A 43,001-nucleotide genomic window follows, 5' to 3' on the forward strand; every position below is an offset into this window, starting at 1 on the left:
CTGCAAGTGGGCTGTGGATGGACTTGTTCGGCGAGGTGTTGGGTTCAGGATAGCGGTGGGGTGTGACAACTTCGTGCGTGAGTGTGGTTGCGTGGGTGGACCCTTCGTGGCGCGGCCTCGCAAGCTCGGACGCTACTCAGCGATCAAGGGTGCGGCGTCTTTCTCGGTTCTCTGATGGGTGGGAGTCGTTAGCGTGGAGTCGGACTGGTATCAGATTATCGGGAGGGTCCGACAACTTCGGGGTGCTGCGGGTGGGATGTGGATGGACTCGATCGGCGAGGTGTTGGGTTCAGGATAGCGGTGGGGTCCGACAACTTCGTGTGCGTGAGTATGCTTGCGTGGGTGGACCCTTCGTGACGCGGCCTCGCATGCTCGGACGCTCCTCAGTGGTCAGGGGGCTTCGCTTGTTCGTCGCTGCGCTCTTCGTGATTTATGGCCGAGGCTTCCTCTCCGATCTCTAGTGGTCGGGAAGCGTTAGTGGGGAATCGTAACTGCCATCAGACTATCGGGTGGGTCTGACAACTTATCGGCGTTGCGGGGTGGGCTGTGGATGGACTTGCTCGGTGAGCTGTTGGGTTCAGGATATCGGCAGGGTCCGACAACATTTCGTGCGTGAGTGTCGTTGCGTGGGTGGACCCTTCGTAACGCGGCCTCGCAAGCTCGGACGCTCTTCAGGGCACAGGGACGCGGGGGACCCGGGGACGGCCTCGCAAGCTCGGTCGCCCTCAGCGAGCAGGGGACGCTTCAATCCCTCAGCGGGACCGCACCTGAATCACCGCTGTGACCATTTCGGTCCATGTCGCGACCACCTGGGCGCGACGGCGCGAATCGTCGGACAAGGTGTCGGCCAGGCCGAGACCGCGGGCGAGGTCGAGGGTGACCTGCGCAATTCGATGTGAATCGGGGTAGCGGTTGTCGGGATCGATCGCCGCCACGGTCATCTGGTGAGCGGCGCGGGCGAACTTCGCCTCCATCGGCAGGATGAGCTGACGCAACGCCGGATCGGAAGCAGCGGCCGCCCACACCTGCAGCGCCGCTTTGAATTCGGTTCCTGTATAGATGGCGACCGCTCGGTCGACCGCGGCGGCCACGCGGTCCTCCTCGTCGTCGGGCAGGGATGCGAGAACCCCGGAAGCGGTCGAGGTCATTTCCTCAAATACCTGCTCCAGGACCGCAGTGATCAGCGCCTCGCGAGTGGGGAAATGATGCTGCGCCGCACCGCGCGACACCCCGGCGCGCTCGGCGACCGCCGCAACCGTGGCCGCCGCCCACCCGTCATGGGCGAGAGCGTCCATCGTCGACTGCACCAGCCGTTCACGGGTCAGTCGCGACCGCTCCTGCCGGGGTTCGCGCGGCACCGGCGCGCGGGCACCGCTGGTCGTCATCGCTGATCCGCGGTGAGGTCCCACGGCGGGCGTCGTTTGGACAGGAATGCGGTCATCCCAGCCCGAGCCTCCTCGGATCCGAAGAGCTCCGCCGACTCCACGGCCCTCGCATCGGCTTCGGTCTCGAACCGCGCCAGCACCTCTGCGGTCGTCAGCGCCTTCGACGCCGCGAGCCCCTGCGGGGATGATCGCCGGAGGTTCGCGAGCACCGCGTCCATGCCGGACCCGAGGTCGTCGATGGTGGCGAAGGCTTCGGTCACCAGCCCGATACGGACCGACTCCTCGGGCCCGAAGGTCTCACCGGACAGAAAGAACCGCCCGGCGGCGCGCGCGGTGAGCTTCGGCAGCAGAACCAGCGAGATCACCGACGGCGCCAACCCGAGCCGCGCCTCGGTGAGCGCGAAGGTGCACGACGGTCCGGCCAGCACCATGTCGGCGGCGCCGATCAGACCGAGTCCCCCGGCCCGCACATGACCGTCGATACGGGCGATGACCGGTTTCGGCATTGTCAGGATCGCACGCATCAAATCGATCATCGATCGAGTACCGTGTGCCGACGCGTCCTCCACCGACATACCGGACTTCAGCGCCGCGCTGAGATCGGCGCCGGCACAGAATGTTCTACCGGTGTGGGTGAGAACCACGGCCCGCACGCCCGGATCGTCGGCAGCCGACTGCAACGCAGTCGACAACTGGTCGACGAGCACCGCTCCGAGCGCGTTGCGGTTCGCCGGCGAATCCAGCTCGAGCGTCGCAATCCCCTCGACGATCCTCGTATGGACGACCTCTGGGGTTCCGTCGATCATGTCAGCTTCCTGTTCTGCCATTACGCACCGTGCCGTCGCGCTCAGTACGACTTCGGCAACCCGAGGCTCGTCTGCGCGACGAAGTTCAGGATCATCTCACGACTGACCGGAGCGATGCGAGCGATCCGGGCGAGACTCAACAGCGGCGCCAGACCGTACTCGGTGGTCAGTCCGTTACCGCCCATCGAATGCACGGCATGGTCGACGATCTTCACGCACGCCTCGGCCGCGGCATACTTGGCCATGTTGGCGGGTTCGGCTGCCCCCCAGTCGTCACCCGCGTCGTACAAAGTCGCGGCCTTCTGCATCATCAGCTTGGCCATCTCGATCTGCACCTTGCCTTCCGCCAGCGGATGGGCGATCGCCTGGTGCGCACCGATGGGCGTCTTCCACACGGTGCGGTCGTTCACGTACGCGACGGCTTTGTCCAGCGCGAACCGACCCATACCCACCGCTGACGCTGCCGCCATGATGCGCTCCGGATTCAACCCAGCGAACAGCTGGCTCAACGCAGCGTCCTCCGACCCGACCAGCGCGTCGGCCGGCAGCCGTACGTCGTCGAGGAAGAGCTGGAACTGCTTCTCCGGGTTCTGCAGTTCCATGTCGATCATCGTGTACTCGAAGTTCGGCGCATCGGTCGGCACGATGAACAACGCCGGCTTGAGCTTGCCGGTCTTCGCGTCCTCGGTGCGCGCCACGATCAGCACCGCATCGGCCTGATCGACACCGGAGATGTAGACCTTGCGTCCGGTCAGCAACCACTCGTCGCCGTCGCGCCGAGCGGTTGTGGTGATCTGATGCGAGTTCGACCCGGCATCGGGTTCGGTGATGCCGAACGCCATGGTGATGGTGCCGTCGGCCAGTCCCGGAATCCACCGGTCCTTCTGCTCGTCGGTGCCGAAACGGGCGATGATGTTGCCGCAGATGGCCGGCGACACCACCAGCATCAGCAGTCCGGCACCGGCAGCCGCGATCTCCTCCATCACGATGGACAGCTCGTACATGCCAGCGCCCCCACCGCCGTACTCCTCGGGGAGATTGACGCCGATGAAGCCGAGTTTGCCTGCTTCCAGCCACATCTCGTCGGTCTTACGACCTTCCCGCGCGCACTCCCGGAAGTACTCTTGGCCGTACTTCGCGGCGAACGCCGCCACCGACGCGCGCAACGCAGCGCGTTCCGGGGTCTCCACGAACGGGTTGGGCGCGGTGTCGTTGAGCGTCTCGGTCATCCGACCTTCTCCTTCTGTTCTGCTGCTACGTCTGTCCGGTCGTTCTCGTCGTCGGTGATCACCGCGAGCACGTCACCCACCGACAGCTGCCTGCCCGGCTCCACCGACAGCGAGGTGACCACCCCGTCGGCGGGCGCCGCGATGGTGTGTTCCATCTTCATCGCCTCCAGCCACAACAGCGGCTGTCCCGCGCTCACCCGATCACCCTCCGCGACGGCCACCCGGATCACCGCGCCCGGCATAGGCGCCAGCAGCGAACCGGGCCGCGCGATCGCGGACGGATCGACGAACCGAGGAACCCGCCGCAACGTCACCGACATTCCGGGCCGGTCGACAAAGAGCAGATCGTCGTAGCCCGACACCGTCCACTCCCGGCGCACCCCGTCGACCTCCAACGTCACCGACCCGGGAGCCACCGCGATCACCGTCGTGTCGGGCAGGTCTGGCAGTGTCACGCCGGTACGCCCGTGTCGATACCGCACGTCGATCTCGCCGCCACTGCGCACATCGGTGAACCGTCGCACCCGCGGCCCCGACGCGAGATTGCGCCAGCCGGAGGGCAATCCACGCTGCACCACGGCATCGCGGCGCGCCGCCGCCGAATCCGCCAGAGCCGCGACGGTCGCGGCGACACAGATGTCGCCTTCGGAGGCCGGCAACGCCGACAACACGTCGAGTCCGATCTCGTCGATGAATCCCGTGTCGGTGTCACCGGCGAGGAACTGCTCGGAGCGCAGGGTGTTGACGAGCATGTCCCGATTGGTGATCGGTCCGTGAATGGTGGCGTCGGCCAGTGCGCGCGCCAGCATCGCTGCCGCACGCCGACGATTCGGTGCCCAAGCGATCACCTTGGCGAGCATGGGGTCGTAGAACGTGGAGACCTCACTGCCGTCGACGATGCCCGCATCGACCCGAATGCCCGGGCGGCTCAACGGGCCGAACTCGGTGTCCGCGTCGATCCGGATGGCGTGCACGGTGCCCGACTGTGGTTGCCAGTCCGCGGCCGGATCCTCGGCATACAGCCGCACCTCGATCGCGTGGCCGGTCGCGACCGGTTCCGCACCGTCGAGACGCTCCCCCATCGCAACCCGTAACTGCCACTCCACCAGGTCGGTTCCGGTGGTCAGCTCGGTCACCGGATGCTCCACCTGTAGCCGGGTGTTGGTCTCCAGAAAGAAGAACCGGCCCGACTCGTCGGCGAGGAACTCGACCGTACCGGCACCCGTGTAGTCGATGGCCGACGCCGCCGACCGCGCGGCGTCGAACAGTCGGGCGCGCAGGTCACCACCGATCCGCTCCACCAACGGTGCCGGGGCTTCCTCCACCACCTTCTGGTGGCGGCGCTGGATGGAACACTCACGCTCGCCGACCGCCCACACGGCACCATGTGTGTCGGCCAGGATCTGGACCTCGATGTGGTGACCGCGCTCGATGTAAGGTTCGCAGAACACGGTCGGGTCACCGAACGCGGACTCTGCTTCCCGCGCGGCGGCCGCGACCGCATCCGCGAGTTCGTCGAGCGTCCGCACGATCCGCATGCCACGACCACCGCCGCCGGCCGACGCCTTGATCAACAGCGGCAAATCGTCGGCGCTCACTGCGGCGGGGTCGAGGTCGCCGAGCACGGGCACCCCGGCGTCGACCATCAACTTCTTGGCGTTGACCTTGGAACCCATCGCCGAGATCGCGGCGGGCGACGGGCCGACCCACGTCAGTCCGGCATCGATCACCTTCTGCGCGAATTCGGTGTTCTCCGAGAGAAAGCCGTATCCGGGGTGGATAGCGTCGGCGCCGGCTGAGCGGGCCGCGGCGATGATCGCCTCACCCTGCAGATACGTCTGGGCCGACGTCGTCCCCGGTAGCCGAACGGCCGCGTCGGCCAGCCGTGTGTGCGGCGCATGTTCGTCCGGGTCGGAGAACACCGCGACGGTGCGCATCCCCATCGCCCGTGCAGTGGTGAACACGCGGCAGGCGATCTCGCCACGATTGGCCACCAGGACCGACGTGATCTGTGGTGCGGAATCTGTCATGTTTTCCTCACATCCGGAAGACGCCGAAGTTGGATGTGCCCTCCACCGGGGCACTGTGGATCGCCGACAGACACAACCCCAGCACCGTCCGGGTGTCGCGCGGGTCGATCACCCCGTCGTCGTAGAGCATCCCGGACAAGAACGCAGGCACCGATTCCGCCTCGATCTGGGCTTCGATCATCTGCCGCATCCCGGCATCGGCAGCCTCGTCGACTGTTCCGCCGCGCGCCTCGGTCGCCGCCCGCGACACGATCGAGATCACACCCGCTAGCTGCGCTGCCCCCATCACCGCGGATTTGGCACTGGGCCAGGCGAACAGGAAACGCGGATCGTAGGCGCGACCGCACATGCCGTAATGCCCCGCACCGTAGCTGGCGCCCATCAGCACCGAGATGTGCGGCACCGTCGAGTTGGAGACGGCATTGATCATCATCGAACCGTGTTTGATGATGCCGCCCTGCTCGTACTCCTTGCCGACCATGTAGCCGGTGGTGTTGTGCAGGAACAACAGCGGCGTGTTGCTGCGGTTGGCGTGCTGGATGAACTGGGTGGCCTTCTGCGCCTCTTGACTGAACAGCACGCCCTGCGCGTTGGCGAGGATGCCGATCGGGTACCCGTGCAGGCGGGCCCACCCCGTGCACAGCGAGCTACCGTATTCGGGTTTGAACTCGTCGAAGTCGCTGTCGTCGACGATGCGGGCGATCACGTCGCGCGGGTTGAACGGGATCTTCAGGTCCGCCGGCACGATGCCGAGTAGTTCGGACGGGTCGTGGTGCGGCTCGACGACCTCGGCCACCGGTCCGGGTCCCTGCTTGCGCCAGTTCAACCGGGACACAATGCGACGGCCGATGCGGATCGCGTCCTGTTCGTCGGCCGCGTAATGGTCGGCGAGCCCGGACTGACGCGCGTGCATCTGTGCGCCGCCGAGGGATTCGTCGTCGCTGTCCTCACCGGTGGCCATCTTGACCAGCGGTGGACCACCGAGGAACACCTTGGACGCATTCTCGATCATCACCACGTGATCGCTCATCCCCGGAACGTATGCACCACCGGCGGTCGAGTTGCCGAAGACCAGCGCGATGGTGGGGATACCCGCTGCGGACAGCCGGGTGAGGTCTCGGAACATCCGACCACCCGGGATGAACACCTCTTTCTGCGTGGGCAGGTCCGCCCCGCCGGATTCGACCAGCGAGATCACCGGCAGTCGGTTGGCCAGCGCGATGTCGTTGCAGCGCAGAATCTTGCGCAGTGTCCACGGGTTGGACGTGCCGCCACGCACGGTGGGGTCGTTGGCGACGATCATGCATTCGACACCTTCGACGACGCCGATGCCGGTGACGACCGAGGCGCCGACCTGGAAGTCGGAACCATATCCGGCCAGCGGGCACAGTTCGAGGAAAGCGGAATCCTCGTCGATCAGCAGCTCGATCCGCTCACGCGGAATCATCTTGCCGCGCTTGCGGTGCCGCTCGACGTACTTCCCACCTCCGCCGGCGAGAGCCTTGTCGAACTCCGCCTGCAGTTCGGTCAGCTTCTGGTTCATCGACTGCTCGGCGGAGCGGAAGTCCTCGGCAGCGGGATCAATGGTGGATCGAAGTGTGGTCACTGCTGATACCCCAATCGTTTTGCGGCGAGGCCGGTGAGGATCTCCGTGGTGCCGCCGCCGATGCCGAGGATGCGCATGTCCCGGTATTGCCGTTCGACCTCGGTGCCGGTCATGTAACCCAGTCCCCCGAACAACTGCACCGCCTTGTTGGCCACCCATTCACCGGTTTGCACCGCGGTGTTCTTGGCGAAGCAGACCTCGGCGATGAGATCGTCGCCAGAGGCGACCTTGCGCTCCACCACGGCCCGGGTGTAGGTCCGGGCCACGTCGATGCGGCGCGCCATCTCGGTGACGGTGTCCTGCACCGATTGCCGGGCGATGAGTGGTTTACCGAACGTCTGCCGGTCCCGGGCCCAGTCCAGAGTGAGGTCCAGGCACCGTTGCGCGCTGGCGTAGGCCTGCACCGCAAGACCCGCCCGCTCCGCGACGAACCCGGCGGCGATCTGCGCGAATCCGGAGTTCTCCGGACCCACCAGATTCGACACCGGGACCCGCGCATCGACGAAGGCCAGTTCCGCGGTGTCGGAGCTGCGCCAGCCCATCTTGTCCAGTCGGCGGGTGACGGTGAACCCCGGCGTGTCCTTCTCGAGCACCAGCAGCGACACGCCGGACGCCCCCGGCCCGCCGGTCCGCACGGCGGTGGTCACGAAGTCAGCGCGCACCGCCGAGGTGATGTAGGTCTTGGCGCCGTTCACCACGAAGTGGTCGCCATCGCGCACCGCGGTGGTCCGCAAATGGCCCACGTCGCTGCCGCCATCGGGTTCGGTGATGGCGAGGCTGCCGATCTTCTCCCCGGCCAACGTGGGTCGCACCCAGCGATCGATCTGGTCGGGATCACCGGCGGCGATCAAGTGGGGCAGAGCGATGCCGTGTGTGAAAAGCGAAGCGAACACGCCAGCCGCCGCCCCGGCGTAGTGGAACTCCTCACCCAGCACCGAGGCATCGACCAGGTCACCGCCGGAGCCTCCCACCTCCTCGTCGATGCCAAGTCCGAACAGGCCGAGCTTCGCGGCCTCACGATGCAGGTCACGCGGCAACAGCCCGTCACGCTCCCAGTCGTCCTGATGCGGCCGAACGTGCCGTTCGACGAATCCGCGGACGGTCGAACGGAGTTCGGCGCGCTCCGGGCTGTCCCAGACCGGACTGGTGATGGTCACCTGTTCTCCTCGCTGTCGGGGGATGCGCTGTCAGTTGGTGCCGCGGTGAAGGCGACGGGGATCGGTACCGGACGCGACCGCAGCCACTCCCCCATCCCCTTGGCCTGCGGATCGAAGCGCACGTTCTCGGCGACGCCGCGTCCGAGGACCCCTTCGATCACGAAGTTGACCGCATGGAGATTGGGCAGCCGGTACCGGTGCACGACGAGGTCGGCGACCTCGGGCAGCAACTCTTTGAGCAGCGCAACGTCGAGGGTGTGGTCGAGCCACTCGAAGTGCGCCGGATCACGCACCCACACACCGATGTTCGCGCTGCCGCCCTTGTCGCCGCTACGCGCGCCCGCCACCGTGCCCAACGGTATCGACGATGTCGGTCCCCAGTCGTGGGCACCGGATGGCGACGGCTCGTCGGGGTCGGCGGGCACCTCGGTGCGCAGCGAGCTCGGATCGATCCGCTCCACCACCCCATTGGGCAGGGCCACCCGATGCTCCACCTCGGCGGCGTCGACGTACCCGGGTTCGAACACCCCGTACGGCGAGCCGTTACCCGGCGGACCGGTCATGGTGAAGCCGGGATAGCTCGCCAGGGCCAACTCCACGGCGGTCGCCGAGAACGCCCGGCCGACTTTCTTCGCATCGGGATCGCGGACCACACAACGCAACAGCGCACTCGCCTGCTCCTCGGTGGTGGCGTCGGGCCGGTCGAGCCGGGACAGTTCCCACGCCATCTCGGCCGGCTGCGTCGGCAGCGCATCGGCGAACTGCGCCATGAACAGTTCGGCCTTGGCCTCGATGTCGAGGCCGGTCAGGATGAGGGTGATTTCGTTGCGCACACCGGCCAGATGGTTGAGCGACACCTTCGTGGTCGCCGGTGGCGCCTCGCCGCGCACACCGCTGATCGACACCCGATCCTCGCCGGCCTGCGTCAGCGTGATGCTGTCGAGTCGGGTGGTCACGTCGGGCCCCAGGTAGCGCGGTCCGGTGACCTCGTAAAGCAGTTGCGCGGTGACCGTTCCGACGGTGACCGCACCGCCGGTGTCGGGGTGTTTGGTGATCACCGACGAGCCGTCCGCGGCGATCTCGGCGATGGGGAATCCGAGATGCCCCATCCGCGGCAACTCGGTGAAGAACGAGTAGTTGCCGCCCGTCGCCTGCGCACCGCACTCGATCACATGGCCGGCCACCACCGCACCGGCCAGTGCATCCAGGTCATCTGGTTCCCAACCGAATTCACTGGCGGCCGGCCCCACGGTCAACGAGGCGTCGGTGACCCGGCCGGTCACCACCACGTCGGCACCGGCGTCGAGAGCCATCTTGATGCCGAACGCGCCCAGGTAGGCGTTGGCGGTCAGCGGCGTGCCGAGGCCGAGCTCGGCAGCACGCTCGGTGAGGTCGTCACCGTCGACGAACGCGATCCCCGCATCGATGCCCACGCTGTCGGCGAGTTCGCGCAACGCCACGGTCAACCCGTGCGGGTTGAGTCCGCCGGCGTTGACGACGATCCGGACGCCCTTGTCGACGGCCAAACCGAGACTGTCTTCCATCTGACGCAGAAAGGTCTTGGCGTAACCGGCTTTCGGGTCCTTCATCCGGTCGCGGCCGAGGATGAGCATGGTCAGTTCGGCGAGGTAGTCGCCGGTCAGGTAGTCCAGCTCGCCGCCGTCGAGCATCTCGCGGACAGCGGCGAAGCGGTCGCCGTAGAAGCCCGACGCGTTGCCGATGCGAATACTGCGCGGTGCGGTGGAGGCCATCTCGTCAGTCCTTCGTCGCGGTGCCGGCGGGTTCGCGGCCCGCTCCGGGCGGCCCGGCGAAGGCCTGGGCGATCCGAACCCATCGGCGCGCCTCGTCGCCGTCGACGGTCAGATCCGAGTCGGCCGCTGCACGCCGCTGGGTGACCACGCCGCAGAAATCGACGGCCGGACCCCGCACGATGTCGGGGGCGTCCTCGGGTCCCCACGTCCACAACTGCCCCGATGGCGCGGTGAGCTCGTAGCGGAACGCAGCCTCCGGCGGGGTCAGCCCGTTGACCGTGTAGGCGAAGTCGCGGGTACGGACCCCGATGTGCACGACACCCTTGATGCGGTCGGTGGGGGTCCGCGCCACCCCCAGCGCGTCGGCGACGTCGAGCCCGTGCGCCCAGGTCTCCATCAGTCGCGCGGTGGCCATCGACGCCGCCGACATCGGCGGTCCGAACCACGGGATCTTCACACCGTCGGGCACAGCGCGCAGGGCATCCGCGAGCGCGCTACGCGCGGTCCGCCAGTCGTGGAGGATTCGCGCGGGGGCTGCGGCCGCACCACGCTCGGCGGCCTCGTCGACGTAACGCTCCGCGTTCGGCGCCGCCTCGGTGAGCGCGACCGCGAACCCGTCGGGGTCGGTAGCGGCGAGCAACGCCATCCCGTCGGTCCAGCTCAGGTGGGCGATCTGATGTGCAATCGTCCATCCGGGAGCCGGAGTCGGCCGGGACCAGGTGGCATCGTCAAGGTCGGCCACCAGGTCATCGAGTTCTCGGGATTCATCGCTCAGATCGGCGACGAGAGTGTCCACCAACGACATGCGACCAGCGTCACACATGCCGCCAGAAAAAGCAATCATGCTTGATTGTTTTTTACCGCCGCCATCGCACGTCCGGCGTCGAAACCCGGCCCGCAGAACTCAGCGATAGATGACGTCAGCGGCCGCGGTGCTCAGCACCGTGCTGTCGGCCGACCGCATGATCGCCTCGAAGGACGCGATCCGACGACCCGCCTTCACCGGCCGCACGTCGACGGCGAGCTCGCCGCCGTGCACTGCCGGCGACCTGAGGAACCCGATGGCGAGGTCGCCGAGCTGGTAGTCCGCGCCGGCGGCGGCGTTGGCCTGACCGGCGAACGAGCATGCCTGCGCCGCGATCGCAGCGATCACTCCCCCATGCATGGTGCCGAAGATGTTGCCCATCCAGGGCTCGGTGGTGATCAGGAAACGCACACCGGCGGCGCGGTCGTAGTCGACGAGTTCGACCCGACCGTTGAGAAGGTCGGCGATCGGCCCGGCCGGGCGTATCCCGTTCGCGATCTGCTCGACGATCTCCCGCCCGGTCAGGGACGGCTCGATGGCCGGCGGCAGTTCGACGCCATGGGTGTAGGCACCGCTGGGTGTGGGTTCGGCGCCGCGGGGCTCGGCGGGATGCGCGTCGAAGGATCGCCCCACCGCCACGTTGCGCGCGGTTCCGGTACAGCACAGCCGTCCGGTCGAGGTGACCAGATCGACCCGGGTCGAACCGAAGCCGTCGTCGTGCATCATCAGCTCGGCGGTCCCGGTGACCCGGTCATCCACGCCGACGCGCCCCTGCATCGACATCGCCAGCCGCGCCTGTACGCACGGGGACCCGTTGGGGCCGGACCGGAAGAACGGCAGGCCCCCCAGGTGATCGAACAGCACCGCCAGGGCCGCCAGGTCGATGCGGCCGCGGTGATCGGCGAACAGCGGTCCGAGCTGCTGGTCGGCGGCCACCCGGCCGCCCTCGACCATGGCCACGTTGCCGATACCGAAGGCACTCATCGGATCGGTCGGCGGCTCGCGGTCTGTCCAGTTCATGTCGGCAACCATGGACCAATCCAAGCACTCGCATCGCAGTGGTCGGCGTCACGCATCTCGGATGCATAACAGATCACCACGGGCGCGCCCCGGCGGCCGTGGGCGTCGGCGACCCTGGGAGGCAACGCCGGCGACCATGCGGGCCCACCTCGAAGGGAAAGCAATGACCGTGATCGCGTCCCGACTCGTCTCCCGCGGTACCACCGCGCGCCAGTCCACCCTGATCGCCGCAGCAGCTGCCGCCGGGCTCACCCTGAGCGTCGGCGCGGGCGTTGCCGATGCCGCACCGACCCCGTTGCGTGTCGACCAGGCCCCGAATGTCGGCATCACTGTCGACGACAACGGGATCTCGGGAGGTTTTGCCGCCGATCTCACCGCGGTGGCAGCCGACGGTGAGCGCACCCGGTTGGCGCTGCGGCCGTTCGCCGAGGCATGTGCCGACAGCCTGGCCACCGCACGGGTGGCCATCACCTGGCGCAACGTGAACACGAACCGCACCGACGACGTCACCTTCCCGGTCTGCGCTGCCGGCAAGCCCTCGTCGGGCGCGGTCGTATCCACTGGCATCGGCCGGATATCGTTCACCACCACCATCATCGGACGGGCCGAGCAGGCCTTCACGATCAGCCCCGGCACCGGCTGGTTCATCCGCTGATCGGCTCCGCGGAACGTCCGAGTAGACATTTCTCGGAATCTGTTCACAAGGAATGAGAACACGTTCTACAGTGAGGACGTGGCCGAGACCGTGACGCAGCTCCTCCGCGAGCGCACCGACGACGACAACCTGGCGATCACCTACAACGACATGCAATGGTCGTGGCGGGAGTACATCGCGGCTGCCGAACGTGCCGCAGCCGCGGTCTTGACGCTGACCGACCGGTCACGGCCGCCGCATGTCGGTGTCCTACTCGGCAACACACCGGACATGCTGATCGCGCTGGCCGCGGGAGCACTCGGCGGCTACGTCACCGTCGGTCTCAACAACACCCGCCGCGGCGAAGGTCTGGCGGCCGACATCGTCCGCGCCGACTGCCAGATCCTCATCACCGATGCCGAGCATCGCCCGCTGCTCGCCGGTCTGAATCTGTCCGGGGTTCGTGTGCTCGACACATCGTCGCCGGAGTGGGCCACGCTGCTGGCCGATGCCGGCGAGCTGGTCCCGCTGAGCGAGCCGACCGCAATGGACACGTTCATGCTGATCTTCACCTCCGGAACCAGTGGTAACCCCAAACCGGTTCAGTTCGCGCACATGATGATTCCGTTCGCCGGACCGGTCCTGGCCGACAAGTACGATGTGGGACCAGGGGATGTCTGCTACCTGTCGATGCCACTGTTCCACTCCGCGGCCCTGATGGGCGGCTACTGCGTGGCGCTGTGTGGCGGGGCGGCGATCGCACCGGCGAAGTTCTCCGCGTCGACCTTCCTCGACGACATCCGGCGATACCGGGCCACCTACATGAACTACGTCGGGAAACCACTGGCCTACATCCTCGCCACCGAGGAGCGGTCCGACGACGCCGACAACCCTCTGCGCGTGGCGTTCGGCAACGAGGCCACCGACCGCGACATCAACGAGTTCTCCCGCCGTTTCGCATGCACGGTGTGGGACGGCTTCGGCTCCACCGAACTCGCCATCATCATCACCCGCGAACCGGGCACACCGGAGGGTTCCATCGGCAAGGGTTTTCCCAATGTGGCCGTGTACAACTCGGACACGCTCACCGAGTGTCCGCGTGCCGAGTTCGACGAGAACGGCGCACTGACCAACGCGGAGGACGCCATCGGCGAGCTGGTCAACATCGAGGGCGCCGGCATGTTCATGGGCTACTACAACGACGCCGACGCCACCAGCGAACGAATCCGTCACGGGATGTACTGGTCCGGCGACCTCGCCTACAAGGACGCCGACGACTGGATCTACCTCGCCGGGCGGACCGGCGACTGGATGCGGGTCGATGGCGAGAACCTGGCCGCCGGACCGATCGAACGCAATCTGCTGCGCATTCCCGAACTCAACCGGGTGGCCGTGTACGCGGTCCCGGACGAGCATGTCGGTGACGCGGTGATGGCGGCGGTCGTGTTGCAGGACGACGCGAAGTTGACACCCGAGTCGTTCGCCGAACAGCTTGCCGCACAACCGGACCTGTCCCCCAAGGCGTGGCCGCGGTTCGTCCGTATCGAGGATGACCTGCCCACCACTGCGACGAACAAGATCCTCAAGCGGGAGCTCAAGAAGGACGGACCGACCTCGACCGGCGGAACGTTGTGGGTGCGGGATGCGCGGTCCAGGGACTACCGGGTGGTGACCACCTCGGCGGCCGTGTGAGCGTGCGAATGCCCGTCGACCCCTCCGACCCGCGCAAGCCGCTTCCGGAGATCGGCTACTACGCACTCTCCCGGCACCCCGTCAACCCGGGTGAGCTGGTAGACGAGGCCGCCCTGGCGGATCGAGCCGGTTTCGGGACCGCATTCGTCTCCGAACGGTTCAACGTCAAGGACGCCGCCGTCCTCTGCGGGGCCATCGCGGCTGCGACCACGCGTATCGGGGTCGCCACCGCGGCAACCAATCACAACACCCGTCACCCGATCATCACCGCGACGATGGGGGCAACTCTCGCCGAACTCAGCGGCAACCGGTTCGCCCTGGGCCTCGGCCGCGGGATCGACGCGCAGTGGCAGATCCTCGATGTGCCGCCGGTCACCGGGGCGCAACTCGCCGATGTCGCCGAAGTTCTCCGCATCTTGTGGCGCGGCGAGATGATCGTCGGACACGACGGCCCGATCGGGAGCTTTCCGCTGCTGAATCTCGGCGTCTCGGTGACACCGGTACCGGTCATGCTGATCACCATGTCCCGCCGGACACTCGAACTCGCCGGTCGCATCGCCGACGGCGTGGTGCTGCACACCTTCTTTTCCGACGAGGCGACGCGTAGAGCCGTAGAGATCGTGCGCACCGCCGCCGAACGCGCCGGACGGGACCCGGCGTCGGTACGCATCTGGTCGGTCCTGGCCACCATCCCCGACGGACTCGGTGACGCCGAACGACTCCGTCGCCTCTACGGACGACTGGCCACGTACCTGCAGGGCTACCCCGATGTCCTCATGAAGGCCAATGACTGGGCCGCGGCAGATCTCGAACACCTGAGAGCGACGGACGCGTTCGTCGGCGCGCGCGGTCCGATTGACGCCACCGCGACCGACGACGAGATCCGGCAACTCCATGCGGCCATACCGCAAGCGTGGGTGGCCGACTCGGCGACCGGCAGCGCGGCACAGTGCGCCGCCACTATTGCCCACCAATTCGACCTCGGTGTCGACTCCGTCATCCTGCACGGGGCGGCCCCGTCCGAACTCCTCGACGTCCTCGCCGCGTATCGGTCCATCCGACCGGAACTGCCTGATCTCCCGGTCAATCCCGGACTCTCCGCGGCCTACGCGCGCGTCTCGATCGGTGACACTCGATGACCGGGAGCGGGGTGAGTCCATCGCCCTCGAAACCGGGGTTGATCCCCACCGATGTCGACGCGGTCACCGCCGACTTCCTCACCGGTGTGCTGCGTTCGGCCGGTCACGTGGCGACGGTGGCTTCGGTGTCGGCATCTCCGGTCGGTTCCGGTCAGATGGCCAGTTCGTTCCGGTTGTCGCTCACCTACGCGATCAACGACGCGACGCTCCCGACAACCATGGTCGCCAAGATCGCCACCGGCCCACTCGACCAACGCACGTTCGCAGTGGGCGCATTCCGCAACGAAGTTGCCTTCTACGCCGACATCGCCCCGACAGTCGACGTCCCCACTCCACGCGCATACGCGGCGGTGATCTCCGATGCGGGAAGCGAGTTCGTGCTGCTCCTCGAGGACATGGCCCCGGCGGAGCAGGGTGATCAGATCGCCGGCGCCGATCCGCAGGCCGTCACCGCGGTTGCCGTTGCCGCCGCCGGCCTGCACGCACCCCGGTGGTGCGATGAAACGCTGCTCACCGAAGCCGGCCTGAACTTGCCCACCGCCGAGGACGCGGACATGATGCAGGAGTTCCTCGTCCCGATGGCGGACACCTTCCGCGAGCGGTTCGCGCCGACGGGGCCGGACTCTGCAGCCCTCGACCATCTCGTGGCGCACGCACACGACTGGCTCGTCGCATCCGACCAGCCGTACACGATCATCCACTCCGACCTGCGGCTCGACAACATCCTGTTCGATCCGGACGGAACGGCCACGGTGGTCGACTGGCAGACCATTGCCGCCGGTCCCCCCTTGCGTGACATCGCATTTCTGGTCTCTACGAGTCTGTCGGTCACGGACCGGCGCGCTCATGAACGAGCCATCGTGAGCGCCTACCACGATGCACTGTGCACACGCGGGATCGCCGACTACTCGGCAGCGCAGTGCTGGAACGATTACGTCGACGGCCTGCTGCACACGCTGCTGCTGGTGGTGTTCGGCGCGGGCGCGGCGCAGCCCACCGAGCGTGGTGATCGCATGTTCGCGACCATGTTGTCGCGGGGTGCCGCAGCCGTCGCCGATCATGCGAGCGGATCGTCGGGGTGAAACTGGTGATCGGGGCGACCGGTTTCCTCGGCTCCCGGGTGACGCGGCAGTTGGTCGAATCCGGCGAACACGTGCGGGTTCTGGTGCGCGCGACCAGCAACACCCGGGCCATCGACGATCTCGATGTGGAGCGGGTGGTCGGCGACCTGTTCGACAGCGACGCGCTGGCGTCGGCGATGTCGGGCTGCGAGGTGGTGTACCACTGCGCGGTAGACGCGCGCGCCTGGCTCACCGATGGCTCGGTGTTGGATCGAACCAATGTTGACGGGGTGCGTTCGGTGCTTGACGTCGCCGCCCGTGCCGACCTGCGAAAATTCGTGTTCACCAGCAGCATCGCGACGATCGGACGCCGTCCGGACGCCATCGTCGACGAGACCGACGAGTTCAACTGGCACCACGAGGCGAACGATTACATCCGGTCCCGGGTCGCCGGCGAGGACGTCGCCCTGGGTTACGGACGCGACGGCCGGGTGCCGGTCGTCGCGCTGTGCGTGGCCAACACCTACGGCCCTGGCGACTACCTGCCCACCCCGCACGGGTCGTTCGTCGCGGGCGCCGCGCTGGGCAAACTGCCCTTCACCGTTCGCGGGATGCGCACCGAATCGGTGGGTGTCGACGATGCCGCCGCCGCGCTCCGTCTCGCCGCCGACAAGGGCCGCGTCGGCGAACGCTACATCATCGCCGAGTCGCAGATCGACCTCGACGAGGTCGTGTCCATCGCAGCCGGCATCGCCGGTCGTCGAGAACCCCGTCTGGTGTTGCACAAACCGACGATGTATGCGATCGGTGCGGTGGGCTCCTTGCGCAGCCGACTGACCGGTGCCACACCCAAGCTCAGCGTGCAGACCGTACGGCTGATGCACCAGATGTCGCAGATGGATCACCGCAAGGCGGTGCGCGAACTCGGTTGGGAGCCGGCACCGGTGGCCGATGCCGTGCGTGCGGGGGCGCGGTTCTGGCTCGACCTCGCGGCGCGGCGAACGGCTGCAGGTGCCGGCCCTTCGTGACGCCCACCCCTCACATCAGTTCGTGCCCAGCAACTCCGCGAGTTCGCTCAGCGTGTAGGGGGCGCTGTCCTTGTGGTCGCGGTAGGCGACGAACGACGCCTGCTGGGGCTCATAGCGCCCGATGAAACCGCCTGCTGCGGTGAATATTTGACCGGTGACGTGTCGTGCGGCGCCGCTGGCGAGGAACACGTAGAGCGCGGCGACGTACTCGGGCGGGGCAGGGTCGAGCGCCGCGTCCCGGGTCACCTCGTCGAGTATCCCTCGCCGATGCAGGCTCTCGATATGCGACACGTAGTCGTCACCGCTCGACAACCGCGACTTCGCACCGGGCATCACCACGTTCACCCGGACGCCACGGTCGGCGAGGTCGGCACCAGCGGCCAGCGCAAGGGCGTTGACCCCGCCCTTGGCCGCCGGGTAGCCACTGCCCCCGAACATCCCGAGCGAGGCCGCGGACCCGGTCAGGACGATCGACCCGGTCTGCTGTTCGGCGAAGACCCGGCCGGCGGCCTGCATCAGATGAAATGCACTCATCAGATGTGCGTCGAGCTGGTCACGGAACTCCTCGGCGCTGATCGACAGGATCGTCGATCCCGGCGGTTCGGCGATCCCGGCACAGTTGATGGCGATGTCGAGCGCCCCGAACTCCGAGAGCGCCGCATCGACCATCTTCTGGGCCACACCGTCGTCACCGGCCGACCCGACAACGCCCACCGCATAGCCACCACCGCCACGGATCTCGGTGACGGTCTCATCGACGGCAACCGGATCTCGACCGTTGATCACCACCGACACACCTCGTCCGGCGAGCGCGTATGCCACCGACAGACCGATCCCCCGGGTCGCGCCGGCCACCGCGGCAACGCGACCCGAGAGACTCAGGTCCCCCGCCCCCGGCCAGGGGGCGGTCACCGACTCGGGGTCATCAAACACCGCTACCCACCGGCGTGATCGGAATCGATCGCCCACGGTCGGTGAACTCGAAGTCGGCGCCCGAACTGAATCGCGCGATCGCCACCTCCCCTGACTCCTGGTGCGCGGCATCTCCTCTGCTCATCACGAACTCGGTGACTCCGTCGGCAGCGGTTGCCGACGACACCGCCCAGTATGCGTCCACCGCGGTCGCGATCGCCTGCAGCGGTTCGACGTGGTCGGCATCGAGAAGCGCGATCCAGCCGCCGTCGACGGCCGCATCCGACTCGGTGGGCACCACAACGATGACGTCGTCCCCCCGCACCTCGGCAGCCACCCCGGTGTAGGCGAGCGGACCGAGAACCGGATGCAGGTTGATCACCGTCGCCAGGGCCGACGCGTCGGCGCCCAGCGTCAGCGCCCGCCGCAGACGGTCGGCCGACAATCCCGCGATGCCGGTCAGCTGTTTGCGGTAGATTTCGCGCACCTGGGCCTCATCGGTCGCGTGCCGACGAACCGACCAGAGGAAGCCGAGCGACAACAGCTGGTGCTGCAGTGCGATCTCCTCGGCGATCCGGGCGAGCGCGGTGTGTGACCACTCCCGGAACTGGAGGTCGGCGAGCAGCGGTCCCCGGTAGTCGACCAGTCCGTCTGTCGCCGACGCGTCGATGGGGGTGAGCGTCACCGTCCCGGCTCGGGTGCCGAACATCTCCTGCGCATCGGACGGCAACGGCAGTTCGTCGCGGTCGTCCTCGATCGTCACTGTCCACTCACAATGCGGTGTACGACCTTCCGGCCGTCGCGGCGGCCGGTGGATCGGACGGATGCGCGCCCGACGGTTCGTGGCGATGGCAGTGGCGTCGAAAGTCGGGTCCTCGATGTCGTGGCACATCGTGGTGACGTAGTCGTCGCCCATCGGTTCCACGTCCATCAACGCGCCGCAGTGCTGCAGGAAGAAGGAACCGTGGTACTTGTCGGTCACCTCATAGCGAAAGTCCATGAACTGTGGTGGCGCACCGATGTCGAGTTGCAGACATTTGAACATGTCCTCGACGCCGTCGCCGTCGATGCCGAGAGCGGTGCGCATACGCTGGGTGTAGACGGGGCTGGCGGCCATCCACTCCTCGATGGCGACCTGCCCCATCACTTCTCGCCCGAAGGCGCTGATCAGGTGTGCCATACCACTGCGGTCGATCAACTGCCCGGAGAGCAGGAGTTCGGGCACCAAGACGGCGAGTTGCGACTGACTCAGACCTTGGTAGGCCGGGGCTAAGGTAGTCATCTCAGTGCTCACCAGAACTCGACGGGCGCCTTGCCGAACGGATACCAGCCCGGCTGATCGCCGGTGGCCTTCTCGATCCGCTTGAGCATGCCGTCACTCATCGCGTTGTTCTTCAGCATCTCGATGAACAGCGCCGACACGTTCCCGTAGTCGAAGAAGTCGCGCTGCCAGGAGAACTGGAAGTTACCGGCGTACTTGAACCAGCTGCCCTGAATACCCTCGAGGGCGTAGTTGGTGCCGTCCTCGCGGGTGCCCTGATACACCTGCTTCCAGAAACCGATCATGTCGCCGGTCTGATCGTCGATCACCCACGCCTGATACGGATACTCCCAACCTTCGAGGCCCTCCATCTCCTGGCCGAGTGCGATGTCGCGGATCTCGTCGCGTCCGACGGCCATGAAATCTTTGTCGGGGCCGTAATTCCACCCGTAGGTGGCGTCTTCGGTGTAGAACTCCGCCAGCGGTTTCCAGTCGCCGGCCTTCTCCGCCTCGACGTTGGCGTCCAGCCAACGCTGTTTCATCTCTTCCAGTTCGGCACGATCAAAAGGCATGTCGCGTCTCTCCACTCACTCGTCGTCCACAATCTTGAGGGCTTGTGTCGGGCAATACATGACCGCGGCCTCGACCTCGGCTCGGCGGCTCTCGTCTGGCTCCTTGTCGAGGATCTCGACGTGGTCGGAGTGCGCTCGGAAGACCTCAGGCGCCTCCATCTCGCACATGCCGTGCCCCTGGCACAGATCCAGATCCACTTCGACACGCATCGGCGCTCACCGCCTCCGGTACTTCACACGGCACGGCTGCTGCAGCTGAACGACCATCTTGGAATGATCATTGCGGTAGGTCTCCGACGGCTGCAGCATCTCGAACTCGTAGTTCTGGAACAGTACCGAGAAGATCGCCTTGAGCTGCATGATCGCGAACTGCGCCCCGACGCAACGATGGCGGCCGGCACCGAACGGAATCCACGTCCACCGGTTCACCAGGTCCTCCTGCCGGGGCTTGTCATAGCGATCCGGATCGAAGGTGTCCGGCTCGGGGAAGTCCTCGGGTAGCCGGTTGGAGATGGCCGGGGACACCGCGATCGACTGACCTGCCGTGATCTCGAAGTCCTCGATGTGGAAGTCGTTCTGCACCACACGCATCAGGATGATCAGCGGTGGGTGCAGCCGCAGGGCCTCCTTGAGCGCATTCTCCAACTGCGGCATCTGCCGGGTGTGGGCAAAAGTGTATTCGGGCCGTTCGCCGTCGGGGGTGTCGCCGTAGATCTCGTCGAGTTCGGCGTACACGCGCCCCATGTAGTCGGGGTTGCGCAACAATTCGATCAGCGTCCACGCTGCGGTTCCTGAGGTGGTGTGGTGGCCGGCGAACATCATCGAGATGAACATCCCGGTGATGGTGTTGGCGTCGAATCCGACCTGGACGAGAACATCCATCAGGTCGCGATCTTCTTTGTTCTCAGTCGGATTCGCGATCCGCTCGTCCATCACGCCCTGGATGAACTCCACCAACTCGGCCCTCGCCTCGTCGCGCTTGCGGAAGCTCTCGATGTCGGCGTTGTAGTCGACGTAGGCGATCGGGTCGGTGCCCTTCTCCAGGTCGTGGAACAGGTGCGCGATGTGTCCGTTGAGCCGCTCGCGGAACTTGCGGCCGATCAGGCACGCCGACGACGTGTACAGCGTGAGTTCGGCGAAGAACTCGAGCAGGTCGATCTCGCCTTCGTCACCCCAGTCGGCGATGATGCGTTCGACCTCGTTCGGGATGGTCACCGCGTGCTGCTTCATGTGCGGGCCCTTGAGCGCCGAGTTGTGGATGGCCTTGGAACGCTCTTCGGGGCTGGTGTCGAAGACGACGCCCTCCCCGAACACCGGCGTCATGAACGGGTAGGCGGCCGCCTGATCGAGATCTTCTTCCGGCGCCCGGAAGAACTCCTCATTGGCAAGTGCACCCGAGACGAGGACCACCTCCCGGTCGGCGAGCTGGAACTGGCCCACATCGCCACACTCGTCGCGGACCCGCCAGAACAGCCCGATGGGGTCAGAGGCGAGTTCGTCGAGGTGGCCGTGTTCGCCGTCCCCGCCGGAGACGCGCTGGGGTTTGGTGAGAGCGGTCATGCGTCGGTTCCCTTCTTGGTCAATGCTCCTTCGGCCTCGATCTCCACCACGCGCATGTGCGCCCCGCGCGGCATCGCGACGATGGCGCCGATCCCCTGCGCAAGGTGTTCGGGGGCAAGGAAGTTCCCATGCCGAGCGAGGCCGTGTCTGATCCAGTCGTTGAGCATGGCGTCGGTGGATTTCTGATCCAGGTTCATACCCATGCCGGTGATGGTCTGGCCCGGCCGGATGATGCTGGCCCGCACGCCGGTTCCTTCGAGTTCCAGCTGCACGGTCGCGACCAGGCCGTCGATACCCGACTTCGCCGCCACGTAGGCCGACGACCAGGGTCGCGGATGCAGCGCCACATCGGAACCGATGAACACGAAGTCACCGCGTCCGCGTTCGATCATGTCCGGGACCACCGCACGGTAGATGCGGTGTGCGCCGACGAGGTGGATGTTCACCTGCGACGCGAACTCATCGGAGGACGTCTCGTAGGAGAGCCCGATCGCGAGATCGCCCGCACCGGAGACCGCGATCTCGATTGGCCCCAGGGCTGCCTGCGCCTTCGCCACGCAGTCGACGACGGATTGTTCGTCGGTCACGTCGAGCGGGACCGCCACCGCCTCACCACCATTGGCGGTGATCTTCTCGGCGATCTCGTGGCACTTGTCCACGCGCCGGGCTGCGAGTGCGACCGGATAGCCTGCGTCGGCCAGATATTCGGCGGTCGCTGCGCCGATACCCGAGGACGCACCGGCGATCAGCACCGGTCGTCTGTCCGGATGAGGGATGAATGCCATCAGCGCACCTGCACTTTCACGGGTAGTTGGGCGAAGCCACGAACATTCACCGAGTGGACGCGGACGGCACGATCCATGTCGATGTCCACCGACTTGATGGTGCGAACCACCTCGGACAGACCGATGTTCGATTCGAGTCGCGCGAGGTGCGCGCCGAGACAGAAGTGGGTCCCCATGCCGAAGCTCATCAGCGCTTGGCTGCAGTCGCGGCCGATCTGGTACCGATCGGCGTTGTCGAAGACCTCGTCGTCCCGGTTGGCCGAACCGACGAGCAGCAGCACCCGATCACCCTCCGGGATGGTGATGTCACCGAAAGTGGTGTCGGCGGCGACTTTGCGCAGCACCATCTGCGTCGAGTTGTCGTATCTGAGGGTCTCCTCGGTCCAGTCGGGCACCATGTCCTCGTCGGCGATCACCTTGGCGAGTTCGGCCGGATTGCGCCAGGCCCAATACAGTGCGCTGGCAAGCAGTTTGGTCGTGGTCTCGTTGCCGGCGACCACCATCAGCACCATGAAGCCGACGATCTCGTCCTCGGTGAGGCTGGTCTTCTCGCCGGTCTCGTCGTCGTCGATCTCGGCGGCGATCAACGCCGACACCAGATCCTCGCCGAGATTGTTCCGGCGTTCGGCGATGAGTTCGGTGTAGTACTTGTGCAGTTCGATATAGGCGTAGACGGCGGCCTCGGGGATGTCGAGCACACCCTCTTCGCGATGCAGCAGCAGATCCGACTGCTGCCGCAGGAAGGCGCGATCGGCCTCGGGGACCCCCAGCAGTTCGGAGACGACGTCCATCGGGAGCAGGCCGGCGAAGTCCTCGACGTAGTCGAACTCGCCCATCTCGAGACATCTGTCCCAATGTTGCTGTGTCAGTGCGGTGATCCGATCTGTGAGGTCGTTGACGCGCCGTGGCGTGAACCCCTTGGACACCAGCTTCCGGATGCGCATGTGCTTCGGGTCGTCCATCGCCAAGAACGACATTGACTTGTGTGCGTCCGGCCCATACGACGACGGGTCCATCGACACGCCCCACGCGTTGGACAGGTTCACACTGTCGCGAAACCCCGTGCGCACATCGGAATGTTTGGCCAGCGCCCAGAAGTTCATCTCCGCGTTGTAGTAGACAGGCGCCTCGTCCCGGAGCCGAGCGTACGTCGGATACGGATCCTCGTGAAAGTCATAGGCATACGGATCGAACGGGACGAGATGCTCCATACCCGTCCCCGTGGCGGTATCGGTCATCACTTCTCCATCAGTAGGTGTGCTGCTGCGACCAGACGTTCGGATGTCTGCTCGTAGGACATATGCCCCATCCCCGCGTGCACCAGGCCACCGGCGTAGATCATCTCGAGTGCATCGAGCAGCGGACCCGGGTGCTCGGGGTCCACCTCGAGCGCCTCGGCGAGCCGGCGACGAATAAAACCGCCGATCCGCAGGCGCAGGTGCTCGACGTCCGGGTCGGTGCCCAACAGCGCCATGGTCACGGCGCCACCGAGCTGCCCCTCACCTGCCACCACCATCGAGACCTCACGCAGCACCTGGGCGACGCGCTCGGCCGGTGGCACCGACAGATCCGGCTCGGGCACACCCGCACTGAGGCGACGCCAGAACACCTCGGCGACCAGATGACTCTTCGACGAGAAATACGTGTACGCGGTCGCCGGGGCGACCCCCGCCAATTTCGCCACGGTGCGCACAGTGAGACCGTCGAAACCCTCGATGTTGAGCACCTCGACCGCCGCGTCGGTCAACCGGGTGACCGTCTCGGCCTGTTGCTGCGTCAGCCGTCGGCGAGTGGATTCCTGAGACACGGGACTGGACATGTGAGTCACGCTACACTAGGTTTGATCACGAGTCCAGACACCTGTCCAGATGGAGTTCCAGACCATGCCTCTACGCCCAGTGTCGTCGTCAGACCTGTTGATCGACGGCAAACTCGCTCCCGGCACCGGCGGCACTTTCGATGTGCGCAACCCGGCCACCGAAGAAGTACTCGGCCAGGCGGCCGATGCCACCGCCGACGACATGGACGCGGCGATCGCGGCCGCGCGCCGCGCCTTCGACACCACCGACTGGTCACGCGACCACGGGTTCCGCGCGCGCTGTCTGCGTCAGCTTCGCGATGCGCTGCTCGCCCACGGCGACGAGTTCCGCGAACTCGCCGTCGCCGAGGTCGGTTGCCCGACCTTCCTGACCTCCGGACCCCAATTCTCCGGCCCCGTCAACGATCTCGGCTACTTCGCCGACCTGGCCGAGTCCTACGAGTGGACCACCGATCTCGGCGAGGCGAAACCGATGGGCCTCAAGAACACCCGCGAAGTCCGGTACGAGGCGGTCGGGGTGGTCGGCGCCATCACCCCGTGGAACTTCCCGCACCAGATCAACTTCGCGAAGATCGGCCCCGCCTTGGCGGCCGGTTGCACGGTGGTACTCAAGCCCGCGCCGGACACCCCGTGGTGCGCGGCGTTGGTCGGCAAGGTCATCGCCGAGGAAACCGACTTCCCGCCCGGCGTCATCAACGTCGTCACCTCCAGCGATCACGCGCTCGGTGCGCAGCTCTCGACCGATCCGCGCGTCGACCTGGTCTCGTTCACCGGTTCCACCGCGACCGGCAAGAAGGTGATGGCCGGTGCCGCCGAGACATTGAAGAAGGTGTTCCTGGAACTCGGCGGGAAGTCGGCGTTCATCGTGCTCGACGACGCCGACATCGCGTCGGCCTGCTCGATGGCCGCGTTCAACGTGGTCACCCACGCCGGTCAGGGATGCGCCATCACCACCCGGCTGGTGGTCCCGCGCGAGAAGCTCGACGAGGCGATCACCGCGACGAAGAACGCGCTGGCGGGACTGCCCGCCGGCGATCCGAGCGACGCGGGAACCATCTGCGGACCGTTGATCTCGGCCGTCCAACGCGACCGGGTGGAGTCCTACATCGCGCTCGCCAGGAGCGAGGGCGGCACCATCGAGATCGGCGGCGGCCGTCCCGCCGACAGGGACAAGGGCTACTTCGTGGAGCCCACCCTGATATCCGGCCTGGACAACTCCGCCCGGGTCGCGCAGGAGGAGATCTTCGGGCCGGTGCTGGTGATCATTGCGCACGACGGCGACGATGATGCGATTCGCATCGCCAACGATTCACCATACGGCCTGTCGGGGGCGGTCTGGGGTACCGATCCGGACCGGATCAACAAGGTCGTCAACGGAGTCCGCACCGGGACCATGGGCATCAACGGCGGCATCTGGTACTCCGCCGACGTCCCGTTCGGTGGCTACAAGCAGTCCGGCATCGGTCGCGAGATGGGCGTCGCCGGATTCGAGGAGTATCTGGAGTCCAAGGCCGTGGCGACCCCGGCGTGACCCTTCGTGACGCTCGCAAGCTCGCTCCTCAGGGAACAGCAGGTGACGCTCGCAAGCTCGCTCCTCACCGACCAACAGATGACGCTCGCACAACCCACAACAGAAAGCAGCACAATGACTTCCGATAGTCGCAACCGTTTCGGAGACAAGACCATCATCGTGACCGGGGCCGCCGGCGGCATCGGTGAGGTCTATGCCCGCGCTCTGGCCGCCGAGGGCGCCAACGTCGTCGTCGCCGACCTCAACGACGACGCAGGTAAGCAGGTGGCCGCCGACATCAACGGTCTCTACGTCAGTACCGACGTCGCCGACGAACAGTCCGCGCAGGCGCTCGCCGCGGCGGCCGTCGACGCCTATGGCCGGATCGACGGTCTGGTCAACAACGCGGCGATCTACGGCGGGATGAAGCTCGACTTCCTGATCACCGTGCCCTGGGACTACTACAAGAAGTTCATGAGCGTGAACCTCGACGGCGCCCTCAACGTCACCCGGGCGGTGTACCCGCATATGACCGACGGCGGCGCGATCGTCAACCAGTCCTCCACCGCCGCATGGCTCTACAGCGGTTTCTATGGCCTGGCCAAAGTGGGTGTGAACGGCCTCACCCAGCAGCTGGCCACCGAACTGGGCGGACAGAACATCCGGGTCAACGCCATCGCGCCCGGCCCGATCGACACCGAGGCCACCCGCTCCACCACTCCCAAGGAAATGGTGGACGACATCGTCAACCGTCTGCCGCTCAAGCGGTTCGGGACACCGGAGGATCTGGTCGGCATGTGCTTGTTCCTGCTCTCCGACGAGGCCGGTTGGGTGACCGGGCAGATCTTCAATGTCGACGGTGGACAGGTCATCCGCTCATGAGTGACCCCGGCCCGGGACAGATCCGGCTCGGCTACGTCGGACTCGGCAACATCGGGGGTCCGATGGCCGCAAGCCTCACCGCCTGGTCGGACGAGCTCACGGTGTTCGACCTCTCCGCCGACGCAGTCGCCAAGCTCGTCGATGCGGGCGCCACCGCGGCGTCATCGTTGGTCGATCTCGCCACCCGTGCCGACATCATCGGCATCTGCGTGCTCAACGACGATCAGGTACGCACGGTCGTGTCCGGTGCCGGCGGGCTCCTCGAGGCCGCCACGCCCGGAACGATCATCGCCGTCCACTCCACCATCAGCCCTCAGACGGCCACCGAGTTGGCCGCCCACTGCGCCGACAAGGGCGTCACCCTGCTGGACGCACCGATCTCCGGGGGCGCGGCGGGTGCCGAGCAGCGGCGGCTGGCCATCATGGTCGGGGGTGACCGGGAGGCATACCTGCGGTTGAAGGAGCCTTACGCGGCGGTGTCGGACATGCTCGTCCACGCTGGCAACGACGTGGGCGCCGGCACCAAGATGAAATTGGCGCGCAACCTGATGCATTTCGTGGCGTTCACCGCGGCGATGGAGGCATCTCGCCTCGCCGAGGCCGCCGGGATCGACATCACCAAGCTCGGCAAAGTGGTTCGGCACACCGACGCGATCACCGGTGGGCCGGGTGCGATCATGCTGCGCGACACCACTGCCGACGTGGCACCCGACGACTTCTGGCACGACGTGCTGATCCCAGTCCGCGGGCTCGGCGAAAAGGATCTGACCCTGGCGCTGGAACTGGGACGCGAACTCGACGTCGACCTCCCCCTCGGCGAAATCGCGCTACGCGACTTCGCGGCGGAACTCGGTGTGCCACATCAGGAAGGAGAACAACGATGACGGCCCCACATGAGGCAGGTACAGACGGGTCGAGCCCAGACGAGACTGCCGACGCCCGGCGGCGAAAGGGCCTCGACATGATGTCGAAGGTCTACGGCTGGGAGATGTCCGACGGACCGGGCGACTTCTTCGCGCACACCTGCGATCAGGTGTTCGCCGAAGTGTGGACCCGCGAGGGGTTGTCCATCCGTGATCGTCGGCTGATCCTGCTGGGTGCGCTCGCCGCCGGTGGGCAGATCGACGTGGCCGAGATACAGGCCGGGGCAGCCCTGACCAACGAGGAACTGACTCCCGAGCAACTCGAGGAGATCGCGTTGTTCCTCTGCTACTACGTGGGCTGGCCGTTGGGCACCAAGATGAACTTCATGTTCGGCACTGTGATCGCCAATCATCGCAAGAACCAGAAGTAGCCCATGTCCGTCTCGGGCCGTGGACCTCGCCCGAGCCAGTCAGGAGCATCATGGAGTTCACCTACGAAGACCTGACGGCCGACGAGTACCACCACCGGGTTGCGGTGTACCAACCGCTCACCGCAGCCCTCCGCGAACTCGTCGACGCCGTCATCCGGACCGAGGTCGACGACGCGACCGTGCACTCGGCGACGGAAACGATCTCGGAGGTCACCGCAGCCTTGCGGGCACAGCAGATCCCCGGGGCCTACGGTGTCCGGCACACCGCCGAGGGTCGCGGAATGGCCTGGGGCAACGCGGTGATCGGCCTCCGCAACGCGATCGCGCCACCGCTGACGGTGGTCCGGGGCAGTGTCACCGATCCAGTGGTCGCCCACGCCGACGTGGAACTCGGCGCCGCATACGAGGGTCCGCCCGGTCACGTCCACGGTGGTGTGGTTTCTCTGCTGTTCGACCAGGTTCTCGGTGAGGCGGCGAGTATGACCGGCCTACCGAGCTACACCGGGACGCTCACCATCCGATATCTGCGGCCCACCCCGTTGGGGCCGCTGCGGATCGAAGCATTCACTCCAGAACGGGATGGCCGAAAGACGTTGGCCCGCGCGGCGATGCTGGTCGACGGGGCTGTCACAGCGGAGGCCGAAGGCCTCTTCATCTCACCGCGCGGGATGACTCCGCTGCACCCGTTTGCCGGCGAGTCCCGATGATGCGGCCGGCGTTCTCCCGCGGGTCACCGTCGCATGGCCCGCGCATCGACCGCTACGGTGCGCCCGGCGCCACGAAGGGCAGGCCGCGCGGCGCCCCGTCCCGCGCCAGATCCACCAGCGCGTCGACGTCGAGACACGTCTCCACGAGATCGCCGAGCACGTCGAGTCGCCGTTCTCGCGCGGCCCCGAAAGAGACGTCAGAAGCATTGAGCGACAGAGACTGCCGAAGAAACTCGTGCCGCAACTCGTCGCCCTCGAGCGAACCGTGCCACATGGTGCCGAAGACGCGGCCCGCACGTGCGCCGGCGAGGAACTCTTCGGCGCCTTCACCTCGGGTGATCCGCCCGTGATGGATTTCGTAGCCCGAGGCCGGCACGTCGCGCCACCGCCCCTCCGACAGCCGCAGTACCTTCGACGACCCGAAGGTGGTCTCGACGTCGAGCAGTCCCAGACCGTCGACCTCGGCCGGCGCACCTTCGATACCTTCGGGGTCGCAGACCGTGCGGCCGAGCATCTGAAAGCCACCGCAGATACCCAGCACCGGTCTGCCCGCCTGTGCGTGGTCGATGATCGATCGGTCGAGGCCGCGCTCGCGCAGCCAGGCCAGGTCGGCGATGGTCGATCGCGTGCCCGGCAACACCACCAGGTCGGCGTCGGCCAGCGATCGGGGATCCGAGGCGAACACGACGTCGAGGTCGGGTTCGATACCGAGCGCGTCTACGTCGGTGAAGTTGCTGATGCGGGGCAGCCGGATCACCACCACCCGTGCGCGCCGCCCGGTCGTCGTCCGTCGTCCTTGCAGGTCGAGGGCATCCTCGGAGTCCAACCAGATGTCCGGGTGCCAGGGCAGCGTGCCGAACACCCGGCGGCCGGTGACCCGTTCGAGATCGCGCAGGCCCCCAGCGAGCAGATCGAGGTCACCGCGGAACTTGTTCACGACGAACCCCGCAACCAATGCCTGATCCTCCGGCGACAGCAGGGCCACCGTACCGAGGAACGCCGCGAACACCCCACCGCGATCGATATCACCGACGACGACCGTCGGCAGATCGGCATGCCGGGCCAATCCCATGTTGACGTAGTCACCCGCCCGCAGGTTGATCTCGGCGGGGCTGCCCGCGCCCTCGGCGACCACCACGTCGAATCGAGTCGCGAGATCGTCGAAGGCGGCGTGTGCCGCCCGCCCGAGCTCGCGCCGTCCCTCCAGCCAGTCCGAGGAGTCGATCGCACCCCACGGCCGTCCCATCAACATGACGTGGCTGCGGCGATCGCTCCCCGGTTTCAGCAGGACCGGATTCATCGCCGCCTCCGGGGTGGCCTGCGCCGCCATGGCCTGCACCCACTGGGCCCGCCCGATCTCCACACCGTCACCGTCTGGACCGACGCACACCATCGAGTTGTTCGACATGTTCTGCGCCTTGTACGGCGCGACCCGCATGCCACGGCGCGCCAACGCCCGGCACAAACCGGTGGTCACCACGCTCTTACCGGCGTCGCTGGTGGTGCCCGCGATCAAGATGCCCGCCATCGAGAACTCCTCACCCACGAACCGGTCGCAGATCAGTAAACTCGACAATCAGCGTGAAGCACAAACGCTTTCATGTGACCGTCGGCAGAAGGGAAGCCCACGTGTCCGCAGGGACCCCACCAGCACGCGACGTCATCGAACCGATCGAGTTCACCGAACTGTCCGGCGGCAACGGCTGTTCGATCGTGAGCGCCACCCCGGGACCCGACCTCGTCGAACACGGCTACCGTGAGGGTGAGTACGCGGTCCGCGGTGTGGCGCGCGGATACGCGCCGTCGGGCGCCGACGGCGTGACGTTGCTCGATTCCGCCGCGTTCACCACGCGCGCCCTGCTCCGACGACCCGTCGCGGACACCGGTTTCAACGGCACCGTCGTGGTGGAGTGGCTCAATGTCAGCAGCGGCTCCGATGCCGCACCCGAATACACCTATCTCGCCGAGGAACTCCTCCGGAACGGCTACGCCTGGCTGGGCGTGTCGGCCCAATACACCGGAATCGCCGGCGGACACGGTTCGGTGGGAATGGCGATCGATGGCGGTCCCCGCAGTCTTGCCGCCAAGGACCCGGAACGCTATGGCGCACTGCGTCACCCCGGCGATGCCTATTGTTTCGACATCTTCGGTGCCGTCTGCGCCGCACTGCGCGCACCCTCCGACGACGGTCACCCGCTGAGCGGGTTGTCGGTGCGACGCGTGCTCGCCGCAGGCGAGTCGCAGTCGGCGATGGCGCTGACCACCTACGCCAACCGGTTCGCCGAGCGCCATGCGGTCCTCGACGGCATCCTCATCCACAGCCGCGCCGCAGCCGAGATGCCGTTCGGCGAGCCCGGATGCGGCGTCGACATCGACCAGGTCTTCCGCGGCGCACCCACCAGGATCGCCGAATCGGTGCCCATCCCGGTGTTCATGGTGCAGACCGAGACCGACGTGTTGACCAACTTCATGTCGGTGCGGTCACGTCAGCCCGACACCGACCGCATCCGGATCTGGGAGCTGGCCGGGACCTCGCACGCCGACCTGCACCAGATCGGCCCGTACGAATCCATGCTGGGCTGCCCGACACCGGTCAACCGAGGCCAACAGCGTTTCGTCCTGCGCGCAGCCCTGCACCACCTCAACGCCTGGGCCGCCGGTGGCCCCCCGCCGCCGATCGCGGCACCGCTGGCCGTCGAGAGCCTCGACACGAGACCACGATTCGTTCTCGACGAAATCGGCAACGTTGTCGGCGGGGTGCGTTCACCCAGCGTCGACGCGGCGACCCAGGTACTGCGCGGCATCGTCACCGGTGACGTCGTCCGCATCTGCATGCTCTTCGGTTCCACGACTCCGGCCGATCCCGGCCTGCTGGCGCGACGGTATCGCGACGCCGATGACTATCTGGCCCGGTACCGCTCGGCGACCGAGCAGATGATCGACAGTGGATTCGCCCTCGCCGCTGATCGCGACGAGATCCTCGCCGACGCGCGGCCGGATCTGGTGCCCAGCCGATCGGCCGTCGGCTGACCCGATGACCCCGTTCCATCCACGAGGACGTGTTCTTCGTTGACGTAGTCGCAGAGACGGGCCGACGGTAACGTCGATCGAGTGGACAACGACGTGTACGAGAACTCCGGATCAGCTCCGTTCGGAGCGGAGGAAGCCGACGCGGTGCGGCAGATGTGGAAGTCCCTGCATCTGCCCGGGCTGATCGACATCCACACCCACTTCATGCCCAAGCCGGTGATGGACAAGGTCTGGGCGTACTTCGATTCGGCCGGACCACTGATCGGACGGGAGTGGCCCATCACCTACCGGGCCGACGAGGACATCCGGGTCGCGGGCCTGCAGGGTTTCGGATTGCGCGGTTACTCGTCGCTGGTGTATCCGCACAAGCCGGACATGGCCGAGTGGCTTAACGGCTGGGCATCGGACTTCGCGGCGCATCACCCGGACTGCCTGCACACGGCCACCTTCTACCCGGAAGAGTCCGCACCCTCCTACATCTCGCACGCGATCCAGCGCGGCACGCAGGTGTTCAAATGCCACATCCAGGTCGGAGACTTCTCGCCGATGGACTCGCTGCTCGACGGGGTGTGGTCGCAGATCGCCGACAGCCAGGTGCCGGTGATCATCCACTGCGGGTCCGGGCCGGCGCCGGGCACTCACACCGGGCCCGAACCGATCGCCGCGCTGCTGCGCCGATTTCCGTCGCTACCGCTGATCATCGCGCACATGGGCACCCCCGAGTACGTCGAGTTCCTCGACCTCGCCGAGCGCTACCCGAACGTCCGCTTCGACACCACGATGTCGTTCACAGACTTTGCCGAGGAAAGTGCACCGTTTCCGGTCGACGCATTGCCCCGTCTGCTCGACGTCGGCGATCGCATCATGTTCGGCAGCGACTACCCCAACATCCCCTACCCCTACACGCATGCGCTCGAAGCGGTCGTGCGTCTCGATCTCGGCGACGACTGGGTTCGCGGCGTGTTCTACGAGAACGCCGCGCAGCTGTTCGGGATCGGCACTCCGTGAGGCGTGCGCTCAGAGCACCTGAGACAGGAAGTTGCGCAGCCGCTCCGACGACGCGTCGGTGAACAGCTGCTCGGGCGGCCCGGTTTCCACCACCGCGCCGTGGTCCATGAACAACACGTGATCGGAGACGTTGCGCGCGTAGCCCATCTCGTGGGTGACCACCACCATCGTCATCCCCTCCGCCGAGAGGTCCGCCATCAGCGCAAGGACCCCTTTGACGAGTTCGGGGTCCAGCGCGGAGGTGGCCTCGTCGAAGAACATCACCTGCGGTGACATCGCCAGCGCACGGGCGATCGCCACCCGCTGCTGCTGGCCGCCCGACAGATTGCCCGGCCGCACATCGGCTTTCGCGCGCAGACCGACGACGTCGAGTTGCCGCAACGCAACCTCGTGCGCCTCGTCTTTGCTCAACCCACGCAGCTTGCGCGGACCCAACGCGATGTTCTGCGCCACCGTCTTGTGCGGGAACAGATTGAAGTGCTGGAACACCATGCCGATGCGACGGCGCAGTTCATCGGGATTGTCGCGCAGCACCGAACGGCCGTCGAGCGCGATGTCACCCTTGTCGGGTTCGTGCAGCCGGTTGAGCACCCGCAGCAACGTCGACTTCCCTGACCCGGACGGACCGATGACAGTGGTGGTGGTGCCGGCGTCGACGGCGATGTCGACACCGCGCAGCACATGGTTCTTGCCGAACGACAGATGCAGATCGGTACCGGTCAGCGACACCGCATCGCGGGTGGTGGTCTCAGACACTGCTCAGCCTCTCTCGACGGCAGTCGGGGGTACCGGATCCTCATCTACCTCGACGGATCGGCCCGTCCGTAGGCGGGCGTCGATGTAATTGACCAAATGGGTCAGCGGAATGGTGAGCACCAGGTACACGATGCCCGCAGCCACCAGCGGCGACAGATTGCCGGTCTGGGCGTTGAGGTCACGTCCCACCGCGAACAGTTCGCGTTGACTGGCCAGCAACCCGAGGAAATAGACCAGCGAACTGTCCTTGATCAGGGCGATGAATTGGTTCATCAAGGCCGGAAGGACGCGGCGCACACCCTGGGGCACCACGACGAGCCGCATCGACTGCCGGTAACTGAAGCCGATGGCGCGTGACGCCTCCATCTGCCCGTCGTCGACGCTCTGGATGCCGGAGCGGAAGATCTCGCCGATGTAGGCCGCAGAGAGCAAGGCGAGCGCGACCGCGCCGAGCCAGTACGGATTGTTGCCGGTGATGCCACGCACCACCGGGCCCACTCCGAGCCCGACGATGAGGATCACCACCACCGCGGGCAGGCCGCGGAAGATGTCGGTGTAAATCCGGGCCGGCCAGCGCAGCCAGCGGGACCGGGAGATGCCCGCGACCGCCAGCAGCATGCCGAGGATGGTGCCCAGCACCCCGGAAACCAGCGACAGGATCAGCGTGTTGACCAGGCCGGTCTTGATCAGGTCGGGGAACGACTCCTTGTACAGCCCCCAGTCGAAGAATGTCGCGCCGAGTTGTTCCAGGGTGCTCTTCGGTGCGGTGTCGCCGGCAGCGGTGTCGTCGGCATTCTCGCGGGCGATCGCGGCGAAGTCAGGCAGTTCGGGTTCCGGCGCAGCCTTACTGCCCGGTTTCCAGCCGTCGGGTAGCTCGCGCGGAACCCAGTCGGCGTACAGGTCCGCATAGGTGCCGTCGGCGATCACCGCGTCCAGACCGGAGTTGAGGGCCTCGGTCAGATTGGGTTTGTTCTTGCCGATCGCCCAGGCGATGAAGTTGTTGACGCTGAATGTGTTCTCCACGATCGACGCGTTGTCGCCGGGCTGCACCGACCCCTCGGCCTGCTGCGACGGCGCCACCCAGGCATCGATCTGCCCGGCCTTCAGGTTCGCGTAGGCGGTGGCGTAGTCGGGGAACTTGACCGGGTCGAGCCCGAGCGTGTTGACGACGTAGTCGTCCTGCACGGTGCCCTGCACGACGCCGATCCGCACGGAATCGTTCAGGTCGCCGAAGCCTTGGACCGCACCGCCGTCCGGCGCGACGAGCGAGAAGTAGCCGAAGTCGTAGCCGTTGGTGAAATCGACGGTTCGGCGACGCTCATCGGTCGTGGTGATCGACGACGAGCCGACATCGAAGCGGTTGGTGGCAACCTGCGACAGCAGCCCGGCGAACTCGGTCCCGGCGAACTGGATCTGCAGGCCGAGCTTGGCGGCCACCGCTTTGAGAAGCTCGTTGTCGAAGCCGGTGAACACGCCCTGGCCGTTGACACAGATGCTCGGACCGGCGTCGGACAGGGTGCCCACTGACAGCGTGCCGGGCGTGAGTAGCTCGAGCTGACTCACGTCGATCTGGTCGATCGGCGTGGTGGTGGCTGTGGTGAAGCGGTCTTCGCCGCCCTGCTCGGCGGCCGCAAGGTTGAGCGGAGCCGCCGACGCCGACTCGACGCCGGGCGGCGCGCAGTTGTCGGTGGGAGCGGCAGCTGCCCGCGGCATTCCGATCAGGCCCGTCGTCGCGAGCACTGCGGCGACGATCAGCACCACCGTGACGCGTAGGGGCCGGGAGAGGGGTGTCACCTCTGCACAGTAGCGAGCACGGTCACGCGACCACTCATGCCCGACTCATCGCGCGCGAAAGTCGGCCTACGCCGAGGAGCGCCCCGCCATCCGAGCCCGGACCTCCGGCCGTCGCAACGGCGGCACCGTCTTGGGCGGTTGTCGCCGCTCGGGGAGCGCGTCGAGGAGTTCGTGCGTGGTCTCGGTGACCTTGCGCACAGCCTCCTCGAATGCCTCGGCGTTGTTCGCCGACGGGTGCCGGATGCCGCTCACCTTGCGGATGTACTGCCGGGCGGCGGCTTCGATCTCTTCGTCGGTCGCCGCGGGCTCCAGACCACGCAGTTCGGTGATGTTGCGGCACATGCTGGGCTCCTCGGGGCAGGGATGCGGTCGACGGCCTCGATACGCGTCGGGCTCGCAGGCTCGCTCGCCGCTATCCGACCACCAGTGGGTTCGAACCCCGAGCGGTGTCCGCCCTCCGGTGGTCGAGTAGCCGACGAGCGTGCGAGTCGGCGTATCGAGACCCGCCCACCGCGTCGTCAGTCGGCGACCTTGACGACCGCCTTCCCCAGGATCCGCCCCTGCGCCAGATCGGTCAATGCCTTGGGCAGTTCGTCGAGGGAGTAGGTCACGTTGACCTGCGGACTCATCCCGGCATCGATCATTTCAGTGAGCTCGTCGTGCAGCAGCGCCGGCAGATCGGGGTGGGTGCGCACATATTCGCCCCAGGCCGCGCCGACCACCGAGATGTTGCGGAACAGCACCCGGTTGAGCTTGACCGTCGGGATACCGCCGGCCGCGAAACCGATCACCACATAGCGGCCGTCCGGCGCGACCTGGCGCAGCGCCTCATCGAACACCTCACCGCCGGAGGGGTCCAGCATCACGTCGACACCCTCGGGTGCGATCTCCTTCAGCTTGGTTCCCCAACCGTCCTCGAGCTGCACGATCTCGTCGGCCCCGGCGCTGCGCAGCAGTTCGTCGGCTCCCTTGCGGTGCACGATCGCGATGACCTTGGCGCCCATCGCTTTCGCCACCATGATCGAGGCCGTGCCGACACCACCCGCGGCGCCCAACACCCCGACGATCTCGCCCGGCGCGGTCTGGGCGCGCACCTTGAGGGCGAACAGCGCGGTCTGGTAGTTGATGCCCATCGCGGCACCCTGATCGAAGGTGATGCCCTCAGGCATCGGCAACAGTTGCCCGGGCGACGCGGCGACCTGCTCGGCGAACCCGCCCACGATCGAGGCGACGAGCACCTTGTCCCCGGCCTTCACCGAAGACCCCTCGGGGGCCTCGCGGACCACGCCGGCCACCTCGGTTCCGGGCGTGAACGGCGTGGGCACCCGCAGCTGATACTTGCCCTGACTCATCAGTAGGTCGGGGAAGCACACACCGCACGACTTGATATCGACCAGGACCTGCCCGTCGGCAGGTTTGGGATCGTCGACGTCGGTCAGTTCGAGTCCTTCGGGACCGTTCTCTGCGGTCAGCACCTGTGCTTTCATAGGGCTCACCCTACTGTGCGCCGGGGGTCGACCGGATAGGATCTGCCTCATGACCGGATCGTCGACGCGGATGTCCGCAGCACCTTCTCCCGAGCGTCTCGAGGTGGCCGAGCAGGCCCCCGGTTTCATGCCGCTCGACGAGGCGCAGACCCTGTTCGAGATCGCCGGAGAGTATCTGTCACAGCCGAATTCGACCCGGATCGGGGTGGAGATCGGAACCTACTGCGGCAAGTCGACGGTATTCCTGGGTGCGGCGGCCGAGTCGGCGGGGGCAACGATCGTGACCGTCGACCACCATCGCGGTTCCGAGGAACACCAGCCTGGCTGGGAATACCACGACACCTCGCTGGTGGACCCGCACACCGGCACCCTGGACACCTCGGCACGATTCCGACGCACCATGTACGACGCCGGGCTCGAGGGCACGGTCATCGGCATGCTCGCCGGATCGGCGACGGCAGCGAAGGTGTGGGGTAAACCCGCCGACTTCGTGTTCATCGACGGCGGCCACAGCATGGCTGCCGCGCAGAACGACCTCGACGGCTGGGCCCCGTGGGTCCGCATCGGTGGCGCCTTACTCATCCACGACGTGTTCCCGAATCCCGCGGACGGTGGCCGCCCGCCGTTCGAGATCTACCAGCAGGCGCTGGCCACCGGTCAATTCACCGAGGTCCGCGCCGAGGGCTCGCTGCGCGTGCTGCGTCGCGATGCCGGCACCCCCGGCGAGCCCCTCCCCCACCCCTAGCCACGCACGGCCGGTTCCTCCCCCGGGTATCACCAGACTCTCCACGAGTTCAGAGGGGGTCTGGCGATACCCGGGGGAAGAACCGTCACTGGACAATGCCGGCCGCCCGAAGCGCAGCGATCACCCTGGGATGGAGCACCTTTGGCCGTCGCGCGTCGGACCATGTCCAACGAACGACCTGTGGCCCTGTGGCTCGAATCGCGTCCTCACGCAGCTTCTCGTCGTAGATGACATCCTCGGGCAAGCGGTCGTCAGCGAACGGCTTCGTACGGTGATACTTGAAACGCCCGTCGAACTCGCCGACCACTCGGAGCCGCCCGCTGCGATCACGCCAGCCGAAGTCACCGCGTACCGTCTGTCGGCGCCCCCCGAGCTCGACCTCGATCTCAACTTGCAACTCAGGAACGGGGATCAAGGGACAGTCGGCCAACCCGACACGACTCACGGTTTCACCAACACTCTCCGACAGGCCGTTGGCCAACACCAACGCCGACCGCAGCATCGCAATGCCGCGTCGGCGGGACAGGAGCTTGAGCTGCGTGTCGAGTTCGGCTGTCGTCACACCGAGGTGAAGCCCCGAGTCGAGGACGCAGACTGCCTGCACGAGGGTGCCCATCCGCGCAACGTCGCACACCGATCGAGCCAGCGATGTCACCTGGGTGTCGTCGACGACGACGATGTCGGATTCGCGTAACGCCGCTTGATGGATGATGCCGCGTTTGATGTGCTTTCCCGTTGTGGTGGAGGTGAAGTGGACCATCGAGAAGTCCGGGTTCAACATCGGGATGCGATGCATGGCTGCCGCCGAGAAGTGGCTGGCCGTGCGATTGGGGCCACCGTTGAGCGACGCCGCAATCACCGTGGCGCGGTATCTTTCCAACTTGGCCGCGTATGACAGCGTCGATTCGTCTCCGGCAACGGGTAGATAAGCTCCGTGCCAGACCCGCTGCGAACTTCCGGCATGCACCTCTCGGTTCAGCTCGCTGTCGGTCCGGCCGGCACGGATCGCGTCTGCGCGGAAGACGAGATCGCGGGGACCGATGTTGTTCTTGTCCATGGCCCGTGATCATGCCCGCTTCCGAGCACAACGCGATTCATCCATCCACAGGCCCACTCCCCATGGTTCGTCCCCCGGGAATCGCCATCTCCCCCTCAAACGCACGGAGAACCTGCGGATACCCGGGGGACGAACACCCAAGGCAGTCAGGACGATAGGGCGCGGATCTTGCCGAGGACGTCCGGGTAGCGTTGCAAGTGGGCGCCGCCGTTGAGGTCGAAGGCGGAGCCGGTGATCCACGCAGCCTTCTCGGAGGCGAGGTACGCGGCCATGTCGGCCACCTCTTCGGGACGGCCGCTGCGACCGAGCGGGGTGTTCTCGAGGTACTCGTCGACGAGGCCCGGCACCAGCGCGAGACCTTCGGTGAGGGGCGTGTCGACGAGGCCAGGAGAGATGGCGTTGACCCTGATCTTGCGCGGCGCCAGTTCGAGGGCCGCGACCTCGACCAACATGGTGACCCCGGCCTTCGCCGCACAGTAGGCGCCCATCCCGGCCCCGGGTTGGCGACCGTTGAGCGAGGAGATCACCGTGATGCTGCCGCCGTCGACCATCCGCTGCCCGGCGTGCTTGAGCACCAGGAACGACCCGGTGAGACATACGTCGATGCTGGTCTGCCACTGGTCGAGTCCCAGTTCGGTGAGCGCTCCGGGAACGGTGAGACCGGCGCAGCTGACCACCGCCTCGAGTTCGTCGACTGACGCGAATCCTGCGGCAACCGACGACTCGTCGGTGACATCCAGGGTGACCGCACGGCCGCCGATCTCCTCTGCCGCGGCGAGGGCGGCGTCGCTGTTCACATCGGCGACCACCACCGAGAACCCCTCGGCAGCAAGCACCCTCGCCGTGGCCAGCCCGATGCCCGATGCGCCGCCGACGACGACCGCGGTGGGTGTCATCGTGGCACCCCCTCAGCGGCATCGGCCCGATCGCCGGCGAGGTGGCGGGTCAGGAAGGCTATCTGATGGGCGACCGCGGGTTCGAACCAGTCATTGCCTTCGAAGACGTCGAAATGGTCGCAGGGGTAATGCCGAACCTCGGCGCGCGCCTTGAACCCGGCCTTGGCCGCAGCATGTGGTGGCGCACCCTGGTCGAAGTCCGCGATCTGCATGAGCACTGGCGCCGTGACGTTCTCGGCGGCCTTGTCGGCGCGGAAGCTGCCCAGTTCCAAGCCAACCGAGGCGTCGACCTCGTTGCGCCATGACGGCCCCGCGATGGCGAGGTAGCTGTCGTAGAAGCCGGGCGAGGTCAGTGCGGCCTTCTCCCCCGGCCGGCCGACGACCGGCATCATCGTCGGCGCACGGCCGGTCTTGACGGCCAACGTACTGCCGATGCCGACCGCGGTGGAACGCAGCATGGCGGCGGCGCCAACCTGCGGGTAGTGGTGGATTCCGGCAGCGAGCCCGTTGACGAGCGGCACCATGCTGATCACCGCCGCGATGTCGGTGCGGCCGCCGCCGACGATGAGCGCATGACCGCCCGATTGCGATATCCCCCAGAGAATCACCCGCGTGGGATCGACTCCCGGTTGACGCTTCGCGGCGACGATGGCCGCACGGTAGTCATCGGCCTGACCGGTCATCGAGATCCGCTGGCGCGGTGCTCCGTCGGATAGGCCGAAGCCGCGATAGTCGAAGGCGAACACCGCCAGACCCGCGTCGGCGAGCCGACGCGCGTACGGTTCGAGGCCGGAATCCTTGGTGCCGGCAAAGCCATGCGCCATCACCACGACGGGACGTCCGGAGGGCGCATCGAAGGCCGAATCCGTTGCGCCGGCGAAGAACCAGGCGTCACACGCGGTGCCGCGCGAATCGAAGGTCACGGTCTGTCGGTTGATTGTCATTCCTGCGCTCCCGCCGCCACCGCGGTCCGCTGCTGCGCGCGCTCGCCTACCCGCGACCATGGCGGGCTCCCCTGCGCTGCTGCACGTTTCATCCCGGACGGAATCTCCTTGGTGCGAATGTCGTGTTCGTAGAGATAGTGGTCGAGTTGTTGAGTGTGTCGCGGGCGGTCCAGCATGTGTCCGGTGAAGAACTGCATGTCCTCGGCAATGACCCGTCGCATGTCGTCGACACCCGGTAGCCGATAACGGCCGACCGCGTAGGCACCGATGAGCCGCGATTGGCATTCCACGAACGGGAACAGGGTCGGCGTCGCCTGCGCGAACCCGGCGAAGACGAGATCGTCGATGCCTGGGTAGAACATCCGCTTGTAGAGGTCGATGCGATTGTCGGGCGCACTGATGAAGTCCGGATCGAAGAACGGAAAGGTGATGTTGTACCCGGTTGCGTAGATGATGATGTCGAAGTCATCGGATGTGCCGTCCTCGAAGTGCACGGTCGAACCGTCGAGTCGGGAGATGTTCGGTTTCGGGATCACATCACCGGATCCGAGGCGTAGCGGCAGTTCCACCGACTGCGTCGGATGTGCCTCGAAGAACTTGTGATTCGGCGTCGGCAGGCCGTAGTCCTCAGGTCGACCAGCGGTCATCGGCTGCATCACCTGCATGAACTTGCGCTGCCACGACCACGGGATGTACGGCGAGGTGTGGTAGTACTTGTCGGCCGGTTGCCCGGCGAAGTATTTCGGCACGATCCACGCGCCCGAACGAGTGGACAGCGTGAGCGTGTTGTCGAGCGCCTTCGACGACAACTCGACCGCGATGTCGGCGGCGCTGTTCCCAAGCCCCACCACCAGGATTCGTTTGCCGGTGAAGTCGTGTGGGGTCTTCGGATCGATGTAGTGGTGGGCATGCATCTCGAGGCCGTCGAAGGTGCCCGGGAAGTCGGGCAGGCGCGGGTCCCAGTGATGGCCGTTCGCCACGATCAGCAGGTCGAAGTAGCGGGTCTCACCGCACTCGGTGGACAGTTCCCAGCCGCCCTCATCGAGCCTGCGGGCGTGGGTGACACCGTTGCGGAACTCGATGTTGTCCAGCAATCCGAAGACCTCGGCGTAGGAGTCCAGATACGCCTTGATCTGGGTGTGGTGTGGGAAGTCGGGGTACTCCTTGGGCATCGGGAAGTCACGGAAGCTCAGCTGATGCTTGGAGGTGTCGATGTGCAGGGAACGATAGGCGCTGCTGTGCCCGTTCGGATTGCCGAAAGCCCAATTTCCCCCGATCCGATCCGAGGATTCGAAACAGGTGTACGGCACGCCGTAGTCCGCCAGCATCTTGCCGGCGGTGAGGCCGCTGATGCCAGCCCCGATGATCGCGGTTCGCGGTAGGTACGTGGTCATGTTTCCTCATCGAACGGCCCACAACGACAGGCAGTAGACAGATTGCATATTCTGTCTACCGCATCCGGGCTGGCGAAGTGGACAGAATCCGGGATTTGTCTACGATTTGCTAGGGTTCGGTTGTGAGCGAGGCATCGACCGACAGCCGTCCGACCAGCACGGTGAGCGGCCGACTCCTGGACGCGACGGAGAAGCTGCTCGCCGACAAAGGAATTCGCGCCACCACGATGCAGCAGGTGGCCGAGACCGCGGGAGTTTCGCGCGCGTGGCTCTATCGCCACTTTCCGGACAAATCCACGCTGATCGGCGCCGCGATCGTGCGATTGAACGAATCGTTCTGGTCCGGTGCCGTCGGCGAACTCGATCGAATCGAGGGTTTCGACCGGCAAGTGGCAGCCGGGGTGCGGATCGGACGTGGCGCCTACGACGACCCGGGCACCTTGCTGATGCGCCTGCGGACCGAGGAGCCCGACGACTTCGCGGCGTGTGCCGGCGCGGGTGTCACCGGCCTGGTACCCGATCTGTCGGCGTTCTGGCGCCCGTACGTCGAAGCGGCCACCGACCGTGGCGAGATCCACCCCGCCCACGACCTCGCCGAGGTCTCCGAATGGGTTGCGCGCGTGCTGATCAGTCTCGGGACGGTGCCGTCGGAGACCATCGACCCCGACGATCCGGACGCGGTGCTGCGGCATGTGCGGAGATACCTCATGCCCGGTTTGCGGGCTGATCCGCGGGACGTGGCGGGTGGTCTCGATACGCCGCTCGGCTAGGAGACTGCTGAATAATTGGGGGGGATTCCGGCGCGGGAATGCGCTGGTTTTGGCCGCCGTGCTGGGATCCTGAGGTTATGCAGGGTGAGTCGGATCGCCAGGGTGAGTTTCTGGATGTGAACTCAGTGGTGGGTCATTTGTTGGCCGAGGGCAGCGTGTTCGCCTTTCTGGCCGCCCATCGTGAGCAGTTGTTTCCTGCGGAGATGTTCGCGGACCTGTTCCCGAGTGGGAGGGGTCGTCCGTCGATCCCACCGGCGACGATGGCTTCGGTGATCGTGCTGCAAACCTTGCAGGGACTCTCTGATCGGGAGGCCGCTGATGCGGTCACTTTCGATCTGCGGTGGAAGGCTGCGTGTGGGTTCGTGTTGGGTGACAAAGGTGTTCATCCGTCCACGTTGACCTACTGGCGGCGGCGGCTGGCGGCCAGTGATCGGCCACACCGTATTTTCGAGGTGGTGCGTGAGGTCATCACCGC

General features: G+C 66.4%; 41 protein-coding genes. 15 read left to right on the forward strand and 26 right to left on the reverse strand.

All coding sequences use genetic code 11. The features are described from left to right. Positions 1-752: 752 nt before the first annotated feature. The 9 genes from ACIGKQ_RS11410 to ACIGKQ_RS11450 all read right to left on the reverse strand — a co-directional run bounded on the left by ACIGKQ_RS11410 (position 753) and on the right by ACIGKQ_RS11450 (position 11,789). Positions 753-1,385 carry a TetR/AcrR family transcriptional regulator gene (locus tag ACIGKQ_RS11410; RefSeq protein ID WP_235723543.1) on the reverse strand — a complete coding sequence of 211 codons (633 nt, stop codon included), beginning with the start codon at positions 1,383-1,385 and terminating at the stop codon, positions 753-755. Further along, positions 1,382-2,191, reverse strand: a complete 810-nt coding sequence (locus ACIGKQ_RS11415) for an enoyl-CoA hydratase family protein (RefSeq protein WP_396573670.1) — start codon at positions 2,189-2,191, stop codon at positions 1,382-1,384. The genes ACIGKQ_RS11410 and ACIGKQ_RS11415 overlap by 4 nt, the downstream gene beginning before the upstream one ends. 41 nt (positions 2,192-2,232) lie before the next feature. Then, positions 2,233-3,420, reverse strand: coding sequence for an acyl-CoA dehydrogenase family protein (locus ACIGKQ_RS11420; RefSeq protein ID WP_235723541.1), 1,188 nt, complete (start codon positions 3,418-3,420; stop codon positions 2,233-2,235). Then, positions 3,417-5,450, reverse strand: coding sequence for a biotin carboxylase N-terminal domain-containing protein (locus ACIGKQ_RS11425; RefSeq protein ID WP_266061629.1), 2,034 nt, complete (start codon positions 5,448-5,450; stop codon positions 3,417-3,419). The genes ACIGKQ_RS11420 and ACIGKQ_RS11425 overlap by 4 nt, the downstream gene beginning before the upstream one ends. A gap of 7 nt (positions 5,451-5,457) precedes the next feature. Continuing rightward, positions 5,458-7,056 (reverse strand): acyl-CoA carboxylase subunit beta, encoded by a 1,599-nt coding sequence (locus ACIGKQ_RS11430; RefSeq protein ID WP_235723539.1) that lies wholly within the window; start codon positions 7,054-7,056, stop codon positions 5,458-5,460. Next, the gene (locus ACIGKQ_RS11435) at positions 7,053-8,213 is read right to left on the reverse strand and encodes an acyl-CoA dehydrogenase family protein (protein ID WP_235723538.1); all 1,161 of its coding nucleotides are present in this window, start codon (positions 8,211-8,213) and stop codon (positions 7,053-7,055) included. The genes ACIGKQ_RS11430 and ACIGKQ_RS11435 overlap by 4 nt, the downstream gene beginning before the upstream one ends. Beyond that, positions 8,210-9,964, reverse strand: a complete 1,755-nt coding sequence (locus tag ACIGKQ_RS11440; protein WP_396573673.1) for an acyclic terpene utilization AtuA family protein — start codon at positions 9,962-9,964, stop codon at positions 8,210-8,212. The genes ACIGKQ_RS11435 and ACIGKQ_RS11440 overlap by 4 nt, the downstream gene beginning before the upstream one ends. Before the next feature lie 4 nt (positions 9,965-9,968). Then, entirely contained in the window at positions 9,969-10,769 is an 801-nt protein-coding gene (locus ACIGKQ_RS11445) for a TIGR03084 family metal-binding protein (RefSeq protein ID WP_235723536.1), read from the reverse strand. Positions 10,770-10,868: 99 nt separating this feature from the next. Then, a complete protein-coding gene (locus ACIGKQ_RS11450; protein ID WP_235723535.1) occupies positions 10,869-11,789 on the reverse strand; it encodes a hotdog domain-containing protein in 921 nt (306 codons plus the stop codon). A gap of 163 nt (positions 11,790-11,952) precedes the next feature. Here ACIGKQ_RS11450 and ACIGKQ_RS11455 point away from each other — a divergent pair, with 163 nt between their 5' ends. From ACIGKQ_RS11455 to ACIGKQ_RS11475, 5 genes are all read left to right on the forward strand, one after another. Then, positions 11,953-12,444, forward strand: a complete 492-nt coding sequence (locus ACIGKQ_RS11455; RefSeq protein WP_235723534.1) for a hypothetical protein — start codon at positions 11,953-11,955, stop codon at positions 12,442-12,444. A 78-nt stretch (positions 12,445-12,522) separates the two neighbouring features. Further along, positions 12,523-14,115, forward strand: coding sequence for a fatty-acid--CoA ligase FadD1 (fadD1, locus tag ACIGKQ_RS11460; protein ID WP_235723533.1), 1,593 nt, complete (start codon positions 12,523-12,525; stop codon positions 14,113-14,115). 8 nt (positions 14,116-14,123) lie between these two features. Then, positions 14,124-15,254, forward strand: coding sequence for a TIGR03857 family LLM class F420-dependent oxidoreductase (locus tag ACIGKQ_RS11465; protein WP_235723532.1), 1,131 nt, complete (start codon positions 14,124-14,126; stop codon positions 15,252-15,254). Continuing rightward, positions 15,251-16,336 carry an ecdysteroid 22-kinase family protein gene (locus ACIGKQ_RS11470; RefSeq protein ID WP_235723531.1) on the forward strand — a complete coding sequence of 362 codons (1,086 nt, stop codon included), beginning with the start codon at positions 15,251-15,253 and terminating at the stop codon, positions 16,334-16,336. Before ACIGKQ_RS11465 ends, ACIGKQ_RS11470 begins: the two co-directional genes overlap by 4 nt. Further along, positions 16,333-17,343 (forward strand): NAD-dependent epimerase/dehydratase family protein, encoded by a 1,011-nt coding sequence (locus tag ACIGKQ_RS11475; protein ID WP_235723530.1) that lies wholly within the window; start codon positions 16,333-16,335, stop codon positions 17,341-17,343. The genes ACIGKQ_RS11470 and ACIGKQ_RS11475 overlap by 4 nt, the downstream gene beginning before the upstream one ends. 15 nt (positions 17,344-17,358) lie before the next feature. Here ACIGKQ_RS11475 and ACIGKQ_RS11480 read toward each other — a convergent pair whose 3' ends face one another. The 8 genes from ACIGKQ_RS11480 to ACIGKQ_RS11515 are packed head-to-tail and all read right to left on the reverse strand — an operon-like array spanning position 17,359 to position 24,252. Further along, positions 17,359-18,255 (reverse strand): SDR family NAD(P)-dependent oxidoreductase, encoded by an 897-nt coding sequence (locus tag ACIGKQ_RS11480; RefSeq protein WP_235723598.1) that lies wholly within the window; start codon positions 18,253-18,255, stop codon positions 17,359-17,361. Between the two features lie 13 nt (positions 18,256-18,268). After that, positions 18,269-19,537 carry a hypothetical protein gene (locus tag ACIGKQ_RS11485; RefSeq protein WP_235723529.1) on the reverse strand — a complete coding sequence of 423 codons (1,269 nt, stop codon included), beginning with the start codon at positions 19,535-19,537 and terminating at the stop codon, positions 18,269-18,271. Between the two features lie 8 nt (positions 19,538-19,545). After that, positions 19,546-20,088 (reverse strand): nuclear transport factor 2 family protein, encoded by a 543-nt coding sequence (locus ACIGKQ_RS11490; RefSeq protein ID WP_396573678.1) that lies wholly within the window; start codon positions 20,086-20,088, stop codon positions 19,546-19,548. 15 nt (positions 20,089-20,103) lie between these two features. Next, a complete protein-coding gene (locus tag ACIGKQ_RS11495; RefSeq protein ID WP_235723527.1) occupies positions 20,104-20,298 on the reverse strand; it encodes a ferredoxin in 195 nt (64 codons plus the stop codon). Between the two features lie 6 nt (positions 20,299-20,304). Continuing rightward, on the reverse strand, positions 20,305-21,648 hold the full coding sequence (locus ACIGKQ_RS11500) for a cytochrome P450 (protein ID WP_235723526.1): 1,344 nt from the start codon (positions 21,646-21,648) through the stop codon (positions 20,305-20,307). Then, a complete protein-coding gene (locus ACIGKQ_RS11505) occupies positions 21,645-22,433 on the reverse strand; it encodes an SDR family oxidoreductase (protein ID WP_266061636.1) in 789 nt (262 codons plus the stop codon). Before ACIGKQ_RS11505 ends, ACIGKQ_RS11500 begins: the two co-directional genes overlap by 4 nt. Then, a complete protein-coding gene (locus ACIGKQ_RS11510; protein ID WP_396573681.1) occupies positions 22,433-23,671 on the reverse strand; it encodes a cytochrome P450 in 1,239 nt (412 codons plus the stop codon). The genes ACIGKQ_RS11505 and ACIGKQ_RS11510 overlap by 1 nt, the downstream gene beginning before the upstream one ends. Then, positions 23,671-24,252, reverse strand: coding sequence for a TetR/AcrR family transcriptional regulator (locus ACIGKQ_RS11515; RefSeq protein ID WP_235723523.1), 582 nt, complete (start codon positions 24,250-24,252; stop codon positions 23,671-23,673). Before ACIGKQ_RS11515 ends, ACIGKQ_RS11510 begins: the two co-directional genes overlap by 1 nt. 64 nt (positions 24,253-24,316) lie before the next feature. Here ACIGKQ_RS11515 and ACIGKQ_RS11520 point away from each other — a divergent pair, with 64 nt between their 5' ends. From ACIGKQ_RS11520 to ACIGKQ_RS11540, 5 genes are all read left to right on the forward strand, one after another. Further along, positions 24,317-25,783 (forward strand): aldehyde dehydrogenase, encoded by a 1,467-nt coding sequence (locus tag ACIGKQ_RS11520; protein WP_235723522.1) that lies wholly within the window; start codon positions 24,317-24,319, stop codon positions 25,781-25,783. A 114-nt stretch (positions 25,784-25,897) separates the two neighbouring features. Beyond that, on the forward strand, positions 25,898-26,644 hold the full coding sequence (locus ACIGKQ_RS11525; protein ID WP_235723521.1) for an SDR family oxidoreductase: 747 nt from the start codon (positions 25,898-25,900) through the stop codon (positions 26,642-26,644). Continuing rightward, complete coding sequence (locus ACIGKQ_RS11530; protein WP_235723520.1) at positions 26,641-27,528, forward strand: NAD(P)-dependent oxidoreductase; 888 nt, start codon at positions 26,641-26,643, stop codon at positions 27,526-27,528. The genes ACIGKQ_RS11525 and ACIGKQ_RS11530 overlap by 4 nt, the downstream gene beginning before the upstream one ends. A gap of 77 nt (positions 27,529-27,605) precedes the next feature. Continuing rightward, on the forward strand, positions 27,606-27,938 hold the full coding sequence (locus ACIGKQ_RS11535; protein ID WP_235723597.1) for a carboxymuconolactone decarboxylase family protein: 333 nt from the start codon (positions 27,606-27,608) through the stop codon (positions 27,936-27,938). A 50-nt stretch (positions 27,939-27,988) separates the two neighbouring features. Next, on the forward strand, positions 27,989-28,645 hold the full coding sequence (locus ACIGKQ_RS11540; RefSeq protein WP_266061639.1) for a PaaI family thioesterase: 657 nt from the start codon (positions 27,989-27,991) through the stop codon (positions 28,643-28,645). Between the two features lie 52 nt (positions 28,646-28,697). Here ACIGKQ_RS11540 and ACIGKQ_RS11545 read toward each other — a convergent pair whose 3' ends face one another. Then, positions 28,698-30,173, reverse strand: coding sequence for a cobyric acid synthase (locus ACIGKQ_RS11545; protein WP_287015356.1), 1,476 nt, complete (start codon positions 30,171-30,173; stop codon positions 28,698-28,700). A gap of 101 nt (positions 30,174-30,274) precedes the next feature. Between ACIGKQ_RS11545 and ACIGKQ_RS11550 the strand changes: the two genes are divergently transcribed. Then, a complete protein-coding gene (locus tag ACIGKQ_RS11550; protein ID WP_287015355.1) occupies positions 30,275-31,675 on the forward strand; it encodes an alpha/beta hydrolase domain-containing protein in 1,401 nt (466 codons plus the stop codon). Between the two features lie 153 nt (positions 31,676-31,828). Next, on the forward strand, positions 31,829-32,683 hold the full coding sequence (locus tag ACIGKQ_RS11555; RefSeq protein ID WP_266061676.1) for an amidohydrolase family protein: 855 nt from the start codon (positions 31,829-31,831) through the stop codon (positions 32,681-32,683). Positions 32,684-32,692: 9 nt separating this feature from the next. Here ACIGKQ_RS11555 and ACIGKQ_RS11560 read toward each other — a convergent pair whose 3' ends face one another. The 4 genes from ACIGKQ_RS11560 to ACIGKQ_RS11575 form a co-directional block, all read right to left on the reverse strand. Then, a complete protein-coding gene (locus ACIGKQ_RS11560) occupies positions 32,693-33,439 on the reverse strand; it encodes an amino acid ABC transporter ATP-binding protein (RefSeq protein WP_266061641.1) in 747 nt (248 codons plus the stop codon). Between the two features lie 3 nt (positions 33,440-33,442). Beyond that, the gene (locus ACIGKQ_RS11565) at positions 33,443-35,152 is read right to left on the reverse strand and encodes an ABC transporter substrate-binding protein/permease (RefSeq protein WP_235723595.1); all 1,710 of its coding nucleotides are present in this window, start codon (positions 35,150-35,152) and stop codon (positions 33,443-33,445) included. Positions 35,153-35,299: 147 nt separating this feature from the next. After that, positions 35,300-35,575 (reverse strand): DUF2277 domain-containing protein, encoded by a 276-nt coding sequence (locus tag ACIGKQ_RS11570; protein ID WP_235723515.1) that lies wholly within the window; start codon positions 35,573-35,575, stop codon positions 35,300-35,302. 176 nt (positions 35,576-35,751) lie between these two features. Next, positions 35,752-36,720 (reverse strand): NADPH:quinone oxidoreductase family protein, encoded by a 969-nt coding sequence (locus ACIGKQ_RS11575; protein WP_235723514.1) that lies wholly within the window; start codon positions 36,718-36,720, stop codon positions 35,752-35,754. Between the two features lie 49 nt (positions 36,721-36,769). Here ACIGKQ_RS11575 and ACIGKQ_RS11580 point away from each other — a divergent pair, with 49 nt between their 5' ends. Further along, positions 36,770-37,465 carry a class I SAM-dependent methyltransferase gene (locus tag ACIGKQ_RS11580; protein WP_235723513.1) on the forward strand — a complete coding sequence of 232 codons (696 nt, stop codon included), beginning with the start codon at positions 36,770-36,772 and terminating at the stop codon, positions 37,463-37,465. A gap of 85 nt (positions 37,466-37,550) precedes the next feature. On the opposite strand, the gene ACIGKQ_RS11585 is transcribed toward ACIGKQ_RS11580, so the two are convergent. The 4 genes from ACIGKQ_RS11585 to ACIGKQ_RS11600 all read right to left on the reverse strand — a co-directional run bounded on the left by ACIGKQ_RS11585 (position 37,551) and on the right by ACIGKQ_RS11600 (position 41,756). Beyond that, on the reverse strand, positions 37,551-38,522 hold the full coding sequence (locus tag ACIGKQ_RS11585) for a hypothetical protein (RefSeq protein ID WP_396573687.1): 972 nt from the start codon (positions 38,520-38,522) through the stop codon (positions 37,551-37,553). A gap of 146 nt (positions 38,523-38,668) precedes the next feature. Then, a complete protein-coding gene (locus ACIGKQ_RS11590) occupies positions 38,669-39,418 on the reverse strand; it encodes an SDR family NAD(P)-dependent oxidoreductase (RefSeq protein ID WP_235723511.1) in 750 nt (249 codons plus the stop codon). Next, on the reverse strand, positions 39,415-40,362 hold the full coding sequence (locus ACIGKQ_RS11595; protein WP_328714839.1) for an alpha/beta fold hydrolase: 948 nt from the start codon (positions 40,360-40,362) through the stop codon (positions 39,415-39,417). The genes ACIGKQ_RS11590 and ACIGKQ_RS11595 overlap by 4 nt, the downstream gene beginning before the upstream one ends. Next, positions 40,359-41,756: an NAD(P)/FAD-dependent oxidoreductase gene (locus tag ACIGKQ_RS11600; protein WP_287015352.1), complete on the reverse strand. Its 1,398-nt coding sequence runs from the start codon at positions 41,754-41,756 to the stop codon at positions 40,359-40,361. The genes ACIGKQ_RS11595 and ACIGKQ_RS11600 overlap by 4 nt, the downstream gene beginning before the upstream one ends. A 122-nt stretch (positions 41,757-41,878) precedes the next feature. Between ACIGKQ_RS11600 and ACIGKQ_RS11605 the strand changes: the two genes are divergently transcribed. Together ACIGKQ_RS11605 and ACIGKQ_RS11610 are read left to right on the forward strand one after the other, a co-directional pair. Beyond that, positions 41,879-42,526, forward strand: coding sequence for a TetR/AcrR family transcriptional regulator (locus ACIGKQ_RS11605; protein ID WP_235723508.1), 648 nt, complete (start codon positions 41,879-41,881; stop codon positions 42,524-42,526). A 77-nt stretch (positions 42,527-42,603) separates the two neighbouring features. Next, the coding region (locus tag ACIGKQ_RS11610; protein WP_396573691.1) for a transposase at positions 42,604-43,001 on the forward strand (398 nt) is incomplete at its 3' end.

It is taken from the genome of Gordonia sp. NPDC062954 (assembly GCF_044543825.1).
GTDB classification, from domain to species: Bacteria; Actinomycetota; Actinomycetes; order Mycobacteriales; family Mycobacteriaceae; genus Gordonia; species Gordonia tangerina.

Excerpts from the sequence above, each read along its gene's own strand:
- ACIGKQ_RS11410 (WP_235723543.1), bottom strand. The coding sequence starts at position 1,385 with ATGACGACCAGCGGTGCCCGCGCGCCGGTGCCGCGCGAACCCCGGCAG.
- ACIGKQ_RS11415 (WP_396573670.1), bottom strand. The coding sequence starts at position 2,191 with ATGATCGACGGAACCCCAGAGGTCGTCCATACGAGGATCGTCGAGGGG.
- ACIGKQ_RS11420 (WP_235723541.1), bottom strand. The coding sequence starts at position 3,420 with ATGACCGAGACGCTCAACGACACCGCGCCCAACCCGTTCGTGGAGACC.
- ACIGKQ_RS11425 (WP_266061629.1), bottom strand. The coding sequence starts at position 5,450 with ATGACAGATTCCGCACCACAGATCACGTCGGTCCTGGTGGCCAATCGT.
- ACIGKQ_RS11440 (WP_396573673.1), bottom strand. The coding sequence starts at position 9,964 with ATGGCCTCCACCGCACCGCGCAGTATTCGCATCGGCAACGCGTCGGGC.
- ACIGKQ_RS11445 (WP_235723536.1), bottom strand. The coding sequence starts at position 10,769 with ATGTCGTTGGTGGACACTCTCGTCGCCGATCTGAGCGATGAATCCCGA.
- ACIGKQ_RS11450 (WP_235723535.1), bottom strand. The coding sequence starts at position 11,789 with ATGAACTGGACAGACCGCGAGCCGCCGACCGATCCGATGAGTGCCTTC.
- ACIGKQ_RS11455 (WP_235723534.1), top strand. The coding sequence starts at position 11,953 with ATGACCGTGATCGCGTCCCGACTCGTCTCCCGCGGTACCACCGCGCGC.
- ACIGKQ_RS11465 (WP_235723532.1), top strand. The coding sequence starts at position 14,124 with ATGCCCGTCGACCCCTCCGACCCGCGCAAGCCGCTTCCGGAGATCGGC.
- ACIGKQ_RS11470 (WP_235723531.1), top strand. The coding sequence starts at position 15,251 with ATGACCGGGAGCGGGGTGAGTCCATCGCCCTCGAAACCGGGGTTGATC.
- ACIGKQ_RS11485 (WP_235723529.1), bottom strand. The coding sequence starts at position 19,537 with ATGACTACCTTAGCCCCGGCCTACCAAGGTCTGAGTCAGTCGCAACTC.
- ACIGKQ_RS11490 (WP_396573678.1), bottom strand. The coding sequence starts at position 20,088 with ATGCCTTTTGATCGTGCCGAACTGGAAGAGATGAAACAGCGTTGGCTG.
- ACIGKQ_RS11495 (WP_235723527.1), bottom strand. The coding sequence starts at position 20,298 with ATGCGTGTCGAAGTGGATCTGGATCTGTGCCAGGGGCACGGCATGTGC.
- ACIGKQ_RS11500 (WP_235723526.1), bottom strand. The coding sequence starts at position 21,648 with ATGACCGCTCTCACCAAACCCCAGCGCGTCTCCGGCGGGGACGGCGAA.
- ACIGKQ_RS11505 (WP_266061636.1), bottom strand. The coding sequence starts at position 22,433 with ATGGCATTCATCCCTCATCCGGACAGACGACCGGTGCTGATCGCCGGT.
- ACIGKQ_RS11510 (WP_396573681.1), bottom strand. The coding sequence starts at position 23,671 with ATGACCGATACCGCCACGGGGACGGGTATGGAGCATCTCGTCCCGTTC.
- ACIGKQ_RS11515 (WP_235723523.1), bottom strand. The coding sequence starts at position 24,252 with ATGTCCAGTCCCGTGTCTCAGGAATCCACTCGCCGACGGCTGACGCAG.
- ACIGKQ_RS11520 (WP_235723522.1), top strand. The coding sequence starts at position 24,317 with ATGCCTCTACGCCCAGTGTCGTCGTCAGACCTGTTGATCGACGGCAAA.
- ACIGKQ_RS11525 (WP_235723521.1), top strand. The coding sequence starts at position 25,898 with ATGACTTCCGATAGTCGCAACCGTTTCGGAGACAAGACCATCATCGTG.
- ACIGKQ_RS11530 (WP_235723520.1), top strand. The coding sequence starts at position 26,641 with ATGAGTGACCCCGGCCCGGGACAGATCCGGCTCGGCTACGTCGGACTC.
- ACIGKQ_RS11535 (WP_235723597.1), top strand. The coding sequence starts at position 27,606 with ATGATGTCGAAGGTCTACGGCTGGGAGATGTCCGACGGACCGGGCGAC.
- ACIGKQ_RS11540 (WP_266061639.1), top strand. The coding sequence starts at position 27,989 with ATGGAGTTCACCTACGAAGACCTGACGGCCGACGAGTACCACCACCGG.
- ACIGKQ_RS11545 (WP_287015356.1), bottom strand. The coding sequence starts at position 30,173 with ATGGCGGGCATCTTGATCGCGGGCACCACCAGCGACGCCGGTAAGAGC.
- ACIGKQ_RS11555 (WP_266061676.1), top strand. The coding sequence starts at position 31,829 with ATGTGGAAGTCCCTGCATCTGCCCGGGCTGATCGACATCCACACCCAC.
- ACIGKQ_RS11565 (WP_235723595.1), bottom strand. The coding sequence starts at position 35,152 with ATGCCGCGGGCAGCTGCCGCTCCCACCGACAACTGCGCGCCGCCCGGC.
- ACIGKQ_RS11570 (WP_235723515.1), bottom strand. The coding sequence starts at position 35,575 with ATGTGCCGCAACATCACCGAACTGCGTGGTCTGGAGCCCGCGGCGACC.
- ACIGKQ_RS11575 (WP_235723514.1), bottom strand. The coding sequence starts at position 36,720 with ATGAAAGCACAGGTGCTGACCGCAGAGAACGGTCCCGAAGGACTCGAA.
- ACIGKQ_RS11580 (WP_235723513.1), top strand. The coding sequence starts at position 36,770 with ATGACCGGATCGTCGACGCGGATGTCCGCAGCACCTTCTCCCGAGCGT.
- ACIGKQ_RS11585 (WP_396573687.1), bottom strand. The coding sequence starts at position 38,522 with ATGGACAAGAACAACATCGGTCCCCGCGATCTCGTCTTCCGCGCAGAC.
- ACIGKQ_RS11590 (WP_235723511.1), bottom strand. The coding sequence starts at position 39,418 with ATGACACCCACCGCGGTCGTCGTCGGCGGCGCATCGGGCATCGGGCTG.
- ACIGKQ_RS11595 (WP_328714839.1), bottom strand. The coding sequence starts at position 40,362 with ATGACAATCAACCGACAGACCGTGACCTTCGATTCGCGCGGCACCGCG.
- ACIGKQ_RS11600 (WP_287015352.1), bottom strand. The coding sequence starts at position 41,756 with ATGACCACGTACCTACCGCGAACCGCGATCATCGGGGCTGGCATCAGC.